This is a genomic window from Rothia mucilaginosa (assembly GCF_964211445.1).
Classification (GTDB): domain Bacteria; phylum Actinomycetota; class Actinomycetes; order Actinomycetales; family Micrococcaceae; genus Rothia; species Rothia mucilaginosa_E.
Genome location: NZ_CAXOQT010000006.1, coordinates 1 through 57,671 on the forward strand (window position 1 = coordinate 1; position 57,671 = coordinate 57,671).

The 57,671-nt window shown below is 58.5% G+C and carries 51 protein-coding genes, 3 tRNA genes and 2 rRNA genes (1 of these 56 running past the window's edge); 39 read left to right on the top strand and 17 right to left on the bottom strand.

The window, feature by feature from the left end; all coding sequences use genetic code 11:
- A partial coding sequence (gene rpmH / locus AB8E48_RS02265; RefSeq protein WP_049332235.1) for a 50S ribosomal protein L34 occupies positions 1 to 134 on the bottom strand: 134 nt, incomplete at its 3' end.
- Between the two features lie 570 nt (positions 135 to 704).
- Between rpmH and dnaA the strand changes: the two genes are divergently transcribed.
- The 16 genes from dnaA to rrf (AB8E48_RS02345) all read left to right on the top strand — a co-directional run bounded on the left by dnaA (position 705) and on the right by rrf (AB8E48_RS02345) (position 16,986).
- Positions 705 to 2,411, top strand: a complete 1,707-nt coding sequence (gene dnaA, locus AB8E48_RS02270) for a chromosomal replication initiator protein DnaA (RefSeq protein ID WP_368885622.1) — start codon at positions 705 to 707, stop codon at positions 2,409 to 2,411.
- Positions 2,412 to 3,199: 788 nt separating this feature from the next.
- Positions 3,200 to 4,324 carry a DNA polymerase III subunit beta gene (gene dnaN, locus AB8E48_RS02275; protein ID WP_070832493.1) on the top strand — a complete coding sequence of 375 codons (1,125 nt, stop codon included), beginning with the start codon at positions 3,200 to 3,202 and terminating at the stop codon, positions 4,322 to 4,324.
- 112 nt (positions 4,325 to 4,436) lie between these two features.
- Positions 4,437 to 5,666 carry a DNA replication/repair protein RecF gene (recF, locus tag AB8E48_RS02280; protein ID WP_368885623.1) on the top strand — a complete coding sequence of 410 codons (1,230 nt, stop codon included), beginning with the start codon at positions 4,437 to 4,439 and terminating at the stop codon, positions 5,664 to 5,666.
- A complete protein-coding gene (locus AB8E48_RS02285) occupies positions 5,659 to 6,354 on the top strand; it encodes a DUF721 domain-containing protein (protein ID WP_368885624.1) in 696 nt (231 codons plus the stop codon). The genes recF and AB8E48_RS02285 overlap by 8 nt, the downstream gene beginning before the upstream one ends.
- 442 nt (positions 6,355 to 6,796) lie before the next feature.
- Positions 6,797 to 8,827 carry a DNA topoisomerase (ATP-hydrolyzing) subunit B gene (gene gyrB, locus AB8E48_RS02290; protein WP_368885625.1) on the top strand — a complete coding sequence of 677 codons (2,031 nt, stop codon included), beginning with the start codon at positions 6,797 to 6,799 and terminating at the stop codon, positions 8,825 to 8,827.
- A gap of 79 nt (positions 8,828 to 8,906) precedes the next feature.
- Positions 8,907 to 11,537: a DNA gyrase subunit A gene (gyrA, locus tag AB8E48_RS02295; RefSeq protein WP_314667667.1), complete on the top strand. Its 2,631-nt coding sequence runs from the start codon at positions 8,907 to 8,909 to the stop codon at positions 11,535 to 11,537.
- On the top strand, positions 11,537 to 12,133 hold the full coding sequence (locus AB8E48_RS02300; protein ID WP_005508012.1) for a DUF3566 domain-containing protein: 597 nt from the start codon (positions 11,537 to 11,539) through the stop codon (positions 12,131 to 12,133). Before gyrA ends, AB8E48_RS02300 begins: the two co-directional genes overlap by 1 nt.
- Positions 12,134 to 12,318: 185 nt before the next feature.
- Positions 12,319 to 12,392, top strand: a tRNA-Ile gene (locus AB8E48_RS02305).
- A gap of 145 nt (positions 12,393 to 12,537) precedes the next feature.
- A tRNA-Ala gene (locus AB8E48_RS02310) sits at positions 12,538 to 12,610 on the top strand.
- A 3-nt stretch (positions 12,611 to 12,613) separates the two neighbouring features.
- Positions 12,614 to 12,730 (top strand): 5S ribosomal RNA (gene rrf, locus AB8E48_RS02315).
- A gap of 526 nt (positions 12,731 to 13,256) precedes the next feature.
- Positions 13,257 to 14,486 carry an anion permease gene (locus AB8E48_RS02320; RefSeq protein WP_368885626.1) on the top strand — a complete coding sequence of 410 codons (1,230 nt, stop codon included), beginning with the start codon at positions 13,257 to 13,259 and terminating at the stop codon, positions 14,484 to 14,486.
- Between the two features lie 14 nt (positions 14,487 to 14,500).
- On the top strand, positions 14,501 to 14,794 hold the full coding sequence (locus AB8E48_RS02325) for a hypothetical protein (protein ID WP_314658192.1): 294 nt from the start codon (positions 14,501 to 14,503) through the stop codon (positions 14,792 to 14,794).
- A gap of 50 nt (positions 14,795 to 14,844) precedes the next feature.
- Positions 14,845 to 15,297 carry a DUF3349 domain-containing protein gene (locus tag AB8E48_RS02330; protein ID WP_368885627.1) on the top strand — a complete coding sequence of 151 codons (453 nt, stop codon included), beginning with the start codon at positions 14,845 to 14,847 and terminating at the stop codon, positions 15,295 to 15,297.
- A 206-nt stretch (positions 15,298 to 15,503) separates the two neighbouring features.
- On the top strand, positions 15,504 to 16,703 hold the full coding sequence (locus tag AB8E48_RS02335; protein ID WP_368885628.1) for an acetamidase: 1,200 nt from the start codon (positions 15,504 to 15,506) through the stop codon (positions 16,701 to 16,703).
- Between the two features lie 90 nt (positions 16,704 to 16,793).
- Positions 16,794 to 16,866 (top strand) — tRNA-Ala (locus tag AB8E48_RS02340).
- A 3-nt stretch (positions 16,867 to 16,869) separates the two neighbouring features.
- Positions 16,870 to 16,986 (top strand): 5S ribosomal RNA (gene rrf / locus AB8E48_RS02345).
- Positions 16,987 to 17,245: 259 nt separating this feature from the next.
- On the opposite strand, the gene AB8E48_RS02350 is transcribed toward rrf (AB8E48_RS02345), so the two are convergent.
- Complete coding sequence (locus tag AB8E48_RS02350; protein WP_049345994.1) at positions 17,246 to 17,581, bottom strand: hypothetical protein; 336 nt, start codon at positions 17,579 to 17,581, stop codon at positions 17,246 to 17,248.
- 173 nt (positions 17,582 to 17,754) lie between these two features.
- On the opposite strand from AB8E48_RS02350, the gene AB8E48_RS02355 reads away from it, so the two are divergent.
- The 3 genes from AB8E48_RS02355 (at position 17,755) to AB8E48_RS02365 (ending at position 20,139) form a co-directional block, all read left to right on the top strand.
- The gene (locus AB8E48_RS02355; RefSeq protein WP_368885629.1) at positions 17,755 to 18,282 is read left to right on the top strand and encodes a peptidylprolyl isomerase; all 528 of its coding nucleotides are present in this window, start codon (positions 17,755 to 17,757) and stop codon (positions 18,280 to 18,282) included.
- Positions 18,283 to 18,452: 170 nt separating this feature from the next.
- Positions 18,453 to 19,280, top strand: coding sequence for a rhomboid family intramembrane serine protease (locus AB8E48_RS02360; RefSeq protein ID WP_314364384.1), 828 nt, complete (start codon positions 18,453 to 18,455; stop codon positions 19,278 to 19,280).
- A 34-nt stretch (positions 19,281 to 19,314) separates the two neighbouring features.
- Positions 19,315 to 20,139 carry a rhomboid family intramembrane serine protease gene (locus AB8E48_RS02365; protein WP_368885630.1) on the top strand — a complete coding sequence of 275 codons (825 nt, stop codon included), beginning with the start codon at positions 19,315 to 19,317 and terminating at the stop codon, positions 20,137 to 20,139.
- Between the two features lie 342 nt (positions 20,140 to 20,481).
- On the opposite strand, the gene AB8E48_RS02370 is transcribed toward AB8E48_RS02365, so the two are convergent.
- The 5 genes from AB8E48_RS02370 to AB8E48_RS02390 all read right to left on the bottom strand — a co-directional run bounded on the left by AB8E48_RS02370 (position 20,482) and on the right by AB8E48_RS02390 (position 24,960).
- Positions 20,482 to 21,300 (bottom strand): shikimate 5-dehydrogenase, encoded by an 819-nt coding sequence (locus AB8E48_RS02370; RefSeq protein WP_294627305.1) that lies wholly within the window; start codon positions 21,298 to 21,300, stop codon positions 20,482 to 20,484.
- A gap of 1 nt (position 21,301) precedes the next feature.
- Positions 21,302 to 21,622 carry a glutaredoxin domain-containing protein gene (locus tag AB8E48_RS02375; RefSeq protein WP_049326839.1) on the bottom strand — a complete coding sequence of 107 codons (321 nt, stop codon included), beginning with the start codon at positions 21,620 to 21,622 and terminating at the stop codon, positions 21,302 to 21,304.
- Between the two features lie 465 nt (positions 21,623 to 22,087).
- Entirely contained in the window at positions 22,088 to 22,252 is a 165-nt protein-coding gene (locus AB8E48_RS02380; RefSeq protein WP_314658182.1) for a ribosome recycling factor, read from the bottom strand.
- A gap of 433 nt (positions 22,253 to 22,685) precedes the next feature.
- Positions 22,686 to 24,083 (bottom strand): galactokinase, encoded by a 1,398-nt coding sequence (locus AB8E48_RS02385; protein WP_368885631.1) that lies wholly within the window; start codon positions 24,081 to 24,083, stop codon positions 22,686 to 22,688.
- A gap of 274 nt (positions 24,084 to 24,357) precedes the next feature.
- On the bottom strand, positions 24,358 to 24,960 hold the full coding sequence (locus AB8E48_RS02390) for a TetR/AcrR family transcriptional regulator (RefSeq protein WP_005504130.1): 603 nt from the start codon (positions 24,958 to 24,960) through the stop codon (positions 24,358 to 24,360).
- A 291-nt stretch (positions 24,961 to 25,251) separates the two neighbouring features.
- On the opposite strand from AB8E48_RS02390, the gene AB8E48_RS02395 reads away from it, so the two are divergent.
- From AB8E48_RS02395 to AB8E48_RS02410, 4 genes are all read left to right on the top strand, one after another.
- On the top strand, positions 25,252 to 26,202 hold the full coding sequence (locus AB8E48_RS02395; RefSeq protein ID WP_368866573.1) for a biotin synthase: 951 nt from the start codon (positions 25,252 to 25,254) through the stop codon (positions 26,200 to 26,202).
- Between the two features lie 249 nt (positions 26,203 to 26,451).
- Complete coding sequence (locus tag AB8E48_RS02400; protein WP_368885632.1) at positions 26,452 to 28,194, top strand: cation:proton antiporter; 1,743 nt, start codon at positions 26,452 to 26,454, stop codon at positions 28,192 to 28,194.
- Positions 28,195 to 28,387: 193 nt separating this feature from the next.
- Entirely contained in the window at positions 28,388 to 28,915 is a 528-nt protein-coding gene (locus AB8E48_RS02405; protein ID WP_368885633.1) for a hypothetical protein, read from the top strand.
- Positions 28,916 to 28,926: 11 nt separating this feature from the next.
- Positions 28,927 to 29,274 (top strand): hypothetical protein, encoded by a 348-nt coding sequence (locus tag AB8E48_RS02410; RefSeq protein WP_049338642.1) that lies wholly within the window; start codon positions 28,927 to 28,929, stop codon positions 29,272 to 29,274.
- A 181-nt stretch (positions 29,275 to 29,455) separates the two neighbouring features.
- Here AB8E48_RS02410 and AB8E48_RS02415 read toward each other — a convergent pair whose 3' ends face one another.
- The 6 genes from AB8E48_RS02415 to AB8E48_RS02440 all read right to left on the bottom strand — a co-directional run bounded on the left by AB8E48_RS02415 (position 29,456) and on the right by AB8E48_RS02440 (position 35,360).
- Entirely contained in the window at positions 29,456 to 29,980 is a 525-nt protein-coding gene (locus AB8E48_RS02415) for a hypothetical protein (RefSeq protein ID WP_193389299.1), read from the bottom strand.
- Between the two features lie 135 nt (positions 29,981 to 30,115).
- Positions 30,116 to 30,889, bottom strand: a complete 774-nt coding sequence (locus AB8E48_RS02420) for an HAD family hydrolase (protein WP_049352261.1) — start codon at positions 30,887 to 30,889, stop codon at positions 30,116 to 30,118.
- Between the two features lie 172 nt (positions 30,890 to 31,061).
- Positions 31,062 to 31,916 (bottom strand): PTS system mannose/fructose/sorbose family transporter subunit IID, encoded by an 855-nt coding sequence (locus AB8E48_RS02425; RefSeq protein ID WP_049352264.1) that lies wholly within the window; start codon positions 31,914 to 31,916, stop codon positions 31,062 to 31,064.
- An 11-nt stretch (positions 31,917 to 31,927) separates the two neighbouring features.
- A complete protein-coding gene (locus tag AB8E48_RS02430) occupies positions 31,928 to 32,797 on the bottom strand; it encodes a PTS mannose/fructose/sorbose transporter subunit IIC (RefSeq protein WP_049360185.1) in 870 nt (289 codons plus the stop codon).
- On the bottom strand, positions 32,794 to 33,774 hold the full coding sequence (locus AB8E48_RS02435; RefSeq protein ID WP_368885634.1) for a mannose/fructose/sorbose PTS transporter subunit IIA: 981 nt from the start codon (positions 33,772 to 33,774) through the stop codon (positions 32,794 to 32,796). Before AB8E48_RS02435 ends, AB8E48_RS02430 begins: the two co-directional genes overlap by 4 nt.
- Positions 33,775 to 34,487: 713 nt before the next feature.
- On the bottom strand, positions 34,488 to 35,360 hold the full coding sequence (locus AB8E48_RS02440; protein ID WP_314910126.1) for a PRD domain-containing protein: 873 nt from the start codon (positions 35,358 to 35,360) through the stop codon (positions 34,488 to 34,490).
- Positions 35,361 to 35,619: 259 nt separating this feature from the next.
- Here AB8E48_RS02440 and AB8E48_RS02445 point away from each other — a divergent pair, with 259 nt between their 5' ends.
- From AB8E48_RS02445 to AB8E48_RS02485, 9 genes are all read left to right on the top strand, one after another.
- On the top strand, positions 35,620 to 36,363 hold the full coding sequence (locus tag AB8E48_RS02445; RefSeq protein ID WP_368885635.1) for a response regulator transcription factor: 744 nt from the start codon (positions 35,620 to 35,622) through the stop codon (positions 36,361 to 36,363).
- 93 nt (positions 36,364 to 36,456) lie between these two features.
- Entirely contained in the window at positions 36,457 to 38,121 is a 1,665-nt protein-coding gene (locus tag AB8E48_RS02450) for a sensor histidine kinase (protein ID WP_368885636.1), read from the top strand.
- A 280-nt stretch (positions 38,122 to 38,401) separates the two neighbouring features.
- Positions 38,402 to 39,103: a TetR/AcrR family transcriptional regulator gene (locus AB8E48_RS02455; protein WP_313969197.1), complete on the top strand. Its 702-nt coding sequence runs from the start codon at positions 38,402 to 38,404 to the stop codon at positions 39,101 to 39,103.
- A gap of 190 nt (positions 39,104 to 39,293) precedes the next feature.
- Positions 39,294 to 42,089: an MMPL family transporter gene (locus AB8E48_RS02460; protein WP_368885637.1), complete on the top strand. Its 2,796-nt coding sequence runs from the start codon at positions 39,294 to 39,296 to the stop codon at positions 42,087 to 42,089.
- Between the two features lie 143 nt (positions 42,090 to 42,232).
- Positions 42,233 to 42,637 (top strand): CrcB family protein, encoded by a 405-nt coding sequence (locus AB8E48_RS02465; protein ID WP_368885638.1) that lies wholly within the window; start codon positions 42,233 to 42,235, stop codon positions 42,635 to 42,637.
- Positions 42,637 to 43,089 (top strand): fluoride efflux transporter FluC, encoded by a 453-nt coding sequence (locus AB8E48_RS02470; protein ID WP_070666816.1) that lies wholly within the window; start codon positions 42,637 to 42,639, stop codon positions 43,087 to 43,089. Before AB8E48_RS02465 ends, AB8E48_RS02470 begins: the two co-directional genes overlap by 1 nt.
- A gap of 226 nt (positions 43,090 to 43,315) precedes the next feature.
- On the top strand, positions 43,316 to 43,957 hold the full coding sequence (locus AB8E48_RS02475) for a VanZ family protein (protein ID WP_368885639.1): 642 nt from the start codon (positions 43,316 to 43,318) through the stop codon (positions 43,955 to 43,957).
- A 115-nt stretch (positions 43,958 to 44,072) separates the two neighbouring features.
- Positions 44,073 to 44,618, top strand: a complete 546-nt coding sequence (locus AB8E48_RS02480; protein WP_314657241.1) for an ArsR family transcriptional regulator — start codon at positions 44,073 to 44,075, stop codon at positions 44,616 to 44,618.
- 40 nt (positions 44,619 to 44,658) lie between these two features.
- Positions 44,659 to 45,093, top strand: coding sequence for a HEPN domain-containing protein (locus tag AB8E48_RS02485; RefSeq protein WP_368885640.1), 435 nt, complete (start codon positions 44,659 to 44,661; stop codon positions 45,091 to 45,093).
- Positions 45,094 to 45,254: 161 nt separating this feature from the next.
- Here the strand turns inward: AB8E48_RS02485 and AB8E48_RS02490 are convergent, their stop codons facing one another.
- The 3 genes from AB8E48_RS02490 to AB8E48_RS02500 form a co-directional block, all read right to left on the bottom strand.
- On the bottom strand, positions 45,255 to 46,262 hold the full coding sequence (locus tag AB8E48_RS02490) for an MIP/aquaporin family protein (RefSeq protein ID WP_368885641.1): 1,008 nt from the start codon (positions 46,260 to 46,262) through the stop codon (positions 45,255 to 45,257).
- A 480-nt stretch (positions 46,263 to 46,742) separates the two neighbouring features.
- Positions 46,743 to 47,972, bottom strand: a complete 1,230-nt coding sequence (argE, locus tag AB8E48_RS02495; RefSeq protein ID WP_368885642.1) for an acetylornithine deacetylase — start codon at positions 47,970 to 47,972, stop codon at positions 46,743 to 46,745.
- A gap of 112 nt (positions 47,973 to 48,084) precedes the next feature.
- Entirely contained in the window at positions 48,085 to 48,627 is a 543-nt protein-coding gene (locus AB8E48_RS02500) for a flavin reductase family protein (RefSeq protein WP_368885643.1), read from the bottom strand.
- Positions 48,628 to 49,023: 396 nt separating this feature from the next.
- Between AB8E48_RS02500 and AB8E48_RS02505 the strand changes: the two genes are divergently transcribed.
- From AB8E48_RS02505 to AB8E48_RS02530, 6 genes are all read left to right on the top strand, one after another.
- Positions 49,024 to 51,045 carry a DUF6541 family protein gene (locus tag AB8E48_RS02505; RefSeq protein WP_368885644.1) on the top strand — a complete coding sequence of 674 codons (2,022 nt, stop codon included), beginning with the start codon at positions 49,024 to 49,026 and terminating at the stop codon, positions 51,043 to 51,045.
- A 183-nt stretch (positions 51,046 to 51,228) separates the two neighbouring features.
- Positions 51,229 to 51,972: a glycosyltransferase family 2 protein gene (locus AB8E48_RS02510; protein WP_070689886.1), complete on the top strand. Its 744-nt coding sequence runs from the start codon at positions 51,229 to 51,231 to the stop codon at positions 51,970 to 51,972.
- 2 nt (positions 51,973 to 51,974) lie between these two features.
- Positions 51,975 to 52,352 (top strand): DUF2304 domain-containing protein, encoded by a 378-nt coding sequence (locus AB8E48_RS02515; protein ID WP_060824149.1) that lies wholly within the window; start codon positions 51,975 to 51,977, stop codon positions 52,350 to 52,352.
- Between the two features lie 48 nt (positions 52,353 to 52,400).
- Positions 52,401 to 53,276, top strand: coding sequence for a glycosyltransferase family 2 protein (locus tag AB8E48_RS02520; RefSeq protein WP_368885645.1), 876 nt, complete (start codon positions 52,401 to 52,403; stop codon positions 53,274 to 53,276).
- A 155-nt stretch (positions 53,277 to 53,431) separates the two neighbouring features.
- On the top strand, positions 53,432 to 54,631 hold the full coding sequence (locus AB8E48_RS02525; protein ID WP_368885646.1) for a hypothetical protein: 1,200 nt from the start codon (positions 53,432 to 53,434) through the stop codon (positions 54,629 to 54,631).
- A 254-nt stretch (positions 54,632 to 54,885) separates the two neighbouring features.
- A complete protein-coding gene (locus AB8E48_RS02530; RefSeq protein WP_368885647.1) occupies positions 54,886 to 56,178 on the top strand; it encodes an MFS transporter in 1,293 nt (430 codons plus the stop codon).
- 84 nt (positions 56,179 to 56,262) lie between these two features.
- Here AB8E48_RS02530 and AB8E48_RS02535 read toward each other — a convergent pair whose 3' ends face one another.
- The gene (locus tag AB8E48_RS02535) at positions 56,263 to 57,177 is read right to left on the bottom strand and encodes a shikimate dehydrogenase (protein ID WP_368885648.1); all 915 of its coding nucleotides are present in this window, start codon (positions 57,175 to 57,177) and stop codon (positions 56,263 to 56,265) included.
- 240 nt (positions 57,178 to 57,417) lie between these two features.
- Here AB8E48_RS02535 and AB8E48_RS02540 point away from each other — a divergent pair, with 240 nt between their 5' ends.
- Positions 57,418 to 57,671 carry the 5' end (the start) of an NAD-glutamate dehydrogenase gene (locus AB8E48_RS02540; RefSeq protein WP_368885649.1) on the top strand. The gene runs 4,636 nt beyond the window's last position, so the window shows 254 of its 4,890 coding nt (coding positions 1-254); the start codon lies at positions 57,418 to 57,420; the stop codon falls past the right edge of the window.

A 57,671-nucleotide genomic window follows, 5' to 3' on the forward strand; every position in this document is an offset into this window, starting at 1 on the left:
GCCGAGAGCTTTGCGCGGCCCTTACCGCGGCGGTTCGACAGAATCGCGCGGCCTGCACGGGTACGCATACGCAGACGGAAGCCGTGCTTCTTAGCGCGACGGCGGTTGTTCGGCTGGAAAGTACGCTTGCTCATACTTTGTCTCCTTGATTTTTGCGGTTCGTGCCCTCACGGGGTATCGGAACCGTACGCTTCTTGGTGCACGGAGGTACCGCGACTATTCGCAGTAGGCGGTGCACACACAACAGCACAACTTTAGAAGAGTGGAGGGCGTAAATCAAGTTCTTGGGGTATTTTTCCGCGTGATTCCGGGCTCGTTTGCGCGGTGGAGGTGGTGGTTGCGGTGCGGCTGTAGGTTGTGGAGAAGCTCCTGATACAGAGGCTACAAACCTGGGGATATTTACAGTGGCACGATATCCACCGCGGTGCACAACAGTCTCTCACACTCACCCACTGGAGAGTTATCCACAGCCCAGCATTACAGGAGTGTTCCGCAGAATATCAAGGAAGAACCCATGCTATGCACTTAAATCCACCGCTTATCCACTTCTGTAATTACAAGTTTTCCACCGTGTGGAAAACTCTTGTGGATAACTTTCTCCACCTGTGTATTAACCGGGTAGAATCTTAATGACCTCGCGGTGGTTTCCGGCATTATTTCTTTACTGCGCCACCGCTTCACATCGAGTGAAAGTAAAGAATTTCATGACCGACTCTCTTCAGGCGCGCTGGGCGCATCTGCTCTCCATTCTTGCCGCCGATCCGGCGGTGACGGCACGTCAGCGTGGTTTCGTGAATCTTGCGCAGCCTCAGGGACTGATGGGTTCTTCTCGCCTCATCATTGAGGTGCCGAATAAGCTCACTCGTGCGGTCTTTGAGGAGCAGATTAGTGCTTCGTTCCGTGCGGCTTTGCACGAGGCTTTTGGTCCGTCGACCACCGCGCTGTTCGATGTGAATGAGTCGATGATTCCGGTTGAACCTGCAAGTCAAGACGTTTTCCAGGGTGAGCGTGAGGCGCACGTTGAGCAGGCTCCTGCAGTCGCTCCGACTGTTCCCGCGCATCCCGAGGTACCCACCGGCTCGCGTGCTTTTGAGTATTACACGGAGCCGCATCCGGGCCCCGATCACTACGAGGTTCCTGCCGATGAGCAGGTCACCCGCCCCTCCCTGCAGGCTCTGGAGGCGGAACGTGCCGGTTTCCCCTCCGCTCAGCAGCCCGCTCCGGCGGCTCCTGCCGCAGCTTCGCCGGCGCCTCGCGAATATCCGGCGCCCCTGCCCACTTTCGTTCCGGAGGCCCCGGCGGTACCGGAGTCTCAGCAGGTGCATCCGCATGAAGACCCGGAAAACGTCCCGACGTGGGATAGCTCTGCCCGACTGAACCCGAACTACACCTTCGACACCTTCGTGATTGGCCAGTCCAACCGCTTTGCGCACGCGAGTGCTTTCGCGGTGGCGGAGCAGCCCGGCATTGTCTACAACCCGCTGTTCATCTACGGCGGTTCGGGTCTGGGCAAGACCCACCTACTGCACGCAATCGGTCACTACACCAAGTACCTGTACCCGAATCTGCGCGTGCGCTACGTGAATTCTGAGGAGTTCACGAACGATTTCATCAACTCGATTCGTGACGATGAGGGCTCGTCATTCAAGCAGATTTACCGCAATGTCGACGTTCTGCTGATTGACGATATCCAGTTCTTGGCGGGCAAAGAGGCGACGATGGAGGAGTTCTTCCATACCTTTAACGCCCTGTACAACCACCAGAAGCAGATCGTGATTACCTCTGATTTGCCGCCGAAGCAGCTGACCGGTTTCGCTGAGCGTATGCGTTCGCGTTTCGGTTCGGGCCTGAATGTGGATGTGCAGCCTCCGGAGCTGGAGACTCGTATCGCGATTCTGCGGAAGAAGGCTCAGAACGAGATTTTGCCGGTGCGCGATGACGTCATGGAGTACATTGCTTCCCATGTCACGGCCAATATTCGCGAGTTGGAGGGTGCTCTGATTCGTGCGAGCGCTGCCGCCTCGATGAAGAAGCCGCCGGAGCCTATTACCTTGGCTGAGGCTGAAACCTATCTGAAGGATTTGCTCTCTGATACCGGTGGTGCGGAGATTACGTCGGCGCTGGTTTTGGCGACGGTGGCGAAGTATTTCGATGTGTCCATTGAGGATATGCAGTCGAAGTCGCGTACCCGTACGCTCACGAATGCGCGCCAGGTGGCGATGTATCTTCTGCGTGAGCTGACCGAGATGTCTCTACCGCGTATTGGCAACGATCTTGGCGGCCGCGACCATACGACGGTGATGCACGCGGTGCGTAAGGTGAGCGCACAGATGGCAGAGCGTCAGACGATTTTCAATCAGGTTACTGAGCTGACGAATTTGATCCGCCAGGAGCAACGCGCCGCCGGCTAGAGCCTCTAGATTCCCCGCTTTACAGCATGTTTTATGCCTTGACTAGGTGTTTTACTCGCTGTGAGGCGGGGTGTCTTGGTGAAATCCGCTATTTTTAGCGGTGAGAAAAGCTGAATTTTCGGGGTGTGGATAAGCTGTGCTTTAACTCATGCGCTCGTGTGGACGTTAAGTGCATGAATATTCAAAAGGTGTGGAATTAGGGAAATGTATAAATATCCATACACAATGCATCCTCAGTGCAGGGTGGATTCTTCCACTTAATGTCCACAGGCTACTTCCGCGTCATTGCAGGCAAGGAAGGGGTTTTCCACCGTTTCCACAAGCGTTAACAATATTACTGTACTTAAAGAAAAAATCCTCCTCATAACAAATAGTTCTGCTCGACCGGCCGGCCTGGTTCAGGTTTTTCTGTATACCCCTGCTGAAAGCGTAGATTTTCGCGGATTTGGCATCGTTACTGCATGCTCTCTCTTGGGTTGGGTTTAGAAAAGAAACCAACACCGAACCATCGCCTAGTTCGAACCTGTTTTCGAGTAGACTCGCTGCGTCTTCCGCCTCTCTTTGTAATTACAAAAATACAGCGACCTCACATGCCTCATCTCACCCGATTTTTCGCTGCGGGAACGACCCTCGAGTCTCTGTGTAATTACAAAATCCGGTAGGATGGATAGACGCGCGCGCGGAAGATTCACTGCGCACCAGAGCACGCGATATCTCCGGCTCTATCGCCCAAAGCTTTACGTGCGCCCACAACCTAACTCTCCAATTCCGTGAAAGGCGCCTTCTCGATGAAATTCACCGTTGAACGCGATGTCCTTGCCGAAGCAGTCGGCTGGACGGCACGCTCACTTCCGCTGCGTCCCACCTCCCCCGTACTCAACGGTCTGCTGATTACCGCCTCCGCAGGTGAGGTCAGCATCGCAAGCTTCGATCACGAGACCAGCGCCCGCCAGGTCATCGCAGCTGACGTTGAAGCAGAAGGCGTTTGCCTGGTTCCCGGCAAGATTCTGGCTGAAATTTGCCGCTCCCTGCCGAACGCACCTGTCGAGTTCACCGCAGATGAGTCCGTGATCCGTATTCACTGCCGTTCCGCTAACTTCCAGCTGGCTGGCATGCCTGTCGTGGACTACCCGGAGCTCCCCGAACTGCCCGAAATTTCCGGTACCGTGGACGGCGCCGAATTCGCTGAGGCCGTCAAGCAGGTTCAGATTGCGGTGTCCAAGGATGAGACTCTGCCTCTGCTGACCGGTATCCGCGTGGAAATCAACGGTGACACCATGACCCTGCTCGCCACCGACCGCTACCGCCTGGCTATGCGCGAAATCAAGTGGAACCCGGTCAACCCCGAGGTTCAGGCGGCTGTGCTGCTGAAGGCTAAGACCGTCTCTGAGGTGGGTAGCACCCTCTCCGGTTCCGGTGAGCTGTCTATTGCTCTGCCCGCTGCAGGTGAGCTGATTGGTTTCGCCGCTGGCACCCGTCGCACCACCAGCGTTCTGATGGACGGCGACTACCCCAACATTCGTGCACTGTTCCCCGAGCAGACCCCGATTCACGCGGTGGTTCGCACCTCCGACTTGGCTGAGGCAGCTCGTCGTATCTCCCTCGTGGCGGAGCGTAACACTCCCCTGCGTCTGAAGTTCACCCAGGGTTCGGTCGCTATTGATGCCGGCCGCGGTGACGAGGCTCAGGCTTCTGAGACCCTGCAAGCGCACCTGTCCGGTGAAGACATCACCGTTGCGTACAACCCCGCATACCTGTCGGATGGTTTGAAGGTGTTCGGTACCGAGTTCGTGCGTTTCTCCTTCACCGATGCGCCGAAGCCCGCCGTGATTTCCGGTCAGGATGAGCCTCTGGCTGAGGACGACCGTAACTACCGTTACCTGCTGATGCCGGTTCGCCTGCCCTCGAACTAGTAGCTAGCCGCCCCGCGCGCCTCCCAAGGTTCTGCCCAAGGAAGTCCGCGGGGCTGTGCTTTCTGCCCGCCCGTACCCACCCCAACCGAACCGCACGAAAGGAGCCGCACCGGTGTATATTGACCATATTTCGTTGTTGGATTACCGCACCTACGCTCTGCTGAGCCTGCCTCTTTCGGCGGGGGTCACGGTGTTTCTGGGTTCTAATGGTGTGGGTAAAACCAATATTGTTGAGGCGATTGACTATGCGGCGTCTCTGTCTTCGCACCGTGTGAGCCATGATGGGCCGCTGGTGCGGATGGGTGCTTCGCGCGCCTATATTCGCACCCGTACGGTGCGCGGTTCGCAGCAGACGGTGACCGAGTTTGAGATTGCTCCGGGGCAGAGTAACCGCGTGCGCATTAATCGTGCCGCGCCGGTGCGTGCAAAGGAGGCACTGGGTATTGCCCGCACGGTGCTGTTCTCCCCGGAGGATTTGCAGTTGGTGAAGGGCGATCCGGCGGGTCGTCGCCGTTTTGTGGATGAGCTGGCGACCTCTTTGCGTCCGGTGGTTGCCGGGTATCGTAGCGAGTATGAGCGGATTTTGCGTCAGCGCAATTCGCTGCTGAAATCCATGCAGCGTAAGGCTCGGGACGAGAACGCTTTGAGTACCCTGGCTGTTTGGGATGAGCAGCTATCGACCCTGGGCGCTCAGCTTCTTTCTGCGCGTTTTCGCCTGCTGCAGCGCTTTTTGCCGCAGCTTCGCCGCGCCTACGCGGGGTTGACGGACGGCTCAAAGGAAGTCGGTTTCAACTATGAGTCGACTGTTTTTTCGAGCATGGGCGAGCGCTCAATCGAGCACGCGGCACTGATGCGCATCGAGGACCTCAAGGAGGCTTTGATGCGCGGTTTTGCGGAGCGTCGGAGCGATGAGATTGAGCGCGGCGTGACTCTGGTGGGTCCGCATCGTGAGGATATTACTCTGCTGCTCGGCGGTATGCCGGTGAAGCATTTCGCGTCGCACGGCGAGAGCTGGTCTTTTGCTCTGGCGCTGAAGCTGGCGTCCTGGTTTGTGCATGTTGAGGATGATTCCTCGGCGGGTTCTTCGCCGATTCTGATTCTTGATGATGTGTTTGCGGAGCTGGATTCTGCGCGCCGCCACCGCCTGGGTGCGATGGTTGCTGATGCGGAGCAGGTGCTCATTACCTGCGCGGTGCTGAGCGATATTCCGGAGGAGCTGGGTGACTACCGCCTGGTGTCGGTGACGGCGGGTCATGCCGAGTATGCGCAGCCTGCCGTTGCTACTGCGGATAGCGAGGGGTCGACTGCATCGGCGCTCGCGGAGGGTGGCGGCGATGAGTAACCCTGCCCGCCCTTCCGAGTATGTTTCACGTGAAACATTCGACGAGTTTGCGGAACCGCAGTTTACGGAGCCGCAAAACCCGCGCGAGGTTGATAGCGTGGGCGAGTTCTACCGCGATGAGGTGGACGCCCCCTCCGCCCTACTGACCCGTATGCGCGTGGCGGCTCAGGAACGTGGCGAAGCGCCTCTCAACGCCTTCTCTGCGAATAAAATCATGCGCGATTTCGGCGCGGTCATGTCCGGTACTGCCTCGAAGAAGAAATCGCGGCGAGCGCAGGGATGGGATCCCCGCGTTATGGGCGGCTATAGCGGCCCCGGGGAGAGCTCTCGCGACCCTAAACCCCTCGGTGGCATTGTCAGTGCCCTCATTCGTTCTCGCGGCTGGAAAGAGCCCGTGGCGGTCTCGAGTGTGCTGGCTCGCTGGGCTGAGCTGGTCGGTCCGGAAATTGCCGCACACACCCGTCCGATCAGCTTTGAAAACTCCATTGTTGAAGTTCAGTGTGACTCTACCGCCTGGACCACGCAGCTGCGCCTGATGCACGGTCACCTCATCGAGCTTTTTCGCCGGGAACTGGGCGAGGGTGTAGTGGCTCAGGTCCGTGTACTGGGTCCGAATAACGGGCGCTGGAGCCAGCGAGGCTATCGCCGTGCCACCGGCATGCGCGGAGTTCGCGATACCTACGGGTAGGCGCATCCCGGTGAGCGCATCGCGTCACTGCATCGCATTGCCGCCGACAGGAAACAGAGACATTGGGGCACGTTGCATAAAACGTGCCCCTTTTCTGCACGCTATGAAAGCTTTAGAATCGCCGGCAACCCCCACGAAGTGGTGAACCGTACCCCCCACCTCGAGAGGGGGTTGAAGCACTCTAAACCGCCTTTGCGGGCTTTTGAGCGGGTGGTAGTACCCAAAAAAGCTCAATATGTGACGTATGTAGATGGTTTTATGCTCTCTTGCTCGGTAAAATAAAAGAGACAATGCGTAAAGTGTGCCCACCTATGGGCACCACCGGCAACGCGGGTTGTGCAGGCACTTTCTGGTGCCCTTCGTGAGGTGTTCTAGGCTCCCCTCTGAGCTGCCCGCAGTTCTTCTTCGCCGGTTGCATCATCTACTCAAGGAGTTCTGCCTCGTGGCATCTGAACAGAATGCATCTGAACAGCAGCATGAATACGGTGCATCCGATATTACCGTGCTGGAAGGTCTGGAAGCGGTTCGCAAGCGCCCCGGCATGTACATTGGCTCGACCACTGAACGCGGTCTGCACCACCTGGTCTACGAGGTCGTAGATAACTCGGTCGACGAAGCGCTCGCCGGTTACGCCTCCAAAATTGACGTGACCATTCAGGCTGACGGCGCTGTTCGCGTAGAGGACGATGGCCGCGGCATTCCCGTGGATGAGCACCCCACCGAGCACAAGTCCACCGTTGAGGTTGTTATGACCGTGCTGCATGCTGGCGGTAAGTTCGGCGGTGGCGGCTACTCGGTTTCCGGTGGTCTGCACGGTGTGGGTATTTCCGTGGTGAACGCGCTGTCTACCCGTGTGATTACCGAGGTGCACCGTCAGGGCTACGCGTGGCATATTTCCTTCTCGAACGGCGGTGTGCCCGATGGTCCTCTGCGCCGCGGTGAGCCTTCCGATAAGACCGGTACTATTCAGACGTTCTACCCGGATCCGGAGATTTTCGAGACCGTCGAGTTCGACTTTGAGACTCTGCGTGCGCGTTTCCAGCAGATGGCGTTCCTGAACAAGGGCCTGACCATCACTCTGACCGATGAGCGCGAGAAGTTCACCGGTGACGAGGTAGCCGAAGAGGAGAAGGAAAACATTCTCAACCGCGTGCGTGCGAACGCTAAGGGTTTCACGACCGTCACTTACCGTTACGACAACGGCCTGTTCGACTACGTGCACTTCCTCAACGCTGGCGCGAAGACCATTGTGAATGAGGAGATTGTCTCCTTCGAGTCCGAAGACACTGAGCGCAACATGAGCCTGGAAGTTGCGATGCAGTGGACCGGCGCGTACAAGGAATCGGTCTACTCGTACGCGAACACGATTAACACCCACGAGGGTGGTACCCACGAAGAGGGTTTCCGTGCCGCTCTGACCTCGCTGGTGAACCGTTACGCGCGCGAGAACAAGCTGTTGCGCGATAAGGACGATAACCTCACCGGTGAAGACGTACGTGAGGGTCTGACCGCGGTCATTTCGATTAAGATTTCTGAGCCGCAGTTCGAGGGTCAGACCAAGACCAAGCTGGGTAACTCTGAAGCGAAGTCCTTCACCCAGCGCGAGGTGAACGACCACCTCAGTGACTGGTTCGGCCGTAACCCCGCGGTGGCGAAGGATATCGTTCGCCGCGCAATCACCGCCGCTCAGGCGCGTATCGCAGCCCGTAAGGCTCGCGAGACCACCCGCCGTAAGGGCCTGTTGGAGACCAGCTCCATGCCCGGTAAGCTCAAGGACTGCTCCTCGAAGGATCCGTCGATCTCTGAGATTTACCTGGTGGAGGGTGACTCTGCAGGTGGCTCGGCGGTGCAGGGTCGTAACCCGAATACCCAGGCGATTCTGCCGTTGCGCGGTAAGATCCTGAACGTTGAGCGTGCTCGCCTGGACCGTGCCCTGTCCAATGCTGAAATCCAGGCAATGATTACCGCCTTCGGTACCGGCATTGGCGACGACTTCGATATTGAGAAGGCGCGCTACCACAAGATTGTTCTGATGGCGGATGCGGACGTCGACGGCCAGCACATTACGACCCTGTTGCTGACCCTGCTCTTCCGCTTCATGCGTCCGCTGATTGAGGCTGGCTACGTGTACCTGGCTCAGCCGCCGCTGTACCGCATTAAGTGGTCGAACGCTCCGCACGACTACGTGTACTCGGACGCTGAGCGTGATGAGGCTCTGGCTCGTGGTGCAGCGAAGAACCTGCGCCTGCCTAAGGATAACGGCATTCAGCGTTACAAGGGTCTGGGCGAGATGGACTACACCGAGCTGTGGGACACCACCATGGATCCGGCTCGTCGTACCCTGCTTCAGGTGAAGATGGAGGATGCAGCTGCTGCTGACCAGATCTTCTCTGTTCTGATGGGTGAGGACGTTGAGGCTCGTCGTGAGTTTATCCAGCAGAACGCAAAGGACATTCGATTCCTCGATATCTAGCACGAAACGGCATATGCCCCATAGGGAATATGTCAAGTGAGCTATATAGCCGAGCGAGTCATTGAGGAATGAGAAAGTAATGAGCGAAGAACAGCAGAATAAATCCACTGAGGTTGACGTCGTCAGCAACGGTGGCGCTGAAAATGTAGACCACCACGGTCACATTGAACAGGTGGACCTGCAGACCGAAATGCAGCGCTCCTACCTGGACTACGCAATGGCCGTTATTATCGGTCGAGCCCTGCCGGATGTGCGTGACGGTCTGAAGCCCGTGCACCGCCGCGTGATTTACGCGATGTACGACGGTGGCTACCGCCCGGACCGCGCCTTCAACAAGTGCGCCCGCGTGGTCGGTGACGTGATGGGTCAGTTCCACCCCCACGGCGATAGCGCTATCTACGACACTCTGGTGCGTCTGATTCAGAGCTGGATTATGCGTTACCCGCTGGCTCTGGGGCAGGGTAACTTCGGTTCTCCCGGTAACGACGGTGCTGCGGCGCCTCGATACACCGAGACTAAGATGGCGCCCATCGCCCTGGAGATGGTGCGCGACATCAACGAGGACACCGTTGATTTCCAGCCGAACTACGATGGAAAGTCCCTGGAGCCGACCGTTCTGCCCGCACGCATCCCGAACCTGCTGGTGAATGGTTCTTCGGGTATTGCTGTGGGTATGGCGACCAATATCCCGCCGCACAACCTGCGTGAGGTTGCTGAGGGTGTGGAGTGGTTCTTGAAGAACCCGCACGCGACCAATGAGGAGCTGCTGAACGCTCTGATGGCTCGCATTAAGGGCCCGGACTTCCCGACCGGTGCGCAGATTCTGGGCACCAAGGGCATTGAGGATGCGTACCGCACCGGCCGCGGCTCCATCACCATGCGCGCGGTGGTCAACGTGGAGGAAATCCACGGTCGCACCTGCCTGGTGGTCACCGAGCTGCCGTACCAGGCGAACCCGGATAACCTGGCGATTAAGATTGCTGAGCTCATCAAGGACGGTAAGGTCACCGGCATCGCCGATTTGCGCGATGAGACTTCGGGTCGTACCGGTCAGCGCCTGGTGATTGTGCTCAAGCGCGATGCTTCCCCGAAGGTTGTGCTGAACAACCTGTACAAGCACACCCAGCTGCAGGAGAACTTCTCCGCGAACATGCTCGCCATTGTTGATGGCGTGCCGCGTACCCTGTCCCTGGACGCGTTTGTGCGCCACTGGGTGGATCACCAGATGGACGTTATCGTTCGTCGTACCCGTTACCGTCTGCGTCAGGCGGAGGAAGAGGCGCACATCCTGCGCGGCCTGCTGAAGGCTCTGGATGCTCTGGATGAGGTTATTGCCCTGATCCGCCGCTCCCCCACCGCTGATGAGGCGCGTAGCGGCCTGATGGAGTTCCTGCAGATTGATGAGGCTCAGGCTCAGGCAATTCTGAACATGCAGTTGCGTCGTCTGGCTGCTTTGGAGCGTCAGAAGATTCAGGATCGCCACGATGAGCTGATGCGCATGATCGCTGAGTACAACGCGATTATTGCTTCGGAGACTCGCCAGCGCGAGATTATCTCTGAGGAGCTGGGCGAGATTGTGAACCGCTACGGCGATGAGCGTCGCACCCAGATTATGTACGGCTACAACGGCGACATGTCCATGGAAGACCTCATCCCGGAGGAGGAGGTCGTGGTGACGATTACTCGCGGCGGCTACATTAAGCGCACCCGCAGTGATCAGTACCGTAGCCAGCACCGCGGCGGTAAGGGCATTAAGGGTGCCTCGCTGCGCGGTGACGATGTGGTGGAGCACTTCTTCGTGACGACCACGCACAGCTGGATTCTGTTCTTCACGAACCTGGGCCGCGTGTACCGCGCGAAGGGTTACGAGCTGCAGGAAGCTGGCCGCGATGCGAAGGGTCAACATATTGCGAACCTGCTGGAGTTCCAGGGTGGTGAGCATATTGCTCAGGTCATGGAGCTGAAGAGCTACGACGATGCTGAGTACCTGGTGCTTGCTACTCGCGGCGGCATGGTGAAGAAGAGCCGCCTGAGCGATTACGATACGAACCGTACTGCCGGCCTGATTGCGATTAACCTGCGTGAGGGTGATGAGGTTGTTTCGGCGTTCACTGTCTCGGCGAAGGACGATATTCTGCTGGTGTCGCGTAACGGTATGTCGCTGCGCTTCCATGCTGATGATGCGTCGCTGCGTCCGATGGGTCGTTCGACCTCGGGTGTGACCGGTATGAAGTTCCGTGACGGCGATGAGCTGATTTCTGCGAACGTGGTTACTGAGGGCTCCTTCGTCTTCGTGGTCACTGAGGGCGGTTACGCGAAGCGTACGAGCGTGGATGAGTACCGCGTGCAGGGCCGTAACGGTTTCGGCATTAAGGTTGCTAAGCTAGTTGAGGATCGTGGCGCCCTGGTGGGTGGCCTCATTGTGGACGAAGAGGACGAGGTGCTGGTGGTTATGGCCAGCGGTAAGGTCGTTCGTTCGAATGTGAATGAGGTTCCTGCGAAGGGACGCGATACTATGGGTGTTATCTTTGCAAAGCCCGGTAAGGGCGATTCTATTATTGGTGTTGCACGCAACCAGGATCGTCAGCTGGATGATAGCGACGATGAAACCACTGAGAACACCGAGGCTTCGGAGTCTTCTGAGGCGCCCGGTTCGGACAACGAGGGTGAAGCGGCGGCTGCCGATCTCACCGCTACTGGAGGTAACTAATGAGCAGCACTCCCGCGAGCTCCTCTCCTGCGTCGGCACAGCGTTCGGCGTCGGCTGGTGCATCTAAGTCTTCGGGTGCGGCTAAGGCTGGCGCGCGTCGCCCGGCTCAGGCACGTTCGGGCCAGGCCCGTCCTGGCGGTACCGCTAAGCGTCCTGCCGGTAAGCGCCCTGTGAACGCTAAGCGTCCTACTGGCTCGCGCCGTCAGCTGGTGCGTCCTGCACCGCGTTCGAAGATCCGTCGTGCGCGTCTGGTGGTTCAGAAGGTTGATACGTGGTCGGTTGCTAAGCTGATCTTCCTGCTGTCTATTGCCTTGGGTATCGTGACCGTCGTGGCGTCGGTAATTCTGTGGCTGTTCCTGCAGGCTTCTGGCGCGTTTACCGGTGTGAACCAGCTGATTAGCTCGCTGGGTACCGGTTCGACCACTGTGGATATTTCGCAGATGATTTCGCTGGGTCAGGTTGCTTTGGTGACTACTATTTTTGCTGTGGTCAACACTGTGGTCTTTACTCTGCTGGGTATGATTGGCGCGATTCTGTACAACCTGGCTGCGAAGCTGGTTGGTGGCGTGACCTTGACTCTGAGCGATGAGTCCTAGTTTGTAGCTTTTTGAGCTTTGTGTGCGGGCGGTGCCCCTCTGGATGGAGGTGGTGCCGCCCGTTCTGTATGCCTAGGAACCTCGCAGCAGTAAATGTGATGCAGAACATGCTTTTTCGATTTGGTGTTACCTTCAAACACCTGTATAGTTATATCTCGTTCTACGGAAGAAATTCCGCAGAAGGAGGGCGTATAGCTCAGACGGTTAGAGCGCTTCGCTGATAACGAAGAGGTCCCAAGTTCGATTCTTGGTACGCCCACTCCACACTATGAAAGGCAATAATGAAGAAATTATTGATTCTTGCTGTTCTTTCGTGTGTCACTGTGATGGTCTTGAAAAAGTATCAGAGCAATGAAGTCGTAAAGGCTTGGAAAAATAACTAAACAGTGGTTTTCCGCTGAGACGGGGGCGTGGCGCAATTGGTAGCGCATCTGCTTTGCAAGCAGAGGGTTAGGGGTTCGAGTCCCCTCGCCTCCACTTTCCGGTGATTATAGCAAGAGGGAAACGCCTGGCTCCATTCCGAACCCAGAAGCTAAGACTCTTCGCGCCGATGGTACTGCACTTTTGTGGGTGTGGGAGAGTAGGTCATCGCCGGTTTATTTTTGAGAAAGACCCCGTATCGAAAGATGCGGGGTCTTTTGTTATATCTATTGTTTTGAATCGTTGTAGATACCTTGTAAAGCCGATGCGTTGCGTATGCTGCAGGGCTTTCGGATGCGCCTTCAGCTCTCTCCGATGATTGGGGCGTGCGCTGTTACTAAAACCCACATGGTTACCCGGCGTGAGTAGTTTGAGGGGTCAAATGAGGTCTGAATAATAAAGGTGTGTCACAAAAAAGAAAGCTGGGAGGTTCCTGAAAGTGAACACTTGGTGAACACACTTTAGCCGCTTGATGGATATAATCGCCCCTCTCTCCCACACTCTCGCATAAGCCACATAAACCAACTTAAGCATTCCGGTAGGTGCACCCTTTTTGCCGCGGAATATCGGGATTATTGCCCCTAGAATATGGTCTCTGCGGCAAAACCCTCACGAAAACCCGCTCAATACTGTGGGTTTATCTGTTATTTCGTGTTAATTCGGAATACTTTAGATTTCACGAAAACCGACAGATAATTTTCTTGTGACTACAGAACTCATTATTCTCGTGATCGTGGTGCTTACCGCGCTCGCCTTCGACTTTACGAATGGCTTCCACGACACCGGTAACGCGATGGCAACTTCCATTGCGACCGGTGCGCTGAAGCCTAAGACCGCCGTGGCGTTGTCTGCGTCCCTGAACCTCGTTGGCGCGTTCCTCTCTGTTGAGGTGGCGCGTTCGGTCGGTAGCGGCATCGTGAACCTGGACCGTATCGATGTAACAACGGATGGCCCGGCGCTGATGCTTATCGTCTTTACTGGCCTGGTGGGCGGTATCCTCTGGAACGTTTTGACCTGGCTTCTGGGTCTGCCCTCTTCCTCGTCGCACGCTCTGTTCGGTGGCCTGATTGGTTCGGCTATTGTCGCTATCGGCTTCGACGGTGTGCAGTGGATGGGCGTTCTGTCCAAGATTATTGTTCCCGCGGTTCTCTCCCCCGTTATTGCGGCTATTGTGGCGGCAACCGGCACCTGGCTGGTCTACCGTATTGCTGCTCCGGTGGCTGACGATCGTAAGCACGGCGGCTTCCGCAAGGGACAGGTTGCGACCGCGTCCCTGATGTCTCTGGCGCACGGTACCAACGATGCGCAGAAGACCATGGGCGTGATCTTCCTGGCTCTGGTTGCTTCGGGCACTCTGAGCAACGATGATGCAATCCCCTTTTGGGTGAAGGCTAGCTGTGCGCTCGCGATTGCTCTGGGTACTTACCTGGGCGGTTGGCGCATTATCCGCACCCTCGGTAAGGGCATCGTCGAGGTGGATACCCCGCAGGGTGTTGCTGCTGACGGTGCATCCGCTGCGATTATTCTGACCTCGTCCCACTTCGGTATGGCTCTGTCGACCACTCACGTGGCGTCCGGTTCGATTCTGGGTAGTGGCCTGGGTCGTAAGGGTGCTGAGGTGCGCTGGTCTGTTGCGGGCCGCATGGTGGTTGCTTGGCTGATTACCCTGCCGGCTGCCGCGATTGTGGGTGCTCTGACCTGGTTGATTGGTCACGGCCTGAACGCTCTGACCGGCACCCAGTTCATTGGCGAAATGACCGTGTTTGCTCTGCTGGTGATCTTCTGCTTCCTGATGTGGCGTCACTCCCAGAAGGACAACATTGACGCTTCGAACGTGACTGGCGACTGGGATGAAAAGGAAGGCGCTGCAGTCACCAGCGCCGAGGCATCCGCAGAAGCTCAGACCCTTGCTACCGAGAAAGCAGGTTCGTAGCCGTGGAATATCTGATGGACATTGTGAACAAGGTTATTCCGGTACTGATTGCCGGCTTGTTCTTTGGTGCGGGCCTTCCGGCGCTCTACGCGCTGGGCCTGCGTATGATGGCTGGCCGTACCGAGTACACTGCGGACGGTAAGCTCGTTGAAATTGAGCCTCCGGGAACGGTGGCGAAGATTGCCGCATTCTGCATTTTTGCTATTATCGTAGCAATCGTAATCATCGGTATTCTCTGGGTCGCTAAGGACTTTATCGACCACACTTTCGGCTGGAATATCTTCGGCGTAACCGGTGGAGGCCACTAATCCCGTGAACACTAAATTGCATATGATGACTGCTTCGAAGGAGGGGCTCGATGCCTGATAAGAGCATGATCTCTCGAGTAATCGACTGGCTGAGCGTCGGGTATCCCAAGGATGTTCCGGTGCAGGACCGCGCGGCAGTGATGGCTATTTTGAAGATGCGTCTGACCGATGAGCAGCTGCAGGAAGTTGTTCGCCAGCTCATGCAGTCTCGTGCTGCCCGTGGTGAGGCGTACGTGAGTGACCAGCGCATTAACGAGTACATTCGTCGAGTGGTGGATCATACCCCGACCCCGCAGGATATTGACCGCGTCGCTAAGATTCTTGGTGCGCACGGCTTCCTGATTGCGGAGAACCACGTGAACGAGGACGCTGAGCCTACGGCTGGCGGTACCGAGTACGTGACCTACGATGATCCGACGACCGGTGAGATTCGTATCGCCGAGTTGGCTGCTGAGTCGGCTAATATTCCGGCTCCGAATGCTACTGCTACGCAGGACGACTAAATAGCCTGCTGTGAGAGTTGAGAACTCTCATGAAGCTTGTGACCTATGGGGTGGACTGAAGTCCACCCCATAGGTTTTCTTTATGCCCTCCGATGGATGTGCCGCGGGTTGCCCGCCCGTGCATAGGTGCGGGCGGTATTCTAGAGGGACTTCACTCCCTCAAACCGCCGGTGGGCTGTGCGCTCGCCCTACATCATGGAGATTCTGTGTCTTCTTCACCTACTCCTGAACCCGAGAACTCTCACATTCCCGATGCTTCCACTCAAGAACCCTCTCAGGGCGTTTCTGAGGAGGCACCCGTCGCCGATGAGGAATCCTCCGCTAAGGGCTCTTCACCCCGCGTAGATGCCGCTAAAGAGGCTATTGCCGAGCAGGCGCGCCGCCTCGTGGTTCCCCGCCGTTCCCTGCTTCTGACCGGTGGCGTGATTGCTGCCGCCGGGGTGCTTGCCGCGATGCCTCAGATTGCCGCGACCGGTGTTCTGGGTGAGGACGCTGCGGTGGTTGTTTCTAACGAGAAGCTGCTGGCGCGTCGTGAGCGTCTGGTTCGCGAAAACATCGATACCCGCTACCTGAAGATTGAGTCGCTGGGGCGTATCTATGTGGGTAAGGGGCGTACTGAGCAGGATCTGCGTCTGGTGGGTTCTTTCTCCCTCACGGAGGCGGCACAAGCCGATTTGGTGGCGGCAGCTACGGCGCTGACGAACCTGTCTGTCTACGGTTCTTTGCACCGGCTGAGCGTCACCTATGGCGGCGTGGACTCGGCGAATGACCCGCAGAACGTTGCCAACACCGCCACGGATGCGCCGGTGGGCCCACTGCGCGTCAATGATTCGGCAACTCTGAAGGAAGAGCAGTGGCTGAAGGTGCTGACCGCTAACGCGGTGCTGGGTACTACAGCTAGCTACGCTCAGGTGGGCCTGCTGGCGGATGAGCTGCGCCTGAACGCCGTCGTGATTGATGAGAACTATGAGTCCCTGATGAAGCGCTTCCGCGCGCTGGCTGAGCTGGATCTGAAGAATGAGCAGGTGCAGCAGATTCACCTGAATATTCAGTTGGCTCCGGAGAAGGCGCTGACCCTGCCTTCGGGCGCGCAGTCGAAGATCTCGGTGAGTGTTGCGGAGTCTTCGCGTGTGGCAACGGTGGCTGATGTGCTGTCGAAGGCCGCCACGAGGAAGGAGCTGAATACCCTGGCTTCGTTCTCACTGGTGTGGAATGCCCGTGAGGAATATCCGTCGGCGAGCCAGTGGGACGCCTTCAAGCTGGGTTTCAAGGCGCCGGAATCGAAGGAAGAGTCCGCGAAGGAGGCGCAACGCACCGCGGTTCGTAAGTATCTGCAGGAAGTGAGCGGCCCCCTGCAGGCGATTTCGAAGCGTGAGGCGACGGTGCCGGGCGAAGTTATTTCCTAACCCTCTCGGGGTGTGATGGGTCTAACTAAAAAAATGTGCCTGAGGATTTGGTAAAGCTACAAAAGGTGTTATAGACTAGTAAAGCACCGCGGGGGCGTGGCGCAATTGGTAGCGCATCTGCTTTGCAAGCAGAGGGTTAGGGGTTCGAGTCCCCTCGCCTCCACTTTCCGGTGATTATAGCAAGAGGGAAACGCCTGGTTCCATTCCGAACCCAGAAGCTAAGACTCTTCGCGCCGATGGTACTGCACTTTTGTGGGTGTGGGAGAGTAGGTCATCGCCGGTTTATTTTTGAACCGAGAACCCCATGTCGAAAGACATGGGGTTCTTTGTATATCCGGGAAATATCAAGGGGATACCCGGGGAAGGTTAGCGCTCTAGCTACAGCGTCTCCTCTCTCCCCATCCAAAAACCAAGAAAACACCCAAAATAAATAGCCGCCCGCCAGAGCAGAAACTCTAGCGGGCGGCTATTCCTCAGAAAGCGCTCCCTCACGCCGCCAGCGGCGCCTCAGAAAGCCTTAGAGAAAAAGATACGCGGAACGCTTATGCGTTCTTCCAGGGATCCTCCACGGGACGAGCTGCGTTGTAAGCTGCTGCGCCTGCAACACCCAGAGCAACCAGCAGACCCAGGAATGCCAGGCCCTTACGGGGGCGCTTGCCGCCGTTACGCTCAATACGAGCCAGTTCCTTCTCAGCGGCGCGAACGGTCTTCGCGGTAGCCTTACGAGCCTTCTTCAGGGCCTTCTTGTTGCCGGTCAGCTTCTCAGCGAACATCTCAGCGGTCTTGCCTTCCAGCGCGGACTCAACAGCAGCCAGGGAAGAGACAACAGCCTGAGCCTTAGCAGCCTTGCGTGCCTTACGCTTCTTGCAGCAGAACATGGGGTGACCTCCATCGGTTGAAATGCGCCGGCGACCAGAAAATACCGCCGTACGCGTAGTGTTCACCTCTCAGGATATTCAATTCCCGCCCAAAAAGCCCGCCCAACGGTGCGCCCGGGGCGAAAAAACATGTTAGATGGCGAATGAGCGCCGCCCCGTGCCACAATAGAGCCATGACTAATGCAACTGCTAAGGCAACTATCCACACCAACTACGGTGACATCGTCGTCGATCTCTTCGGCAACCACGCACCGCTGACTGTTGAGAACTTCATCGGCCTGGCTGACGGCTCCCGTCAGTGGAAGCACCCCCGCACCGGTGAAATCATGAACAGCCCTCTGTACAAGGACGTCGTGTTCCACCGCATCATCAAGGACTTCATGATTCAGGGTGGCGACCCCCTGGGCATGGGCGTTGGCGGCCCCGGCTACCAGTTCAAGGACGAGATTCACCCCGAGCTCTCCTTCTCCAAGCCCTACCTGCTGGCAATGGCTAACGCAGGCCCCGGCACCAACGGTTCTCAGTTCTTCATCACCACCGTTGAGACCCCCTGGCTGAACGGCCGCCACACCATCTTCGGTGAGGTTACCGACGAGGCATCCAAGAAGGTTGTTGACGCTATTGAGAGCGTTGAGACCGGCTTCCAGGACCGCCCGGTCAAGGACGTTGTCATCTCCTCGATCGACATCGAAAAGCTCTAATAAACCCCATCAGAAGGCTCATACGAGCATTCTGCTGAAGGTGTTGAGAAAACACGTATAGTTCAGGGGCCCGCCAGGATTCTTCCGGTGGGCCCCTGCGCTTATACGCCCACGCGCGCCATCCCCCGCACACCACCCCGGTTGATCCGGTACACGACCCTGGAGGTTCAGTGGAGAACTTTCCCAACTACGCAGGCTACGGGCAGAGCCCCACGGTCTGCGTCAACCACCCCAACCGCGTTAGCTACGCCCAGTGTGGGCGCTGCAACCGCACCGTCTGCGGTGAATGCCAGGTAGCGCTGGATGTGGGCATGGTCTGCCCCGACTGCTACCGCGAACTCACGGGTGGTAGCTCAAAGGCACAAGGTTCGAAAGCAAAAGGCTCATTCCTGGCGCGCCACTGGCACATTACGTACACGCTCATTCTGCTGAACGTCGCGATGTACGGTCTGCAGCAGATTATCCCGAATAGGTGGATGGTCAACCACGGCATGATGTGGTGGCCCTATGTTCAGCACGGTGAATATTACCGCCTCATCAGCTACGGTTTTCTGCACTCACAAAACGACCCGATGCACCTGGTGTGGAACATGATTTACCTCTTCATCTTCGGTGTATCTCTCGAACGTATGATGGGGCGCTGGAAGTTCCTTGTGGTGTACCTGGGCTCAATCGTCTTTGGTGCCTTCGGCGTGCACGTGCTGACTCCTTCAACGAGCGTGGCGGGCGCATCAGGCGGCGTGTACGGCCTCTACGGTGCCTTCCTCGTGATTCTGCTTCTTAGGAAGCAAAAGGACACGGCGCGCCTCTTTATGCTGCTTATCGGCATTGGTGTGGTTCAGAGCTTCTTCAACCCGAATATTTCCCACGCATGCCACGCGGGTGGCTTTATCGGCGGTGTACTGCTGACCCTGCTGTTCGTCCCGTTTGTGAAGAAGCCCGAGTCCTCGGATCCGCCGCAGCAGAGCCCGCAGCAATGGCAAAACGGCAGGTACTAGCCTGAAAATCCGGCACAAAATCCTTGGAGAGGCAGTGGAGAACTTTCCCAACTACATGAACTACGGGCAGAGCCCAACGGTCTGCGTCAACCACCCCGACCGCGTCAGCTACGCCCAGTGCGGGCGCTGCAACCGCGCCGTCTGCGGCGAATGCCAGACGGCACAGGGCGCGGGTGTAGTCTGCCCCGATTGCTACCGTGACCTCAAAGGCGGTAGCTCAAAGGCGAAAGGCTCGTTCCTGGCGCGCCACTGGCATATTACGTACACGCTCATTCTGATTAACGTCGTGGTGTACGGTCTGCAACAGATTATTCCATTCCGTTGGGTGTATAACCTCGGCATGATGTCGGGTCCCCGTGTTCACAGCGGTGAGTACTACCGCCTGATTACGCACGGGTTTGTGCACTCGCAGAATGACCCGATGCACATGGTGTGGAACATGATTTATCTCTTCATCTTCGGTGTGTCCCTCGAGCGCATGATGGGGCGGTGGAAGTTCCTCTTCGTATATATGGCTGCTACCTTGGGCGCTGGCCTCAGTGTGTACATCTTCGCCTACTACCGCGGCGCCGTGGGCGCATCAGGCGGCGTGTACGGCCTCTACGGTGCCTTCTTCGTCATCCTGATTCTTAGGAGGCAGAAGGACACCGCCCGCCTCTTTATTCTGCTTATCGGCATTGGTATGGTGCAGAACCTCTTCACCCCGCATATTTCCCACGCGGGACACATCGGCGGCCTTATCAGTGGCGCGCTCGCGACCTTCCTGATTCTCCCGTTCGTCAAGAAGCCTGAGGCATCTGAGTCTTCTCAGCCACCGCAGCAACAGGGCCTGCAGCGGTGGTTCAAGGGTCGCTATTGAGCCTGAAACCCGCGGAAACCCGCCGCAGAAGAGGGTTATCCACAGAGGTTTTCCACACTGTGCATAACTACATTCGTGTAATTCCACGATTGTGAGTACATGTTAAAAACCTGTGGATACAGGCTAAAACAACCGAATTACATAGGGTGAATTACACGGGTGTAAGAGTTTTCCCCAGATTTCTCCACAGATGTGGAAAACCTTAAGTACCAGGATGTGTGTAATTACAAAAAATTTCGGCGCGAAGCGCCGGATAGAACAAAAAGTGCCCGGAAGGATAAACCTTCCGGGCACTTTTGCGTATCGAGCCCCTCACGGGGCGAAGAAGCAGCGGGCGCGAACCTAGTTCGCCTGAGCCTCCGCCTCCTCAACCTCCTCGGGAGTAAGCTCCACGCCGGTGTACAGGCGGAACTGCTCAGCAGCCTGCAGAGCAATCACCTCGCCACCGTGAATAACTTCCTTACCCGCCGCGCGAGCCGCGCGAATCAGCGGGGTCTCAACGGGCATCGCCACTACGTCAAAGACCACCTGAGCCTCAGCAATAGCCTCTTCGGGGTAGGACAGCTCCTCGCTCTCCTCACCACCAGCCATACCAATCGGGGTCACGTTCACCAGAATCGGTGCACGCAGGTTACCGACCTCCGGCGCCCACGCGTACTCGTAACGCTCAGCCAGCGCGCGGCCGGTCTCCTCGTTGCGGGCAATAATCATGCCCTGCGAGAAGCCCGCGTCAAAGAACGCACCAGCCACCGCAGCCGCCATGCCGCCCGAACCACGTAGCAGGAACGGCAGAGAGGGATCCACGTTATGCGAACGCAGCAGGGAAGCCACCGCAATCACGTCCGTGTTGTATGCCTTCAGGAAGCCGTCAGTGTTCACAATCGTGTTCACCGCACCAATAACCGCAGCCGAGTGGTCCATATCGTCCATTAGCGGGATAACAGCCTGCTTAAACGGCATCGACACCGAGCAGCCACGAATACCCAGCGCACGCACGCCAGCGATGGCGCCCTCAATATCGGTGGTGGTCATCGCCTTGTACAGGTAATCCAGACTGTGCTTCTCGTACAGGTAATTGTGGAACTTAATACCGTGATTCGACGGGCGACCAGACAAGGAAATGCAGACCGTCGTATCGCGGTTCAGCGCTGGGCGAGCCATCTTAAGCCTCGCCGCCAGAGTTGAGGGTGTTCTCAATCAGCTTCTTCACCTTGTTGCGGCTCACCAAGTCAGCGACCACAAAGTGGGTGTCGCCGGTATCCACGGTGGGGACGGTCGCGTTGCCGTCGTTCAGGGACTTCACGTGCGCCTCAGCCTGCGGATCCTCCCAAATGTTCACCCAGGTAGCGTGGTCGCCGAGCTCGCCCAGCTTAGAATCCAGAGCCTCGCAGTAGGGGCAGCCGGGGCGCCAGTAAATGACGACACCGCCATCCTTCATAACCTCGCGTGCCTTCTGCTGATCGGACTGCTGACGTTCAAACATAGTTCCTCCATAGACGGGGTGCTCCGCGGTCTCCAGGAGGCGCTAAAACCTGCCCGAGGGCGCAGCACAATCATTTGATGTATCAAGCATAGCCTGAGCATGCAGGCGCAGGGGAGAGGTCCTCATACGGCGAACGTCCGCGGCGCACTCTCAGACCCCGCGCCTTAACGGCATACGCCCCACACCAAGGTTGCCGGACCAATGATGCGGGGCGTATACAGTTCGCGAGAAAGCGCGAGCACTTGTGCTGAGTAAGAGTAAAGAAGAGTGAAAACAGGCTACCAGGCGGTAACCGAAGCTGAGCAATATGCCGAGTGAGTCGGTGAATGAAAGAACCCAGGCGGGGCAGTGCGCCCCATTATTCGAGAGAGATGTTGAGTGAAAGCTTTCCACCAAATGCTCGGGGCTGGCGCCCTGCCTCATGAGGAGGCGAGGCGGGGCGCCAATCCCGCAGCAACTGTCGTCTTACTTACCGAACTTGTCGGTCAGCTTGGAGACGTTGTCGGTCACGACCTCTTCAACCTTAGCAACGTGCTCGTCGGTGACGACCTCCTTGCCAGCCTTCTCGTTGATGACTTCCTGAGCCTTGTCGAGGCCCTGCTCAACGGCGCCCTTGATATCGAAGCCCACGAGGGCCTCCTTTCTGCGCTGACGCGCTCTAAAGCCTCACCTGAAGTGAGGGGTGATTCGCCCATACGGGCTAAATCGGAGTGTGATGCTTTGGAGGACGAAATCTGAAAGCTGGGTTTGTATGTGACGGTAGAACCCAGTGTAGATGCCATCCATATGCCGGACTATAGGCATCGAAACTTTACAGCTCACGGATTGCGTCCGTCGATAAGTGTACATACCCGCGGAGGCAAGAAAAACCACTCTCAGGAAACGAGGGGAAGCTTTTGATTAACGACCAAAGAATCGTGGCTTATCAGCGCGTTATTTGAGGTGCTGGGCGGAGGATTTTTGCAGAAACTCGCAGGAAACTTCCAGCTATGAATATTGTTCAAAACCCCAAAAATACGCCGTATGACACCCCGACGCTTTATGACGACCCTACGGGACGTCACTAAAAGACCGGAATATCCGTAGGATCCGCACCCGCCGACCAATCATGAGACGCCGCAAAACCAGCAACCATCGGCAAAAAACGAGGCGCCGCATAACCGCGCACCGCATAGGTGGTTGCCACCGCATCCGCGGCAGCCTCCAGCTGAGAAGTCGGAATCAACGCCATCACCGCGCCACCAAAACCGCCACCCACAATACGAGCCCCCAGCGCACCCTGATCCAGACACACCTGCACCGCATCATCAATCTCCGGGCGAGAAACACACAACTCATCACGCATCGACACAAACGACTCCGTGAAAATACGGCCCGCCTCCTCAAACGCCGCAAAACCCAGCTCATCCGCATGCTGCAGCAGATAGCTCGCACGACCCACCAGAGTCATATCGTGGAACGCGTGACGCACCCAACCACGCGGGAACGTGCAGGGGCGGCCGGCATCCTCCAACGCATCGAGGGCGCGATTCACCGAAGAATCCACCAGGTCGGCACGCCACGCCTTCGCCGCGCGCGCATCCATACCCGCACAGGACAGGTCCTCCGGCAGGGCATCACGCAAAAAACGCAGACCCAGCGCCTCAGCGCACGCCTCAGACGCCGCACGACGAGCCGCAAAACCACCATCCGTCAGCTCATGCGGAGTGTTCGTATCAATCACCAAAAAACTCAGCCCATGCTGAGCAATATCCACTGCAACCGGCTCAATCGAAAAATCACGGAAATCAACCACCAGCGCCTGCTCCGGATACGAACGCAACGACGCCGTCTGATCCAGACCACCCGTCTGCGCGCCAGCCACCTTATTCTCAGCCGTAATACACACCTGAGCCAGACGCGCACGCAAAGCATCACTATCAGCCGGGGTAGCATCCGCCTCCGGGCACCCCTGACGCACCGGACACGAGAGCTCCAACAACGCCAACGCCGTCGAACACTCCAAAGCCGCCGAAGACGACAAACCGCCACCCACCGGAACACGAGAATTAATCAGCAGGTCAGCACCAAACTCATCGGGCAGCATAATATCCCTGCCGCCCTCCTGATTCATCGCCCACGCAACACCCGCCACATAGGTGAACCAGCCCTTTAAATGACCCGGCTGGATATCGCGAATCACGACCGTGCGCTCGTCGCCGGGCATCTGCAAAGAAGCCGCGCGCAACACACCATCACGACGCAACGCACCCGCCACATAGGTGCGGTACGGCAACGGCATCGGCAGGCACGAGCCACCCAAAAAATCAATGTACTCGCCCAAAAGATTCAGACGCCCAGGCGCAGACCACACACCATCAGGCTCATAACCGTACGCGGTAATAAACTCCTCACGCACACGCGCAATCTCCGCGCTATGGTCCGGAAGAGCCGCCCACTGGGCGGTAGCGGTCATCGACATGGAACACCTCTGATAAAGCCCAACAGGGCACTAAAACATAAACGACACCCTTCGCGCACCCGATACACTCCGGGTACAAGCACGTGTCACATCTAGACTAAAGCAGAAAACCAGCGAACATCGACTCAACCGCCAAACCGCACCAGTACCAGGGCGCAGCAGGTACCAGGGCGCGGCAGAGCAGCCAGCACCAACGCACGCAAAAGCCCCGCACCCCCACAAGGGAGCACGGGGCACCATACATAACTAATAAACCAAAAGAAGGGCTAAGCGATTACGCATCCTGCGTATAAGGCTCCTGCACCACCATCATCGTGTCAATGGCAGAGAGCAAATCCTGGCGGTAACGGTTAAACGCATTCTCAATCAGAGGAACATCGCCGCTCGCCACAGCCTCCTGAGGCGAAATCAGCGGCAGAGTCTGATACTCCTCCACCAGGCTCAACGCAATATGAGTCAACAAACGAGCACGACGCAGCGCCTCCGCATGACCCAAACCAAGAGCCTGGAACTCATGAGCCATAGCCACCACCGGCTTCAACTCACGCGGGTGCAGAGTCAAACTCAAACGCACCACCTCAGGGCACTCACGAATCGGGTACAGCAGAGAGAACAGAAGATCACCGCGGCGAATCATCGAAGCACGAATAGCCTCCGGATTCGGCTCAGCCTCCTCAGACATCGACTTCGGGGCACGAGCCAGAATGTAATCCGCCAACAGAATGAGAAGCTGCTGCTTATTCTTCACGTGGTAGTACAGAGCGCCGGGAGCCACGTGAAGCTCCTGAGCAAGTCGGCGCATGGAAAGGTCCGCCAAACCGTAGGTCGCCAAGACCTCGTAGGCGGTATCTAGAATCTTTTCACGGGAAAGTACCACCCTTTCATTTTAGGGTGTTCAAATCTGTAACGTGAGCAAGATGCACCCCGCGGCAAACAAAAACCGCGCAAATACGCGGCACAGCCTCAAAAATGAATGTCGATTCTCACTCAATCAGAGCGAACGTTTCGCGTTTCACGAGCACTTTTGCTACCAAAAACGCTCCAGCACACACAGAATAGGTAGCCGCCCACGCTCTCGGCATAAAAACACGTCTTAAACCGCCCAAAACCGCCAAGACAGGTAAACCTCGCGGGCGCACAGAGTAAAAGGGGGTGTTTAATATTCGGTATGAGCAATGCATTTTCTGAACTAATCGAGCGCGCCACCGCAGGCGAAGGCCTCAACCGCGAAGAAATCCACACCCTCCTCGTGGACGGTGACGGACAGGACTTCGCCCTCATCGAGGCAGCCTCCGTCGTGCGCCGCAACGAATTCCGCAACATGATTGCAATCCACACCGAAGACGAAGCACTCGCCGACGCCCTGGGCACCCGCTCCATCGCCGTGGACTCCTACGAAGTACTGGATATCTCCCGCGATATCGACTCCGAAGAACTCGCGGCAAGCATTGAACGTATTGCTGAATCCTCCGCCATCGGCGTGACCGTACTACTGCCCGAAAATGCAGTACCCATGATGCTGATGCGCGTACTGTCCATCCTGCGCCTGGCGGCACCCGCCAAGGTCATCCACCTGCCCGAAGGCTACGAGCAGTCCCTGCGCTCGCTGACCTCCCTCGCAATGCACGTGGTCAGCGCCATCACCATTACCGACGACATTGAGCAGTGGCCCATGGTCAACGAGGTGCTCAAGGCTCTGCGCCACGGCGGCATCGTCATTTCCGGTACCGCTGGACGTGACGCCCTCGCAGGCTACCTGCGCTACCTCTCCGACCTCGGCGTGGACCTCATGGGTCACCGCGACGCACGCGGCTCCGCCTGCGGCTCGGTCGACGGTGGCGGCTGTGGCTGCGGTTCGGGTGGCTGCGGTAGCCACGAGGAGCCGGCACCTTCCGCCGGTGGTTGTGGCTGTGGCTCGGGTGGATGCGGTTCCTCCGCTGAAGCTCCGGCTGAGTCTCACGGCCACTCCCACGGTGGTGGCGGTTGCTGCGGCGGCCACGACGAACCAAAGGAAGAAAAGGGTGGCTGCTGTGGTGGCCACGACGAGCCTGAACCGGTCGTGGAGGAAGCTCCCGCTGGCGGTTGTGGCTGCGGTGCTGGTGGATGCGGCTCTAAGTAATCTGCTAGAGGTAGCTACCCCAATCGATATATTCCAAATATAGAATTTTCCCCTGAATAACCTGCTGAAAAGCAGAGATATTCAGGGGAAAACTCTATATTCCGTAAAGAGCATTAGGCTTAGAGGTAAACAACACCACAATAAACGCTGCAGAACCCCCATATCCGAAAAGCGGAATGAGCCCCTCCGGTAGAGTAGAAAGACGTAGCCGACTAACCCTAGCCGCGCGAAAGGAACAACACCGGACCAATGCTTTACCTCTCCGTTATTGTCATCATCCTGATTGCGACCGTGTTTATGGTCAGCGTCGGTGACCGACTCAACCTCCCCTGGCCGGTCATGATGACCCTGCTCGGCACCGCCGCGCTCTTCATCCCCAACCGACCGGATCTTACTATCGACAGCGACATCATCCTGCCGATCTTCCTTCCGCCGCTACTGTGGGCCATCGGCGTTAAATTCTCCTGGGGCACCCTGCGCCGCCGCTGGAGATCCGTACTGCTCTACTCGGTCCTTCTCACCACCGTCTCCGCCCTGGCAATTGCCAGCGCAGCCATGTGGTGGGTCCCCGGTATGACCATCGCCGTCGCCCTTGCCGTCGGTGCCGCCGTCTCCCCGCCCGACCCCGTCGCCGTGGAAGCAGTCGCTGAGCCCGTCGGCATCCCCCGCCGCCTCATCGGTACTCTGCAGACCGAAGGTAGCTTCAACGACGCTATCGCAATCGTTCTCTTCCACGCCGCAATCCACTCCATGACCAGCGGCCACCACATCGAGCCGCTCTCGGTCGCCAAGGACTTCGTGCTCGGCTCGATCCTCGCGGTCATTATTGGTTATATCTTCGGCTGGCTTGGCGGCTACGTTCGCCAGCGTGCCCACGACGTGGTCACCAGCAACGCCGTGACCCTCATGATCCCCTTCGGCGCCTACCTCGCTGCTGAAAGCGTGCACGCCTCCGGCGTTATTGCCGTGGTCATCGGCGCTATCCAGTTCACCAGCACCAAATACATGGCGGCACTCGAAGCGGAAGAACGCCTCTCCTCCACCTCCTTCTGGCAGATCATTGAGCTGCTCATGACCGGTGTCGCCTTCGGCCTCATCGGCCTGCAGGCAAGTAGCATCATCGCCACCGCCGACCCCTCTCGCATCACCGGCCTCCTCGCTGACGGTGCCCTGGTTGCCCTGGTCGCCATCCTGGTACGCCTCATCTGGTTCACCATTATCTGGCTGGCAGGACGCAAGAACCCCATCCACGAGGGCGCCCCCGAAAGCTTTGCTGAAGTTATCATCATGACCTGGTCCGGCATGCGAGGCCTCGTAACCCTGATTCTTGCCCTGTCCATCCCCGTGGTCAACGGCACCGAACAGGTCCGCCAGGACGCCATCGTCATGATGCTCTCCGTGCTCTTCTTCACCCTCGTGCTGCCCGGCCTGACCCTACCCATGCTCGTGAAGGTCCTTGGCGTTCAGGCTAACCACGAAGAAGAAACCGCCGTACCCGAACTACTCAAGATTGCGCAGGATGCGGCTCTTGAAGCACTGCAGGCGGAGGCGAAGGCAACCACCGACCCCGAGACCTACGCGCGCGTGAAGGAAATGTGCTCCGCTATTACCCGTCGCGACGAAATTAGCGAGGCGCTACCCGAAGAATACAAGCAGCACATGGAGAAGATTAAGGGCAAGAGGAACGACTTCGTGCGCCTGCGCGACGCCGCCCTCGTCGCCGCGCAGAACGAGGTCATTGCCGCTCAGGACCGCTACGACTCCCACGACGTGACCCGCGTGGTGCGTAAGCTGGACATCCTGGCGCAGGCTGAAAGCATCCGTTCCTCCGGCATGTTCATTCTTCCCGCCATGACCGCCGGCGCGGTCGCCCTCGAACGCTACAACCTCTGGAAGAAGCACCAGGGCACCCTGAGCACCAGCGCAATCCCCGTGGTCGAGAACGCGCCCGCCTCGCCCCTGGTCACCAACGAGGTAACCCCCAAGTCCTAGCCGGTACGCCCGTGCGCGAACACTACGTTTCTGCCCCTGCCTACGCCACCGAGATAAGCCATCTGGTCTTTAGCTCACAGGCGATAGACAGGGGCAGAAGCAGATTAAGCCTCAACTATCACCTAAAATGAGACAGGAAACGTAGTGAACGTACGTTAGCTCTCTCAAACTCACGAACACATTGAAAGTAGACATGGACTTCAAGACTCTCTCGCCTGCGTACCTGACCTCCCTCGGCGTAATTTTTTGCGGCGCGCTCTTGATTGGAACCTCCAACCCCTGGCTCCTGTGGCTCGGCTGGATCCTTCTCATCCTTGCGTTGGGCCTGAACGTCCTCGCCTTTGTGCTGTCCGTGGGTAAGGCGAAGGGTGACCCGACCCCCGCACTGGTGACCAACCTGGACGGTTTCGAATCCTCCGTGGAGAACCGTATCCGCGAGCGCGCAGAGCACCGCCGTGAAGAGCGTGAAGCTGCTGAGCATGAGGTGGCGGCGCAGGAGGTAGGTGAGCACGAAGTAGCGGCGCAGGCTGAGCAGGAAGTAGCTCCCGCTGAGGCAGCTGAGACCGTTGAGGCGACCGCGCCCGCTGAAACTGCAGAGGTCCGCGAGGAAGAGCCCACCGAATCTCAGCCGATTGTTGATCGTGCCCCCGGCCGTATGAGCGTTCTGCCCTCGCGTCCCCGTTCGGGTCGTACCCCCAAGCCCCGCTCCAACGCACGCTAGGTAGGTCGGTAGTGAATACGAAGTTTTTGCTTTCCCCGGCGTACCTGGTTTCTGTTGCCCTGATGCTTTCCGGCGCGGTGCTTTCCGGTGGTCGGTTCATGCTGATCGGCTGGATTCTGTGCATTGTGGGTGTCTGCCTGAACGCCATGACCCTGGTGGTGCTGACGAATCGCGAGCAGCTGTACACCATGGAGGCGAAGGCTGCCCGAGGCACCCGCCGCGGCTTTGATGACCGCCCCGCTGTGGTGCAGCGATTGGACGAGGCTCCGGCTACTGACAGCGCAGACGAAGGATCTGCGGAGTCCGTCGAGGAAGCCGCAGAAGAGCCTGCTGAAGCACCCGCACAGAAGACCAACTAGGGCGTAACCCCTAAGACGTAAAAGACCCCCGCAGAGGGTATCTGACGTAAATAAAAGACCGTAACCGCCCCCGTACAGGGGAGTGGTTACGGTCTTTTGTTGCGCCTGAATGCTCACCTCGACTAACGCTCGTCGAATACTTTTGTTTTTGGAGGAGGGGTGAGCGAGCGCAGTGGGGTCTTTAGCGCTGAGCACCCAGCTTCTGTGCCGCGAAATCCGCGTACTCCTGCACATGCGCGCGAGCCTGCTTGGTCAGCGCCTTATTCTCATCCAGGATACGCGCCGACTGCGCCGCCATCAGCTTCAGGTACTGGCGGTCGCGGGTCTTCTTCCATGCGGTGCGTGCCGCCTCCAGCTCGGCGAAATCGTTGAGAGCCTGACGCTGCATCGTGTACCGCACCCACATGAGCACCAGAATCAGCACCAGCGGAATGAGGCACGCCCAGCTCTGCCACAGCCCGTACAGTGCCGCCGCAATGGCGCCCAAAACAATCAGCACCGGGGAAATCGAGACGATGGGGGAGTCCGGGCGGTTCTTCTGGTTCTTCACGAGTGATTCACGCGCCATAGCGCGGAAGGTGTCAGAGAAGCTGGACGGGTCGTAAGACTGGGCAGGCTCCGGTTGCTGGCTCTTCTGGGACTGGCTCTTGGGAAACTGATCCTTGCCGGGCTGGTTCTTACGGGGCTGAGAAGCGGAAGGGCACATAGAAACCTCACGGGGGTACACGGGGAGTAACGGGAAAGCGGGTGTTTCACGTGAAACGGGGGAGTAGACGGCGAGTACGCGGAAGCGGGTGGCAGGATTAGCGCTCGCCGCACCTAAACGCCACCTCGGCAGCTTCTACAGGGAAGCCTCAATAAACTCGTACGCCTTATCCACACAATCGGTGGTGACAGCCTTAACCTCATCGGGGGAGTAGCAGAACGACGCCGAACGGTCGGCGTAGCGGTGCATGTCGATATCGTTCCACGAGTCCCCAATCGTATGCACCTCATAGGAGCTACCCGGATGCTCCGACTGCAGGTACTCCACCAGGTGCTGCAGGCCGGTGCCCTTCGTGCAGGCGGGCGGCACAATATCCAAGAAATCCTGGTTCTTATGGCAGTCCACCGAATCACCAAAACGCTCCAGGATCCAGGTGTACGCCGCCTCGCGGACCTGCGCATCCGGAATCCACAGGGGTACGCCCACGTACTCATGGTTCTGCAGGTCATCAGCCGGCAGGGGAGTGAACTCCGGCAGAATATTCGTCGACGAACCCACCCGGTCGCAGAGGCTGTAATCGTTATCCAGGGTGGTCGCGAACAATGCCACGCCGTCCACGGTGCTGAAATGCTCGTAGCACGCCTGCACAACACTCACCGGAAGAGGCTGATGGTAAATCACCCGGTACTGCCGGTCAGTAATCACCGCACCCGTGTACAGCACGTGGTAATCAAAACGGATGGCGGTCGGGTTCAACGCCAGTTGCGTGGCAAAAATGCTCTTGCCCGTGCACGAGACCGCCAGGTTACCCTCCGCCTGCCAGCGGGCAATCGCCTGCTCAGTGGCAGGCTCCACGGCACGGTTAAACAGGATCGTGCCGTCAAGATCGAAAGCCATCAATTTGGTCATAGAAACTCCTTCGCGGGAGGGCTGCATTGCCGCGAATTGTGCGCCGCAACCCATAAAAAACGGGGGTGCCGCCGGTACTTTTAAGTGTACCGACCGCACCCCCACCACTTGAGATATAGCCCCTGAATCTCACGCCTTCACTGAAGGGTGAAAGGGCTCATTCCTCATATTTTTAGAGAGCCAGGAATCCCAGGTAGGAACCGAGGATGCCCACGCCAAAGAGGGCGAAAATCAACCAGATGGCGTTAATCTTCTTCTTCAGAAGCCACATGCACAGGAAGCACAGACCCAGCGAGGCCAGGCCCGGCAGCAGATCGTTCAGCACGGACTGGACGGTCACATTTACCGTCTCGCCCGCCTGGTTTGTGTAGCTAGTCAGTGGCAACGGAATGTTCACGCTCGTCCAGCGGTACACCAGAGCACCCATCACGAACAGGCCCATCACGGAGGCGCCCTGAGTAATCTTCTGCAGGGTGTTGCCGCCCGCCTCGGTCACAATCTGGGTGCCCTTCTCGTAGCCGTACTTGAAGCCGTACCAGCGGGTTGCCCAACGAATTGCGGTCATGCCGAAGAAGAACAGCAGCGGGCCCAGAATATTGCCGGTCACCGCCAGGGATGCGCCCAGAGCCGCCAGCACGATACGTGCGGTACCCCAGAAAATCGGGTCGCCCACGCCGGCCAGTGGGCCCATCAGGCCCACCTTAACGTTGGTGATGGCGGCTTCGTCAATGTCCTTACCGGCTGCCTTCTCACGCTCCATCGCAGCGGTCACGCCCATAATCGAGGATGCAACCCACGGCTGGGTGTTGAAGAACTCCAGGTGGCGGGTCAGCGCCTCCGCCTGGTCTTCTTTCTTGGTGTAGAAGCGCTTAATCGCCGGAATCATAGAAACCGCGAAACCGATGGACTGCATACGCTCAAAGTTGAACGAACCGAGCAGGAAAGTGGAACGGAAGTAGGTTTCGACCTTATCGCGCTGGGTGAGCTCGGGAACTTCAACGAGCTCGACGTTCTTGTTCTCAGTCATGATGATGCTCCTTACTCGAGCTCGTTATCGAGGTCGTTTGCTGCGGTTGCCGGTGCTACGGCGGGTGCCTCGCTCTTATGGAAGAGCGGGTTCAGCTGCGTGTACAGCAGGCCCAGGCAGGCGCCGACCAGGCCGATAGCAACCAGGTTGAACTGTGCCGGGGTGGACAGTGCCACGAGGACGTCCTTTGAGCTTCCGCCGGGTAGCGGCACAATCGACTGGGTTGCCGGGATAGCGGCGGCGGCGATGAAGCCGAGGAAGAAGAAGGGCATGAGGGCCTTCGAACGCATCATGTTGATGACCATTGCGAAACCGACCACGGTGATCATGCCGCCGGCGATGCGCAGGCCGGTGGTCACCTCGGCAGGAATCATGTTCAGCAGGCGGGTCAGCTCGTCGGAGCTAATCAGCGCCACAATAGCGGTCGGGATAGCCACGCGCAGACCCTGCAGAGCCATACCGCTAATGTGCATCAACTCAATACCGCGGAAGTTCGCGGTCTTCGCGAAATTATCAGCCTGATGCTGGAAGAACACCGTAATGGTACGAACGAAAATGGTCAGAACCTGACCTGCCGCAGCCAGCGGCACAGCAATAGCAATACCGGTGGTGATGTCCTGGTGACCCTGAATCACAACAACAGCGGAGATGGTGGATGCCAGAGCCGAGTCGGGAGCCATAGCCGCACCGACGTTCATCCAGCCCAGTGCGATGAGCTCCAGTGCGCCACCGAGCATAATGCCGGTAGTCGGGTCACCCAGCGCAAAACCCATCAGGGTACAAGCGACCAGGGGGCGGTGGAACTGACGCTCGTCCACCACGGATGCGACGCCCGCAATGAACGCCACGAGAACAACGAGAATAAACGTCAGGGCGCTCATGCGTCCAGGCCTTTCTGCTTGAGGATCTTTTCCAAATCAACCGGGGAGTGGTTGGGCAGCTGCTGCACCGTCAGCTTCACACCGCGCTTAATGAGTTCGCGGTAGGCTTCCAGGTGCTCCTCGGAGGCGTACACTGCGTCCGAGAGCTGAACCATGCCGGTCTTGAAGGTGACGCCACCAACGTTCACTTCGTTGATCTTGACGCCTTCGTCGAGCAGTCGCACCACGTCAACGGGGGATTCTACGACGAACATGGTCTTCATACCGGTGTACTTGGGGTTGTTGTACACACGGCCCGCCTTAGCGATGTCCAGGACGTTGGTCTTCACGCTGGTCGGTGCGACCTGCAGCAGCAGGGACTTGCGCAGCTGATCGTGTGCCGCATTATCGGACGCCGCAATGAAGGTCTGCGGTGCGATATACGGAACCCAGGTGCCCGCCACCTGACCATGAATCAGGCGGGAGTCGATGCGGGTGAAGATAGCGTCCATGGTGCCGCCGGGAACCTGCTGAGCAGCCGGAACTTCGACCGCCTTGGTCTCTGCGGGCTTCGCCTCGGCGGGCTTAGCGGCTGCGGGCTGGTTCGCTTCCTGGAAGGAGCGAATACCCTTGGTGCCCGCCTTGTGTGCCTTGGCGACCAGGGACTTGAGGGTTGCGTTCTTACGGCCTGCGCCGGAGATGACCTCAATAAGCATCGGTACGTTGACACCGGAGACGACGTCGACGCCCTCGCGGGTGGCTGCGAACTGCGCACCGGCGTTGTAGGGGCTACCGCCGAAGAGGTCGACCAGCAGCAGGGTTTCTTCTGCGTCGGATGCCTCAACGATGCGGGTGTACTCTTCGACGAGATCTTCGGGGCCCTGACCCGGCAGGAAGGTGACCGGGTGGACGTTTTCGAAGTTACCGAGGATCATGCCGGCGGTCTTCAGCAGAGCCGGAGCCGACTCGCCGTGTGCCGCCACAATGATAGTGACCATAGTGGTCCTCTCGTTTTCGTGACATGGTGTGTATAGGGCCCGTGAGGGGCCTCATAATTCTCAGATAGTAACACGTTGTTTTTGTGCTTTGTGGGTTTTTTCTGAGGATGCACACTTTAGGTTCTTGTGACATTTTTATCGGTGTTGGAATATGGGTTTTTGATGTCAAAACACGTATTTATTGCCAGGGTGTAAAAAATTTAAACAGAACACCGAAAAATGCTTGCCCGTACGAAGGGGAAGGCGTTATTCTCGCGAAAATTCGGGAATGTTGGCGTCTTGCTGGTGGACTGACGAGATGTTTGATGTGGAATATACGGATTGCATGAGCGCGAGAAAAAGATTTACAAAGAAAATACCGAGCAAAAAATGAGTGTGCGAATCAAAACATGTGGGAATAATAAAAAACCCACATTTTCCTGCGGTCTGTCCACAGAATGGTATTTCTGGAAGACGCAGCTAAGAACCGTCATTTTCAAAATTTAAATCGACGCGCTAACGCGCGAAAGAAAACACGGGAAAACGACATTTTAGTGACAGGTTGTATCTATAAATAGCGGCTCACCTTTAACGGCCACGTTCCGCCCGGCAGTGCTTCCCTAGACTCCTTGCTTTAGACTCTTCACTCGAAACCCTTACCGGGATTTCCTCACCGGGATTTCGGGCATAGAAAAAGCGACCGAGAACCCCGGTCGCTTTCTACAGGGCATACGCTACGCGTTAACGCCCCACATATCCCGCGCGAGACGCGCAATATGAATCGTCAAATACGTCAACTCGTCACGAGTCAGGCTCTGCTTCAACTGCATCTGCAGCACCAACAAAACCTTCTGCGCACACGCGTAGGCGCGCGGTGCATCCGCACGAAGAGCCGCCAACAGGCTCGGCTGCGACACCTCATCCTCAGCACGCTCCGCAGACTCCGCGGAGGCGCGGCTCGCCCGCACAAACAGGTACCGCAGATGCGTCACAAAACGTGCCGCGCTCATCGAATCCGGGTCGATCTTCTGCTCGTAACTCGCCTCGATGATCTCAAAAACCTGTGCGAAAACCTCAGTCATGCGGAACGCCTGAGACATATCCGCCGTCGCAAATTGCGCATTGACCAGGTGCAACGCCAGGGGGATAGCCTCGTTCGGGTCGAGCTCAACCTGAAGGCGCTCGCGAACCATCGCCAACACCGTGCGGCCGTACTCCACCTCGCGCGGGTAAAGAACAGTCACCTCCGGGGCGAGCGGATACTGCACCCGCACCCCGTCACGCGCACGAACCACCGCATAGTGCAGGTGATCAGCCAGCGGAAGAATAAACGAGTTCGACAACTCCAGTGCACCCTCGGCGCGCACCTTCGACTCTAAAAGCGTGGCAATCGACAGAATCTCCGCCGGAATCTCAGACAGAGTCATGCTCAAACGCTCACCCGACATGCCCTGCTCCGGCACAAACGTCTGCTCCACCGCAGACGGGTCAATCAGCTGACCCTTACGCTTACCAAAAGCAATGCCGCGACCAATCATCACGGACTCCTTGCCGTAATGATCCACCGTGAGGACAACATTATTGTTATAAATACGGCTAATGCGCATGTGTCCTCCTCTGCGGGTGTCGGGGCGCCTGTGTCGGGGTGACACACTGAAACAATAAAAGGCGATTGAGTATCACCTAAGCTACTACAAATTTTACCGAAAGATTGAACCCGTATTGAAGGGTTAACGCGCGTGGCTGGGATAATGGGCGGCGCGAAACTGTGCCCCAGCTGTGACGCGGGCAAGCATTCCATAAGTTTGCGGCTGAAAACCGGATCCCGCCCCACCGTGAACCCTAAATCGCGATACTCTTAACCACATGAGCAGTAAAGCAACCGAAATCGCCAAGAACCTTCCCGCACTCGAGCACCCGGACGGCAGCCCCATCCGCGCCCTCGTCGTTGACGACGAGGAAATGCTCAAGGAACTCGTCAGCATGGGCCTGAAAATGATCGGCTGGGATGTGCAGTCCGCCGGTGACGGCCCCTCCGCGCTCGCGATTGCCCGCGACTGGCGACCCGACGTGCTCGTGCTGGACATCATGATGCCCGGCTTTGACGGCCTGGAACTGCTCTCCCGTATCCGTAAGGTCTACCCCGAGGTTCCCTGCCTCTTCCTGACCGCTAAGGACTCGGTCGACAACCGTATTGAGGGTCTTGCTGCCGGTGCGGATGACTACGTGACCAAGCCCTTCTCCATGGAAGAGGTCATGATTCGTCTGCACCGCCTGGTGCAGCGCTCCGGTGTCGCCGCCATTGACGATGCTGAGCTGGTCGTCGGCGACCTGGTGCTGAACCAGGACACCCGCGAGGTCACCCGCGGCGGCGAGCAGATCAACCTCACCGCAACCCAGTTCGACCTGCTGCGCTACCTCATGGAAAACGCGAAGCGCGTGGTCTCCAAGAGCCAGATTCTCGACAATGTCTGGAACTACGATTTCGGTGGTCAGGCAAATATTGTGGAGCTGTACATCTCGTACCTGCGTAAGAAGATTGACGTCGGCCGCGAACCGATGATTCACACCGTGCGCGGTGCCGGTTACGTGCTGCGTCCCGCTGTCTAAGTTTATTCTCTGCTCTTCATATGGCGCGGTATAACACCCGGTTATACCGCGCCATATCAGTTATATTCCGTATTTCGAATATAGAAAGAAAGGATGCTCGTGGGCTCCTACTCACCTGGTGAACCCGCCTCCTCAGATAACGAAGCAACCCGCCTCCTACGTGCGGGTTCCCCCGCGCAGGATGGTGCTACACCCTCCCGCGGGAACTTCTTCGTGCGCCTACGCGCCGCCTGGAAGAGCATGCGGAACCCCGAAGCATCCCCCGAAGAACTGGGCTACGTGCCCCATCTGCGTTCGCGTCTCATTGCAATCCTCGTGGCAGCGCTCGGCATTGCCTGCCTCATCATTGGTCTGTCCACCTACGTGACCCTGCAGAACTCCCTCTACCAGCAGGCCCAGAGTGATCTCAAAGAAACCAGCCACCGCGTGGTGCAGCCGACCTCCCGAGATGGCAAACGAGAAGAAGTGGACTGTAGTGACCTACAGAAGAGCAACTCGCTCTTCGCACCCGGTCAGGCGTCCGGAACCATCATTACCTGCGTGGAGTCTGAAGGTGCCGTAGAAATCGCCAGCAAGCTCGCCAAAGACGGCACCGTACAAACTCTCTCCGCTAACGATCAGGTAACCCTCGGAACCATGGCGCTGAACGCCACCAAAGAAGAAGTCCGAGAGGTCAAACTGGAATCCGGTCTGTACCTCGTGAAAATCACCCCGAAGGCTAACAACAGTGCCGATGCCCAGGTAGTCGGTATTCCGCTCGCCAACGTGCAGCAGACCCTCACTATTTTCGTGATTGTGGTGTCCCTCGGATCCATCGCCGTAATGGTCGGCGCCGGTGTGGCAGGTTCCTACATTATTCGCGGCACCATGAAACCGCTGGAGCGAGTCTCCGCCGTGGCAACCGATGTGGCGCACCTTGACCTGGAGGAACACACCATCTCCTCGGCGGTGCGAGTGGAGCCGCGTGACTCCGACCCGCGTACCGAAGTGGGCGCGGTCGGCTACGCCCTCAACCAGCTGCTTGATAACGTGAACTCAGCCCTCGAAGTGCGCGAACGCACCGAGCATCAGATTCGCGCCTTCATCGCGGACGCCTCCCACGAACTCCGCACGCCGCTCGCCGCCATTAAGGGCTACTCCGATATGCTCCGCTGGACCGAACCGCTCAGCGAGTCCGGCCAGTCCTCCCTGGCGCGTATCGACTCGCAGACCGAGCGTATGTCCCGCCTCGTGGAAGACCTGCTGACCCTCGCCCGCCTCGATGAGGGACGCGAACCCAAGCTGGAGCAGGTTGACCTGACCGAGCTGGTGCTCGAGTGCACCTCCGACATGCAGGCGGCAGCCCGCACCCACGAATGGCACCTGAACCTGCCCGATGAGCCCGTCGAAGTGGTGGCGGATCGCTCCCAGATTCAGCGCGTGATTCTGAACCTGCTCTCGAACGCCCGCAAGCACACCGATGAGGGTACGCGCGTGACCGCGGGTCTGTCGGTGGATGCGGCACGCCGCGAGGCTGTGGTCACCGTGACCGATAACGGTCCGGGTATTGCGCCCGAATTCCTGCCGAAGATTTTTGACCGCTTCACCCGCGCCGACAAGGCGCGCTCCGGCTCGGATGGAACCACCGGCCTGGGTTTGGCGATTGTGCAGGCGATTGTGCAGGCGCACGGTGGTTCGATTCAGGTGCAGAGTCAGCCGGGTCATACGGTCTTTACGGTGCGCCTGCCGCTGGATGCGCGTCTTCAGCCGGCTGCCTAGTCCGGCGTCTGATCAGCCGGTCTGGTTTGCTACCTGGTCCGCGTGCGTCCACTCTGTGAATGGCTGCTTGAGGGGGAGTGAGGTGTGCTGTGTGTACACTCTGCTCCCCTTTGTGGTGCTTTTGCGGCTTTATGGTGGGTTGACGTGCAAAAACACTAAATTACTTGTTGAGTAAACATTAAATCTGCACTTCAAGTTTATTACCTGGAGTGCAAATATGTGGTCAATCTAACCCCAAAATAGTTACCCCCGGTGAAACAATGCGCGTATTGTAAAAAACATGGCTAATCTTGTTGAATCCCCCGCAAATATCACGGACAAGCGCTCCGCCCGCAAGGCGGAGAACCGCATCGCAATCGTTGAGGCAGCAGAAGCCCTCATCCTCGAGGGCGGCTACGGCGCCCTCAACGCAGAAGCACTCGCAGAACGCGCCGGCGTCTCCCGCCGCACCATCTTCAACCACTTCGCCTCCGTAGACGACGTGCTGGTCACCCGCATGAACCAGTACTTCAACCGCATCTTCGAAGAATGCGACTTCACCATCTCCGGCGAAAACGCAAGCATGGAAGCCGAAATGCTCTCCATCGCCCGCAACGTCTTCATGAGCAACACCCTCGAAGAGTACATCGCACCCTTCGCACACCTGCTCTACGCCCTCGAAATGGACAGCCCCGCGAAGTTCGAGGAATACTCGCACGTCATCCTCGAGCGCACCTACGACATCTTCCTCGAGCGATACCTCGAGGCATACCCCGACCTGCCCTACCTGCGCGTGGCAGTCTTCGCCTCCAACCTCTCCGAAACCATCGGTGAAGGCGTCTACTACTACCTCACCCGCGCCGAAGAAGTAACCGCCAAGGTCGCAGCGGAAGCCCCCGAAGACACCCACCCCGAAGCACTCGCCATCGAAGCAATGCGCCAGTGCGTACTCGAGGCACTCGACTACCTGGGCCGCCTGGTCCAGGGCGAATTCGCAAGCTAAGCCCCATAGCATTCACGCTCAAAAACTCTCGCTTCGGGCACCTCACCTGCAGGTGCCCGAAGCGGGGTGTTTTTTGCCCAAAAACAGGGGCGTCACCTCAGTATGCGGGTGGCAAAACAGGGCAATCACCGTACTCACACGCACCCAACACCACAAACTCTTCGCTCACTCAACTTCAAAGGAATAATTCATGGCTACATGGCTCTACCGCATCGGTGAAGCCGCCGCCCGCCGTGCCTGGGCTGTCATCCTTGCCTGGGTACTCATCATTGCAGGTGTAGCGGGTGCCTACACCGCGTTCCACGGCAAGCTCAGCAACACCTTCACCATGCCCGGAACGCAGACCCAGCAACTCTCCGACGAGCTCGCACAGCGCTTCCCGAGCGCCAACCGCGGCTCCGGACAAATCATTCTCACCACCGGTGACGGCACCGCCCTCACCGAAGAACAGAAGCAAGCATTCTCTACTGCGCTGAACAAGCTCACCGCCGAGGTGCCCTCCGTGGACGCGGTCACCGACCCGTTCACCACCACCTCCAAGCTTGCCGAGGCGAAAAACCAGCTCGACGAGGTGCACACCAAGATCGACGCCGCCCCCGCCCAAATTGAGGACGGCAAAAAGCAGTTGAGTGCCGCCGCATCCCAGATTGAAGAGGGCACCAAGCAGATTGCCGAGAACGAGAAGAAGCTCGACGACTCGCAGGAGCAGATTACCGCTGGTCGAAAGCAGCTGGACGAGGCGCAGAAGCAGCTCGACGACGCACAGGCACAGCTGAAGGAGGGTTACGCCCAGGCGGAGGCGGCAGGCTCACCCGCCGCTATGATGGAGCACCTCAACACCCAGCAGACGCAGCTGACCGAACAGCAGAACGCCCTCAACCAGCAGCGCGACACCCTCGCCGAGAGCCAGAAGCAGGTCGATGCGGGCCGCGCAGAGATTGCTTCCAAGAAGGACGAGCTGGCTGAAGGCAAGAAGAAGCTGGATGAGCAGCGCAACCAGCTACAGAAGACCGAGAGTGACCTGCCGGCGCAGCGTGAGCAGCTGGAACGTCAGCAGAAGCTGTACGACTTCACCGCCGGCTACCGTATGGTCTCCGAGGATCAGTCCACGGCAATTGCGACCGTCTCGTTCAAGAAGAAGATTTTCGAGGTTCCCTCCGCCGACCTGCAGAAGGTCATGTCCGATATCGAGTCGGTGAACCTGCACGGGGCGACCGTCCAGTTCGACGCGAACCTGAGCGAATCCGCGCTCGGCGGCGGTTCGCACACCGGTGAGGTTGCGGGTATGGTCATCGCCTTCATCGTGCTGATGGTCATGCTCGGCACCCTTGTGGCTGCCGGCCTGCCGATTCTCATGTCGCTGGTGGGCGTGGTGGTGGGTGTGCTCGGCACGCTCTCGCTGTCTTCCGTCATTCAGATGAGCTCGACCGCCTACACTCTGGGTCTGATGCTCGGCCTGGCGGTCGGCATCGACTATTCCCTGTTCATCCTGAACCGCTACCGCACGAACCTGCTTGACGGCATGCCGAAGGTCCAGGCAATTGCCCTGGCGAACGGCACGAGCGGTAATGCCGTGATTTTTGCGGCAAGCACCGTGATTATTGCGCTGGTTGCGCTGAATGTGACCGGTATTCCCTTCCTGGGCGTGATGGGTAACGCCGCCGCGTTCTGTGTGGTGGTTGCCGCCCTGATTGCGGTGACTCTCACCCCTGCGGTGCTGTCCCTGGCGGGCGCCAAAATCATGCCGAAGAAGCTGTGGGCTTCCATCGATACTCCGAAGAAGATTGAGGAGCGCCGCGCGCAGGATGCCGAACGCACCGAGAAACCGAACGGCTGGTTGCGCCTCGTGCTGGCGCGTCCGCTGCTGACCCTGGTGGTGGGTACTGTGGCGCTGCTGGTTGCTGCTGCACCCATGTCGCAGATGCGTCTGGGCCTGCCGGATGCCTCGAACTACCCCTCCGATAGCGCCGCGTATAAGTCCTACGCGCTGGTCAAGGACAAGTTCGGTGAGGGCATGAGCGCCCCGCTGGTTGCGGTTGCGCACACCCCCGCGAATATGAGCGAGGAGCAGGCTCAGCAGGCGCAGATTGATATTGCTTCCGCTGTGAAGGAGCGCGGTGGCGCGAACGTGCAGGCTGTGGTTCCCGGCGGCATGACGGATGACCGTACCCTCATGATTTTCCAGGTGATTCCTGCCCACAGTGCAAGCTCTGTGGAGACCGAAGAGCTCGTTCATGAGCTACGTGCCGTAACCGTTCCGGTTCAGGGCTCTGAGGTCTCTCTCGGCATTGCGGGTCAGACCAGTGGCAATATTGACGTCTCCGAGGTGCTCGCGCAGAAGCTGCCCCTGTACCTGGGCGTGGTGATGGGTCTGTCCTTCCTGGTGCTGATCCTGGTGTTCCGCTCGATTCTGGTTCCGCTGGTTGCCTCGGTGGGCTTCCTCTTCTCGGTGCTGGCGAGCTTCGGTGCCGTGGTGTCCATCTACCAGCTGGGCTTCATGAGTTCCCTCTTCGGCGTGGACCACCCGGGCCCGGTGCTGTCCTTCCTGCCGACCCTGCTCATCGGTATTCTTTTTGGTCTCGCCATGGATTATCAGATGTTCCTGGTGACCGGCATGCGTGAAGCGTACGTGCACGGCAAGGACGCGGCGACCGCCATTGTGAGCGGCTATAACCATGCGGTGCGTGTGGTGGTGGCTGCCGCAATTATCATGATTTCGGTGTTTGGTGGCTTTATCTTCGCTGATTCGACCATGATCCGCCCGATGGGCTTCGGCCTGGCGTTCGGCGTGCTCGTGGATGCGTTCATTGTGCGCATGACGCTGACCCCGGCGATTATGGCTCTGCTGGGCGATAAGGTGTGGTGGATGCCGAAGTGGCTGGACCGCCTCACCCCGAATATGGACGTTGAGGGCGCCGCGCTGAGTGAAAAGATTCAGCACGAGCGTGAGACTGCCGCCGCCGAATCGGGTAGCAAGCTCGGGTAAGAGCCTCGGGTCAGAGTAAAGTATTAGTGTGCGTTTGTGCGCTGTAGCGCACTCTGAAGACTAATACGAGATGAAAGGGCAGGTGCACGGTGATGAGGAACCGCGCGAGTATCCGGCAGGGGATAGGAGGCGTTCTGAGCCGTGTGCCTGCCCCTTTTCTTGTCTTTTTGGGCGGCGGCACGGGCGCGCTGTGCCGCGTGTACACTCCCGGTGGCGTACTGGTGGCGAACCTGCTGGGTTCGTTCACGCTGGGCCTGCTGACGATGGTGTGGAACGCCTACGCGCGCCGTGATGGTGAGGAGCAGATTCACTCGTTCCGTTTGCTGTTCGGTGCGGGTATGATGGGCGGCTACACGACGTATTCGTCGATTGCTGCGGTACTGGCGCAGACGATTTTCCTGCCCTACACGGTGCACGGCGGGTATATGGTGCTGGCGATTCTGGTGCTGCTCGTGGGTGGTTTGGTTGCCGCCGCAGCCGGCATGCTGACGGGTAGTTTCTTGGCGTCCCGCCTGGTGCCCGCCCGTGATGATGAGGAGGGTCGCTAATGTTTTTCGCTCTGATGGTGTTCCTCTGCGGCGGTCTGGGTGCGATGACCCGCTTCTTCCTCGACAAGGCGATGTCGCCTCGTCTGCGTACGGAGTCGTCGATTATTAGCCCGGTGTTCGTCATTAACCTGGTGGGTTCGTTCCTGTACGGTCTGCTGATTTTGCCGGTATCGAATCCTCGCGCGCTGGGCGTGCACTATAACGCCACGGATCAGGTGGCGTTCTGGTGCACGGTGATTACGACCGGTCTGCTGGGTGGTTTTACGACCTTCTCGACCGCCATGGTGGAGGCGCTGACCGCCCGCTCTGAGGGCAAGATGGTGAAGTTCCTGATGCTGTGGCTGGTGCAGGTTGTGGGTGCGATGGTGGCTGCGATTGCGGGCGCGTTCTTGTTCGTGCTGCTGTTTGGTCGGTATATTGCGCCGGTGTTCCCGCCGGATGTTCTGTACTGACGGCACCGGCTGTAGTGGTTTGTGTGGCGTGTCCGGGTGGCATGTACAGGTTTTTCACAGTTTCGCCTAGGGTAAGCCATAGAGCCGTCTTTTACACTGGTGGTGAATGATGTGCGGCGGGCATGAACAGACACCCGCTATATACCACCGGAAATATATGTTAGAACAGGCATATATACAGGTGGAAAGCGTATAACTCACTCTCACGACCTAAGGAACACACAGCATGCAGGACCTACTGAATAAACACATGATTGGCACCTTTGCCATCGAGATTGCGGTGCTCGCCGTGGCGCTCTCCATCATCGGCTTTATTGGCATGCGCCTGCGCGCCAAGAAGACCGGCCGAGCGCACAGCATCCGCCAGTACCTGCTGACCGCGTCCTTCGCGTTGTTCCTTGCATCGATTCTTTCGCTGACGCTAACCCCGATTGGTAGTGCGAATAGTGTCACGAACCCCGAACTCTACTACCCGCGCTTCTACGTGGGCTGGAGCTGGCAGCAGGCGTGGGACCTGACGGCTGGCATGGGTCTGCGCCGCTTCGCCACCACCGTGTACGCGCAGCTCTTCTTCAATATTGCGATGTTCATTCCCCTGGGCTTCTTTACGGCGGGTTGTCTGCGGTGGGGTCTGCGCGCCACTGCATTGAGTGGCTTCGCGCTTTCGAGCTTCATCGAGTTGAGTCAGCTGACCGGTAACTGGGGTCTGGCGGGCTTTACCTACCGTACTTTCGATGTGGATGACATTGTGAATAACACCGCCGGCGCGGTGCTGGGTGCGGTATGCATCTGGGTGGTGCGCGCGATTCAGAAGCGCCGCCTCGCTAAGCATGATCGGGTGCTGGCAATGGCATCCGCTGCGGCCTAGTACCCCTCCAAAAAATAGCAGACGTTTTCATAACATGATTGATATAATTCATGTTATGAAAACGTCTGCTCCTAGTCTCCTTCCTATCTTGCGTAGCGACCTGCAGGGTGAAGTGATGGCATTGCTGTTCTCTCACCCTGAGCAGCAATACACGGTGTCACAGATTGCTGATGCGACACGTGCATCGTTGCCGACTGTCTCCCGAGAGGTGAACCGTCTGGAACAGTCCGGTTTGGTGACCGTCCAGAATGTTGGCAGGACCCGTATGGTGCAAGCCAAGGTTGATAATCCGGTGGGCCAGGCGATGCGTCAGCTGATTCTGGTAACTTATGGCCCCGTTCCGGTACTCCGGGATACTTTGCAGGGGGTTTCCAATATTGAGGGTGCCGCTATTTATGGCTCGTGGGCTAGCCGTCGTTCTGGGGTGGCTGGGCACGTGCCGAACGATATTGATGTGCTGGTTGTTGGCTCCCCTTCACGTCAGAAGCTGTATGAGGCTATTGATGATGCTGAGCAGAAGCTTGGCTATGAGGTGAACGTAAAGCGGCTATCTCCTGAGGCTTGGAATTCGCAGGATGGTTTCGTGCAGACTGTGCGGTCGCGCCCGATGGAGGTTCTCTTTGGGCAGTTGGAGGTGAATGATGTCGACGCTGAAGCCTAATGCCCCGACTCCTGGTCCTTGGACTGTTGGTCGGGAGCGCATGCTTGAGCTGATTAATGCCGGTGAGTTGGAACGGGTCGCTGTAAATCGTGAGCATGCTCAAGGTCTGTTGTTGCGTGCTCGCCGGCATCTAAAGACGGCGCATCGTCTGGTGGTTGATGATCCGGAAGGTGCCTATACGCTCCTCTATGATGGTTCGAGATTGGCGATGACTGCCGCCTTGGCGGTGCAGGGTCTGCGGCCGACTACTCGGGGAGGTCATATTGTGGTGGGTGATGCGTTGCGTGCTCAGCGAGGCCCTCATGATGTGGTGGGTAAGCTGTATTCTCGCTTGCGTCGAACTCGCCATGAGGTTGAGTATCCCGGTTTGGATTATGAGCCTATAGCTGTGGAAGAAGCTGAAGAGGCTTTGGAAGATGCAGAGTATATCGTTCAGGAGATGACTCTTTTTGTACCTAAGCTAGGACCTTTCTAGACTGTATTTCTTTTCGGCGCCCCTGAATGAACCTCCTTCCGTGAGGTAGACGCAACGAACCCCTCATTTTCATAACCTGAACAACATAAGTCAGGTTATGAAAATGAGGGGTTCGCCGTTTTTAGATGAAACCCTAGACAGGGGAGCCTAGATGAGAAGAGCTACTCGCCGTCGGTCACGCGGTTCACGACGCGGGTGCTACGGTTCTCCTTCACCTCTTCGGGCAGCAGGACCGGCATGGAACCGGTCGGGGTGTAGGTCGCCGCGCGTGCCGCCGCGGTAGCGTGGGTGTCCTCAAACTCGGGGACGACCTCGGAGCTGGGTGCACGGTACAGGTGGCTGTTAGCCCACCACGCGAATAGCAGAACCACAACCGCCAGCGCGCTGGAAACGAACAGCCACGGGCTGACCTGACCCTCGTAGTAGAGCTTGAAGAACGCGCCACCCATGAAACCGCCAGCAATCGGGCCGCAAATCGGCACCCAGGCGTAGAACCAGCGCGAGGAGCCCTTATCGTGGATGGGCAGCAGGGCGTGCATGAGGCGCGGACCGAAGTCACGGGCGGGGTTCAACGCGTAGCCGGTCTGACCGCCCAGACCGATGACGAGCACGGCGACCATGAAGCCGAAGGCGAGGGGCTTGAGCACGTCGTTGAGGTTGAGGGAAAGCTCCACACCGCCGCTGATGGACGGCTTGAAGTTCACGCCGGTGTACAGCGCCGAGAAGACCAGCATGAACGTACCGATCATTTCGGAGAGGGCGTTGGTGAAATAGTTGTGAATGGCAGGGACGGTACCGAAGATGCCGAGCTTAATCTTCTTGTCGGCGGTTGCCTTCCAGTGCGGCAGGTAGTTGAGGTAGACCAGTCCGGCACCGACCATTGCGCCGAGGACCTGGGCGATGATGTAGCCGGGGACCTTCTCCCAGGGGAACTCGCCGTAGGCTGCCAGGCCGATGGACACGGCGGGGTTCAGGTGGCCGCCGGAGTAGGCGTGGGAGGCGTAGACGCCGAAGGTGACGGCGAAGCCCCAGCCGAAGGCGATGGTGAAGAAGTTGTCGCCGTGGCCTTTGGAGCGGCGGAGTTCGACGTTGGCGATGACGCCGCAGCCGATGGTGCACATGATGAGCGTGCCGAGGAATTCGGCGAGGTAGGGGCTGATGGTGTACACGGGGTGTCCTTCAGGTAGTGAACTGCGAGTGGCGAACCGGGGTTCGACCGGGTGTGCAGTGCCGAGCGTGAGGGAGGTGTGGTTTTGTGTGGGTTATGTCGCCTGGGTGGCGTGTTTAACCTTTGGCATCTATGGAACCTTGAATACCCCTGGAAGACAATACTTTTGTGTTATTTCACCCTTAGACATAAGCGGTTTTTCGGGTTTTTCGTTTAAAAATAAATGTGGCGGACGAGGGGAAAAACGGGCATAGTCCACACCTTGGACTCATTCCATAAACCCACACTTAAACCCGCAGTTCAATCCACCGTTAAATCCAAGGCTCAATCAACACTTGAACCCCCACCCGCACTACCCGCCATCAGCACAAAAATGCCCGGGTACCGCATGAGGTACCCGGGCATTCTCTGTGGTTTCTACAGGGCTCTTGCAGCCGCCGTGGTCTGGGTTCTACGCCGCTACACGGCTGCTATGTGGCCGCTACTTGGTGCTCGCCCAGTCGAGAATCGCCTCGAAGAAGCGCTCGCAGGCGCTCAGCTGCTCCAGCTCAATCCATTCGTTCGGGGAGTGCGCCTGCGCGATGTCGCCGGGGCCGCAGATGATGCTCTGCACGCCGGCGCGCTGGAACTGGCCCGCTTCGGTGCCGTAGGTGACCTTTTGCGGTGCGTCGTTGGTGCCGAGCCACTCGTGGGCGAGGCGCACGATGGGCGCGTCGTCTTCGGTACCGAGGCCAGGTACGGCGGCGAGCAGTTCGTGCTTCACGCCCACGCGGGAGGTGAGGCTACCGGGCTCCGCGCCGGTCAGCTTTTCGGCGCGTGCGGCGCGTGCCTGCAGATCCGGCAGAATCACCTCGGAAAGTTCGCGGTCAATGCGCTCCACGAAGGATTCGGTAGTCACCTGCGGCAGGGTGCGCACATCGTACTCCACCACCGCCTGCTCGGCGACGATGTTGTACTGCAGCCCGCCGTTTGCCAGGTTCACGCTACCGGTGGAGTGGGGAATGATGAACGATTCGTCGTAGGGGCCTTCTTCTTCCCACTGGTCCGCCATGTCGGTGAAGAAGGTGATGAACTCGCCGGCGGCAGCAACCGCGTTCACGCCGTGGGTGGCGAGGGAGCCGTGCTTGGGTACGCCGGTGAAGGTGACGCGGCCGCGGTGTGCGCCCTTGTGCGCGTCGATGATGCGCATGCTGGAGGGTTCACCCACAATCGCGTAGTCGGGGGCGAGGCCGCGCGCCACGAACTCCTCAATGAGGGAGGGAGCACCGACGCAGCCGATTTCCTCGTCGTAGGAGAACGCGAAGTGCAGGGGAGCGCGCAACTTCGCCTCGGCAACGCGCGGCAGCAACCAGAGGGCTACTGCGATGAAGCCCTTCATATCGCAGACGCCGCGGCCGTAGGCGCGGGTACCCTCCACGCGCAAGGTGAAGGGGTCGGCCTCCCAGTCCTGACCGGCGACGGGCACGACGTCCGTGTGGCCGGAGAGGATGAGGCCGCCGCGGGTGGTGCCGTCCGCTGCGGGGACGGTGATGAAGAGGTTGGCGCGGGTGCCGTCTTCGTTGTAGGTGCGCACGCCGCTGTAGCCGTAGCGGGCGAACTCGGTTTCGAGCAGTTCGATGAGCTCGAGGTTGGAGCTGCCGGAGATGGTGGGAATTGCGATGAGCTTTTCGAGCCAGGGGAGGGATGCGGGCTGGGTGGTCTGAGCCGTCATAACTATTCCTTCTGCGTTGTGGTGCTGTGCGCTGTTATGTTCAGGGTACGCCGCGGGGCGGTATTCGTCGCCTCATGGTCGTCGAATACCGCCCCGTGACCCCTGCGCGGGGTTAGATGATGTAGTTGTTCACGTTGGAGTGGTCGCCCAGCGCGTGGAAGTTGCGCGAGTGGTAGACCAGCGGGGTGCCTTCGCAGTCGTTGCGGATGAACTCTTCAACCTGTGCGGTGAAGACGAGTGCGGGGCCTGCCTCAACGCGGCTGAGCGGGGTTGCGCGCAGTACGCGGCGCACGCCGTGGACGAGGGGCTCGCCGGTGTGGACGAATTCCCAGGTGCTGGGGTCCTCAAAGCGGGGGTAGTCGTGGGTCGCGAAGTTCTTAGCGATGGTGACATTCTCAGCGTCGAGCATGTGCACGAGGAAGGAGGATGCAGCCGCGATCTTTGCTGCGGAGCCGCTGTTTGCCTTGAGGGAGAAGGCGATGATGGGCGGTTCTGCGGCGACGGAGGTCAGCGAGGAGGCGGTGAAGCCTGCGGGGTCGCCGTTTTCGTCGGTTGCGGTGATGATGGCGACGCCGGCGGGCTGGTGTCCGAAGGCGAGCTTGAACTGCTCGGAGGTGTCGGCGATGGGTGCCTGTGCTGCAATGGTTTCGGTCATGATCGACCCTTTCTTCTGCGGCTGCGTTTGAGGGTTCGTCCAGATGTGTATGCGTTGGGCGACCCTTTAGTTAAGGGGAGATATGTTTCAGGGTAAAGCTAATGGGTGCTGAACACCTTATTTATTGCCCTATGTTTCTTAGGTGCACCTTTCATGACGTAGGGCGCGAAATATTACGTCATATTCTTCGCCGTTTGGGGGCTTCCGGGAGGTGTTCCACTGGGTGCCCCGTGAAAGGTTCGGAACGCTTGGTTTTGGGTGCTGTCCCTCTCTCTTCCGCGGGGTTTCGCGGGGGTGAAGAGGGCTCTAAGGTATCCTTGCTTGGTACGCGAAAGCGCGCCGACCCCTGTCTTTGAGGGGTTTTCGGGTGCGTGAACTGTGGGGAGAAGAGGGTTAATGAGCTGGTTGGCAACTATTCCGCTGCTACTTTTTGCGGTCGTGTTGGCTTTTGGCCCCGGCTATGCAATGGGCTGGGCGCTGCGTGTTCCCGCACGTCTGCGCGTTTTTTATGCGCCGCTGCTGTCCTTCGCTTTGGTGGCTGTTTCCGCGATTGTGCTGGGTAAGACCGGTATTCCGTGGAGCCTGATTTCTTTCGTGCCGGTTGCCGCTGTGCTGGTGGCCGCCGCCGCGGGTGTGATGCACCTGGTGGGCCGCCGCTGGCCCTCCGCCCTACCCGACGCCTCCAGCGAGGCCGCAGAGAACTGGGCGGGTAATACCGTGCCCCTCGCCTGGCCCGTGATCGGCGCGGTGCTGGGTGGTTTCTTGACCCTGCACGCAACCCAGCATATGGTCTTTGGGCCCGAGGCGTTCTCGCAGACCCTCGATAACTCATTCCATATGAACGCGATTCGCTGGATTCAGGAGCACGGTGACGCCTCCAGCCTGACTCTGGGTGCAATTGCCGCCGCGAATCAAGAACCTACTTTTTATCCTGCCGGCTGGCACGACTTCGTGTACCTGATTTACAGCACGACCGGCACGAGCATTGCTACGGCAACCATCGTCATGATTCTGCTGGCGGCGGGCATTATCTGGCCCTGCTCCCTGATTGCTATGTGCTTGAGCATTCCTCATCTGCGCCCCCTGCAGGCGCTCGCCATTCCGGCTCTGACCTGCGGTTTCTTTGCGTTCCCCGGTCTGCTGCTGTTCTGGGGTGTGCTGTTCCCGAACCTTCTGGGGTACGCCCTGCTGCCCGCGTTCGTGGCGCTACTGCTACACATGATTCAGCTCATGGCGCGCCGTGAGTACTCCTTCGTGCTGTCCCTGTCGCTGACGATTCTGGTGGGCCTGGGCGGTTTGGCTCTGGTGCATCCGAACGCGGTGGTTTCTGCCGCAGTGTTTGCTGTGCCCATGCTTCTGGGTGGCGTGGTGCAGGTGCTGCGCACCCGTGGCGCGTCCACCCGTGAGCGTCTGGTGGGTACCGGCGTTCTGGTCGCTCTCATCGCCGGATGCGTCACCATCTGGCTGGCGCTGCGTCCGAGCGAGGAAGCCAGCGACCTGTGGACCGCCATCATGAGCGAGGGCGAGGCGGTCTACCAGTTCCTGTTCCTGGGCCTGGAGAACGCGAACCCACTGGGTGGTAATTTTGCGCCCGCATATCTGCTGGGCTTCTTGGCGCTGTGGGGTGTTGGCTACCTGCTGTACAAGCGCCGTAACCTGTGGCTGATTGGTAGCTGGATGCTGGTCGGCTACATGTGGATTGTTGCGGCTTCGGTGCCGCGTGGCGACTTCCGCCTGTTGATGGTGGCTCCCTGGTACACCGACCACTTCCGCCTGGCGGCTCTGGTGGTGTTCCCTGCAGTGCTGCTCGCTGGTATCGGCCTGGGCGGCGCCGTGGAGGGCATCTTCGTGCGCATCATGCACGCTATTCCGCGTGAGAAGCGTGCGAAGGTTGCCCCGGCAATGATGGGTGTCTCCATGGTGCTGGTGCTCGCGGTTGCGGGCCTGTCCTCGCGTACTCCCGCAATGCATGACGCAACTCTGCAAGTGGCGGATAGGTACAAGGTGACCCCGACCTCCGACATCCTGAACCAGGATGAGATGAACGTCATTAACGAAATCCCGAAGATCGTGCCCAAGGGCGACACCATCGTCAATAACCCCTGGGACGGTAGCGCCTACATTTATGCGCTAGCTGACCGCCACTTGACTAGCTACCACTTCGAGTTCCAGACCTCGCCGAAGTACGCGGCAATCCTGAATGATTTGAAGGATGCCCGCACGAACCCGGAAGTCTGCCGCGAAGTGAACGAATACAAGGCTCACTGGTATGTTCACCTGGAGAACCAGGGCAATTTCGGTCCTGCTCAGCAGAAGAACTATGACGGCATGGTGGCTGCTATTGATACGGATGTTCTGACCCCCGTGTACTCCTCGGGTCCGATGACTCTGTACCGTATTAGCGCCTGCGATAACTAGAAGGTACGCGAGCACCCCTCATAAAGCGTATGTATCTCAGAGAATAAGTGGTGCAGTCTACAATCTGTCGCCAAATCTGAGATGCCGCGGAACCACTGATATGATGAAAGCCGGTATGTCCCTAGGGCATGCCGGCTTTCGCACGCACGGTAAGACACAATCGTTAGGAGGGGTAACTGCCCTATGGGTTCTCCCACATCGTCCCTTACCCCCCGCACGTTCCCTCGTACGCTGGTGATTATGCCCGCCTGGAACGAGGAAGAAGCGCTACCCGGCACTATTACTGAGCTACAGGAGACGGTACCTTTCGTGGACCTGGTGGTGGTCAATGACGGCTCCACCGACAACACCTCCGCCGTGGCTCGTGAGGCGGGCGCGTTTGTGATTGACCTGCCCTACAACATGGGTGTGGGTGCCGCCATGCGCACCGGCTACAAGTACGCGCAGCGCATGGGCTACGACTACGCCATGCAGGTGGATTCGGACGGCCAGCACCACCCCGAGAGCATCCCCTCGCTCATTGAGGCGGTGCAGGATTACGATATCGTGATTGGTTCCCGCTTTGCCGATGGTGCGGCGGACTATGATGTGTCCGGTCCGCGCAAGTGGGCGATGAGCCTGTTGTCGTTCCTGTTTACTCGCGCGGCGGGAACCCCGTTCACGGACGTGACCAGCGGTTTTAAGATTGCGAACCGTCGCGGTATCGACTTCTACTGCCGTAACCTGCCCGCCGAATACCTGGGCGACACGATTGACATCACCGCCATGGCAATTAGCAATGGTTTGAAGGTGCGTCAGGTGCCGGTGCATATGCGTGAGCGTCAGGGAGGTACTCCCTCCTCCGGTCCGCTGAAGTCTGCCATCTATCTGGTTCGTTCACTGTTTGCCTACGGCATTTCGGTGAGCCGCCGCCCCGAGGAGAAGTAGCCGTGAGCGCCAGTGTTTTCTTCTTGATCCTTGCCATTCTGGTCTGTACTTTTGTGGTGATTCAGGTACGTCACCAGCGCATGAAGGAGCGCTACGCCGCCCTGTGGCTGATTATTGGTGCCATCATCATTGTGTTGGGTGCTTTCCCGACTCTTCTCAATGGTGTGGCGGACTTCGTGGGCGTAGCCCTGCCGGTGAACCTGCTGTTCCTGCTGTCGATTCTGCTGCTGATGGGTGTGAGTATTCACCTGACCCTGGAGCTGTCGCGCCTGTCGGAGAAGACCCGCATCCTGGCTGAGGAAGTCGCCATTTTGAAGGCGCTTCAGGAGCAGCCGGAGGGCGCCGCCGGTGCGAAGAAACGCAACCAGCAGGATTCTTAAAGCTTTACTGTCGAGACTTTCCATTTTTGTGAGTTGGAGTAATACCCCATGACCGTTGATATTCTGTTCCCCTACTACGGCGACGTCGCCATGATGAAGCAGGCTGTGCTGTCTGTGGTCGGTCAGACCAACCCGGACTGGCGCCTGATCGTGGTGGATGACGGCTACCCGGACGACTCGATTCCCGGCTGGTTCGAGTCCCTGAAGGACGAACGCATCACCTACATGCGCAACGAAACCAACCTGGGTGCGAACGCGAACTACCGCAAGTGCCTGACCTTCGTGGAGAACGAGCTGGTCACCGTCATGGGTGCTGACGACGTCATGCTCCCCAACTACGTGCAGTGGCTCGTGGACGCGGCGGCTAAGCACCCCGAGGCGTCCATCTTCCAGCCTGGCGTGGTTGTGATTGATGAGAACAACGGCCTGTCGAACACCCTGGTGGAGCAGACTAAGGCGTTCTACCGTCCCAAGGGTGAGGCTGTTCTGCATGGCGAGGAGCTGGCCACCTCCCTGCTGCGTGGCGCGTGGTTCTACTTCCCGTCCCTGGGCTGGCGTAAGGACGCTATCGTGGGTACCGGTTTCCGCGAGGGCCTGAACGTTATCCAGGATATGGCGCTGATTCTCGACATTACGATGCGCGGCGGCTCCCTGTACTACGATCCGCAGGTTGCGTTCATGTACCGCCGTCACGGTGGTTCCGACTCGTCATGGCGCGCCCTGGAGGGTACCCGCTTCGAGGAGGAGCGCCGCTACTACAACACCATGGTTGAAGAGATGACTGCCCTGGGCTGGAAGAAGGCTGCTCGCGTGGCTCGTATTCGTTTCTCCTCGCGTGCTCACGCGCTGACTCTGCTGCCGAAGGCGGCTCTGGCGAAGAAGTGGCAGGGTGTTAAGAACCTTGCCGAGCACGTCGTAAAGTAAAGATTTCAATCTAATAGGTGCGACCAGTAGAGAACGGAGATAGCGTGGAATCATCGGCAGAGTCCCAGCCGAAGAAAATGACTCGTGGTCATTCGATGGCAATTTTGGGATCGTCCGGTTTAGCTGCACTATCTTCTCTAGGAATTACCGTTGTTGTGAAACGGTTTCTGGAGGGCGAAAGCCTGACGGAGTTCCTTCTCTTCTGGTCGCTCCTTTTTGCCCTCTACGGCGTGGTGGTAGGTATCCAGCAGGAAGCTACCCGCGCCGTGGGCACTGCACGCCGCGATGGTAAAACTGGGGCACGTATTGCCCCTGTGGGCGCTCTGGTGGGTCTTATTGTGGGCGGTCTGACCTTAGTGACGAGCCCTCTGTGGGCTCCTGCTCAGATTCCCTTGAGCGGGTTTAGTGGTGTGCTTCTTCTGAGTGTCGGTGTGGCCCTTTACGCCATGCATATGACTCTCTATGGTGCGTCTGCTGGTCAGGAAAGCTGGTACCTCTTCGCGAGCGTATCGGGGTTTGACGCTATTTGGCGCATTGTGGCTATCTGTGCGGTTGGTCTGGTCTCTGCGCATCTCGTCGGTCTTGAAGCCGCAGCGGTTTCTCCGGTACTTCTGTGGTTGCTAATGGTGCTTCTGCTTCCGGAGGCGCGGCGAGTTTTTGGCTCTCGTGCGGATGTTTCATCGGGTCGTCTGCTGTATAACTACACACTGTCGATGGGGTCGTCGACTGCTAACGCGGTTCTTATGATGGGCTTGCCGCTTCTGCTGAACGCGAGCATTGATTCGAATGACTCGCTACAGCAGGTTATTTTGGCGGTTCTGATTCTCGCGATTTCGATTACGCGCTCGCCGATTATGATTCCTCTGCAGGCTTTTCAGGGTGTTGCGGTGTCTGCTTTCTTGAAGCAGCAGAACCATCCGTTGCGTGCTTTTGCGAAGCCTGCTGGTGCACTGTTGGGTGTGGGTCTTGTGGGCGCTGCAGCGGCTTATGTGCTGGGACCGTGGCTGTTTGGTCTGCTTTATCCGCCGAAGCCTTCAGAAGTTGAAGCGTACGCTCAAGTGGTGACTTCTCCGGTGCTTGCGCTTCTGGTGTTTGCTTCTGCCTTCTTGGCGCTTCTGGTGTTGTCGGGGTCGCTGGTGATTGCGTTGAATATGCACCGGTCGTATGTGGCTGGTTGGGTGCTGGCGGCTGTAGTTGCTTGTGTTGTGGCGGTGTCGCCGTTGCCTCTTCTGACTCGCACTCTTCTTGCCCTGTATACGGGTCCGGTGCTTGGCCTGCTAGTGCATTTGGGTGCGATGGTGTGGCAGGCGCGTTCTGTGTCGAATAGCGGCAACGCTGAGCTGGAGAATATTTAATAAATAAATGATGAGGGGTTGAGCAGACGAATAGTTATGCTCAGCCACTCATTTTTTATTGCTCATGAACTGACTGGGGCTGGAGCTGGAGGTGTCCGTCCGCTATTACTACTTCAAATCTTGGGAACTTAGGTAACCCTATGGAAAACGCGCGGTGTGCTCCCTACACTGGAAGGGCACATTGACAGACCGCGCGGGCCGCCCACACAGCCGCCCCGCCCCTCCCAACGGGTACACCACCGAAGGAGCCACCCATGAGCCGACGCACCGACGCGCCCGCCCGATCACCACGACGAGCCGCCCTCGCCAGCTGGATAGGTTCCGCCCTCGAATACTACGACTTCGCCGTCTACGGCACCGCCGCCGCAATCGTGCTCAACCGCATCTTCTTCCCCGAAGACACCGCCGCCATCGGCATCCTCAAGTCCATGGTCGTTGTGGGCGTCGCCTACGTTGTACGTCCCTTCGGTGCCATGATCGTTGGGCCCCTCGGTGACCGTTACGGCCGCCGATTCGTCCTCATGCTCACCCTCTTCCTGATGGGTGCCGCAACCTTTGCGATTGGCTGTCTGCCGACCTATAGCCAGGCGGGTATTATCGCGCCGATTCTGCTGGTTGCCTGCCGTATGCTTCAGGGCCTCTCCGCCGCCGGTGAGCAGGCAAGCTCCATCTCCATCTCCCTGGAGCATGCCCACGAACACCAGCGTGCCTTCACGACCAGCTGGACCCTGCAGGGCACCCAGTTCGGCTCGCTGCTGGCGACCGCCGTGTTCATTCCCTTCGCCGCCCTGCCGGATGAGCAGCTGCTCACCTGGGGCTGGCGCGTACCCTTCTGGCTCTCCGCATTCGTGGTGGTCACCGCCTGGCTAATTCGCCGTACTCTCTCCGAGCCGCCCGCCTACCTGCAGCGTGAGAAGCTCACCGAGTCCCCGCTCGTGCTGGTCTTCAAGCACCACAAGCGTGCCGTGCTCACCATCGCCGTGTGCGCTATGGTCAACACCGTGAACATGGTCTTCACGACCTTCGCACTGTCTTTCGCTACGAAGGGTTACGGGCTGGACCGCAGCACCATGCTGCTGGTGCCGGTCGCCTCGAACACTCTCGGTCTGATTGCTATTCCGCTCGCCGCCATGCTCGCCGATAAGATTGGCCGCAAGCCCGTGTTCATTACCGGTGCGGTGGCTTCCTCCCTGGTGATGTTCCCGTACCTCGGCGCGATTACCGAGGGTAACTGGGTGGGTATCTTCGCCTACGGCGTGCTCATGCACGGTGCGCTCTACTCCATGGCGAACGGCGTGTGGCCCTCCTTCTACGCGGAGATGTTCCCGACCCGCGTGCGCGTGACCGGTCTGGCGCTGGGCACCCAGATTGGCTTCGCGATTTCTGGAGGCGTTGCCCCCGCTGTGGCGACCAGCCTCGCCGGTGCCGACCTGCATAACGCGGTGCTGCCCGCCGTGTTCACGGTTGCCATGTGCGTGCTCATAGCATTAGGTGCTTTGACGGCTCGCGAGGGATACAAGAAGACTCTGGCTGAGCTGGATGCATAGCCCGCACAATATATTCCGTATATAGAATAAATGCAGGTGGGGCTGGATAGTTGGCTATCCAGCCCCACCTGCGTGTTTAACCTTCTAAACCCCCTGCTGTGCTGCAATCAGTGCCTCAAAATGCTTCGCCATACGTTCGGCGTTCGGTTCCAGTCCGGTGAAGAGGCGGAACGCATCCACCGCCTGACCGACCGCCATGTAGCCACCCGTCAGCACCTCGCAACCGGCGGCACGCGCCGCGCGCACCAGCTGCGTCTCCTGCGGCAGGTAGATGACGTCCGCAACCCACAGGCCCTCGCGCAGCACTCCGGCATCCAGTGCTGACTTGCTCAACGGCATACCCGGATGCACGTGCATACCCACCGGGGTTGCGTTCACCAAACCCTGAGCCTCCAGTAGAGCTTCAATGAGGCGCTTGTCGTCGGTTAGCACCTCGATTCGGGTCTGCGGGAAGAGTCCGCCCAGCTGCTCCGCCAGCCCCTGCGCCTTCGCCGCGTCACGCTCGAAGAGGCTCAGGCGGCGCACCCCCAGACGGCACAGCGCGTACGCCGTGGCGCTACCGGCACCGCCGGCACCCAGCTGCACCACGTGCTCCAGGCGCGCCGGATCCTCAGCCACCTGCGGCAGGCCACGCTTCAGTCCCGCGATGAACCCGGAATAGTCCGTGTTGTCACCGTAGAAGGTGCCGTCCTCGCGAATCACCACGCAGTTCACCGCGCCCAGGGCGCGCGCCGCATCCGAAAGTTCGTGCAGGTGCTCCATGACGGACTGCTTGCACGGGTGCGTGATGTTGAAAGCGTTAAAGCCGAGCAGTGCCGCCGCATCCAGAAGCGCCGGGGCGGAGGCGCCATCCAGGTTCAGGGCGTCCAGGTCGACGGGGCGGTACAGGTAGCGCACGCCGTGCGCGTCCGCCTCTGCCTCGTGCATGGGAGGGGTCAGGGAAGAGGTGATGCCGTCACCAATGAGGCCCACCAGGAAGGATTCAGTACGCAAACTCATAGTTTCACTGTACGTGTCCGCCTCGTAAGATGCACCTACTTTCTTGAACCCGTACCAAATGCGCGCTGGAGTTGGGAAGAAGATAAAAATAATTTCTACGCCCACAAGAGCGATATGTCTGACAGAAACATCTCAAAGGTATAAGCTTGGTATAAGTACTCGCGCGCCGCATGGCGCACATGAGACCACACAGACACCGTCACAGTGAAGTGATACCGATATTCGGAGGATAGATTGTCAATGACTGACAAGGCTATGGCACACTTCGCTGGCGCCGATGCATGGGTCGAGCAGTATTTCCTGAACAGCCCCGAAGATGAGCGTGAAGAGTTCACCCCGGCAGAGTTAGAGGATTTGGCTCGCACCCACCGTGCGCTGGCTCAAATCCGTATGCCCAAGACCCCTGTCGTTGCCGCACGCAACGATGCATATAACACCACCCTGTACGTCGCGACTGACGACATGCCGCACATTGTCAGCTCCCTGACCGCATG

Bases quoted from the DNA above. Each gene is read 5' to 3' on its own strand.
- dnaA (WP_368885622.1), top strand. From the start codon at position 705: ATGACCGACTCTCTTCAGGCGCGCTGGGCGCATCTGCTCTCCATTCTT.
- dnaN (WP_070832493.1), top strand. From the start codon at position 3,200: ATGAAATTCACCGTTGAACGCGATGTCCTTGCCGAAGCAGTCGGCTGG.
- AB8E48_RS02285 (WP_368885624.1), top strand. From the start codon at position 5,659: ATGAGTAACCCTGCCCGCCCTTCCGAGTATGTTTCACGTGAAACATTC.
- gyrA (WP_314667667.1), top strand. From the start codon at position 8,907: ATGAGCGAAGAACAGCAGAATAAATCCACTGAGGTTGACGTCGTCAGC.
- AB8E48_RS02300 (WP_005508012.1), top strand. From the start codon at position 11,537: ATGAGCAGCACTCCCGCGAGCTCCTCTCCTGCGTCGGCACAGCGTTCG.
- AB8E48_RS02325 (WP_314658192.1), top strand. From the start codon at position 14,501: ATGGACATTGTGAACAAGGTTATTCCGGTACTGATTGCCGGCTTGTTC.
- AB8E48_RS02330 (WP_368885627.1), top strand. From the start codon at position 14,845: ATGCCTGATAAGAGCATGATCTCTCGAGTAATCGACTGGCTGAGCGTC.
- AB8E48_RS02350 (WP_049345994.1), bottom strand. From the start codon at position 17,581: ATGTTCTGCTGCAAGAAGCGTAAGGCACGCAAGGCTGCTAAGGCTCAG.
- AB8E48_RS02355 (WP_368885629.1), top strand. From the start codon at position 17,755: ATGACTAATGCAACTGCTAAGGCAACTATCCACACCAACTACGGTGAC.
- AB8E48_RS02370 (WP_294627305.1), bottom strand. From the start codon at position 21,300: ATGGCTCGCCCAGCGCTGAACCGCGATACGACGGTCTGCATTTCCTTG.
- AB8E48_RS02375 (WP_049326839.1), bottom strand. From the start codon at position 21,622: ATGTTTGAACGTCAGCAGTCCGATCAGCAGAAGGCACGCGAGGTTATG.
- AB8E48_RS02385 (WP_368885631.1), bottom strand. From the start codon at position 24,083: ATGTCGATGACCGCTACCGCCCAGTGGGCGGCTCTTCCGGACCATAGC.
- AB8E48_RS02395 (WP_368866573.1), top strand. From the start codon at position 25,252: ATGAGCAATGCATTTTCTGAACTAATCGAGCGCGCCACCGCAGGCGAA.
- AB8E48_RS02400 (WP_368885632.1), top strand. From the start codon at position 26,452: ATGCTTTACCTCTCCGTTATTGTCATCATCCTGATTGCGACCGTGTTT.
- AB8E48_RS02405 (WP_368885633.1), top strand. From the start codon at position 28,388: ATGGACTTCAAGACTCTCTCGCCTGCGTACCTGACCTCCCTCGGCGTA.
- AB8E48_RS02415 (WP_193389299.1), bottom strand. From the start codon at position 29,980: ATGTGCCCTTCCGCTTCTCAGCCCCGTAAGAACCAGCCCGGCAAGGAT.
- AB8E48_RS02420 (WP_049352261.1), bottom strand. From the start codon at position 30,889: ATGACCAAATTGATGGCTTTCGATCTTGACGGCACGATCCTGTTTAAC.
- AB8E48_RS02425 (WP_049352264.1), bottom strand. From the start codon at position 31,916: ATGACTGAGAACAAGAACGTCGAGCTCGTTGAAGTTCCCGAGCTCACC.
- AB8E48_RS02430 (WP_049360185.1), bottom strand. From the start codon at position 32,797: ATGAGCGCCCTGACGTTTATTCTCGTTGTTCTCGTGGCGTTCATTGCG.
- AB8E48_RS02435 (WP_368885634.1), bottom strand. From the start codon at position 33,774: ATGGTCACTATCATTGTGGCGGCACACGGCGAGTCGGCTCCGGCTCTG.
- AB8E48_RS02440 (WP_314910126.1), bottom strand. From the start codon at position 35,360: ATGCGCATTAGCCGTATTTATAACAATAATGTTGTCCTCACGGTGGAT.
- AB8E48_RS02445 (WP_368885635.1), top strand. From the start codon at position 35,620: ATGAGCAGTAAAGCAACCGAAATCGCCAAGAACCTTCCCGCACTCGAG.
- AB8E48_RS02450 (WP_368885636.1), top strand. From the start codon at position 36,457: ATGCTCGTGGGCTCCTACTCACCTGGTGAACCCGCCTCCTCAGATAAC.
- AB8E48_RS02455 (WP_313969197.1), top strand. From the start codon at position 38,402: ATGGCTAATCTTGTTGAATCCCCCGCAAATATCACGGACAAGCGCTCC.
- AB8E48_RS02460 (WP_368885637.1), top strand. From the start codon at position 39,294: ATGGCTACATGGCTCTACCGCATCGGTGAAGCCGCCGCCCGCCGTGCC.
- AB8E48_RS02470 (WP_070666816.1), top strand. From the start codon at position 42,637: ATGTTTTTCGCTCTGATGGTGTTCCTCTGCGGCGGTCTGGGTGCGATG.
- AB8E48_RS02475 (WP_368885639.1), top strand. From the start codon at position 43,316: ATGCAGGACCTACTGAATAAACACATGATTGGCACCTTTGCCATCGAG.
- AB8E48_RS02480 (WP_314657241.1), top strand. From the start codon at position 44,073: ATGGCATTGCTGTTCTCTCACCCTGAGCAGCAATACACGGTGTCACAG.
- AB8E48_RS02485 (WP_368885640.1), top strand. From the start codon at position 44,659: ATGCTTGAGCTGATTAATGCCGGTGAGTTGGAACGGGTCGCTGTAAAT.
- argE (WP_368885642.1), bottom strand. From the start codon at position 47,972: ATGACGGCTCAGACCACCCAGCCCGCATCCCTCCCCTGGCTCGAAAAG.
- AB8E48_RS02500 (WP_368885643.1), bottom strand. From the start codon at position 48,627: ATGACCGAAACCATTGCAGCACAGGCACCCATCGCCGACACCTCCGAG.
- AB8E48_RS02505 (WP_368885644.1), top strand. From the start codon at position 49,024: ATGAGCTGGTTGGCAACTATTCCGCTGCTACTTTTTGCGGTCGTGTTG.
- AB8E48_RS02510 (WP_070689886.1), top strand. From the start codon at position 51,229: ATGGGTTCTCCCACATCGTCCCTTACCCCCCGCACGTTCCCTCGTACG.
- AB8E48_RS02520 (WP_368885645.1), top strand. From the start codon at position 52,401: ATGACCGTTGATATTCTGTTCCCCTACTACGGCGACGTCGCCATGATG.
- AB8E48_RS02530 (WP_368885647.1), top strand. From the start codon at position 54,886: ATGAGCCGACGCACCGACGCGCCCGCCCGATCACCACGACGAGCCGCC.
- AB8E48_RS02535 (WP_368885648.1), bottom strand. From the start codon at position 57,177: ATGAGTTTGCGTACTGAATCCTTCCTGGTGGGCCTCATTGGTGACGGC.